Here is a 57,671-nt window from a genome sequence, read left to right as displayed (position 1 = left end):
TCAAGGCGATCGCCCTGGAGACCGACGTGCACCCGGGCTTCCAGACCGACTGGCAGCAGCCGCTGGTCGTCGCCCTGACCCAGGCCACCGGCCTGTCCATCGTCCACGAGACGGTGTACGAGTCGCGGCTCGGATTCACCGGCGCGCTCAACCAGATGGGTGCACACATCCAGCTGTACCGCGAGTGCCTGGGCGCCACCCCGTGCCGCTTCGGCGCGCGCAACTTCCTGCACTCGGCGGTCGTCTCCGGCCCGTCCAAGCTGATGGGCGCCGAGCTGGTCATCCCCGACCTGCGCGGCGGCTTCTCGTACCTGATCGCGGCGCTGGCGGCCGAGGGCACCTCGACCGTGCACGGCATCGACCTGATCAACCGCGGCTACGAGAACTTCATGGACAAGCTGCGCGACCTCGGCGCCCACGTCGAGCTGCCGTCCGAGCAGCTGGTCGACGCCTGATCCGCAGGGCCCACCGGGCCACGGGCCCACGGGCCCACGACGAGAGGCCGGGCTCCCCAGAAGGGGAGCCCGGCCTCTCGGGCGTTCAAGGGGTGGTTCAGGCGCCCTTGGCGGCTTCCTTCAGCTTGGAGCCGGCGCTCACCTTGGCGCTGTAGCCGGCCGCGATCTGGATCGGCTCACCGGTCTGCGGGTTGCGGGCGGTGCGGGCGGCGCGGTGGGTGCGCTCGAAGGTCAGGAAACCGGGGATGGTGACCTTCTCGTCGCCCTTGGCGACGACCTCGCCGACGATCTCGGCGAAGGCGGCCAGAACGGCGTCGGCGTCCTTGCGGGTCACCTCGGCGCGCTCGGACAGCGCGGCCACCAGCTCACTGCGGTTCATGTGTACTCCTGTGGTCTGTTCGCTTGCGGTGTGCGGGGGCCCATCGGTACTCCCACCGGGGGGCACCCGGATAGGCCGCAGGTCCGCACACTGTGCTCATGCAGGCATTGCGTGGTCGCAGGCCGGGTCCGTACCCGATGCCGCGCGCCGGTGCCGTCGAAGGCCCGTCCGCCTGCCTGGATACGAATCCTGCCCCGACCGGCCCCGAGAAAGCCAATCGGGCCCCGGCCACGACACCCGAACGAACCCCACCCGTTGGAGGTGTGACGCTCCGTCGGCTCCGGCGGACCGGGCCCGGGCGGCGGTCGGGACGACGCGCCGGAAGACCAGGGGGACGTTCCGTACTTGTCGGACACGCCTGCCCCGTGCAGGGCTACCGTACGCCCTAGGCACGACAAGCCCAAACACGCCCCTCGCCCTTGTGTCGCAAGGGTTCGGGGCGGACTCGGGCGGGTAAGGCCGCTATTCGGACATTTGACCGATCAGCGACACGTCGGCCACCTCGCCGGTCAGAGCTTGACGGTGGGGAAGGAGGAGGCGTCGAGCGTGCCGACGATACCCGGGGTCGGACGGGCCGGCTCCGTGCTCTCCTGGACGCCCGCCAGCGCCGCCTCGCGCACCGCCGAGGCGACCGTCTTGGCGACGTCCTTGTGGAAGACGCTCGGGATGATGTAGTTGGCGTTCAGCTCGTCGTCGGCGACGGTGGTGGCCAGCGCCCGGGCGGCGGCGATCATCATCTCGGTGTTGACGGTGCGGCTCTGGGCGTCCAGGAGGCCGCGGAAGACACCCGGGAAGACCAGCACGTTGTTGATCTGGTTGGGGAAGTCGCTGCGGCCGGTGGCGACCACGGCGGCGGTCTGCCGGGCGATGGCCGGGTCGACCTCCGGGTCCGGGTTGGCCAGCGCGAAGACGATCGAGTCCTCGGCCATGGTGGCCAGGTCGTCGCCGTCCAGGACGTTCGGGGCCGAGACGCCGATGAAGACGTCGGCGTCCGCCACGGCCTCCTTGAGGCTGCCCGTGCGGCCCGAGCGGTTGGTGTGCTCGGCGATCCAGCGCAGGCTGTCGTTGAGGTCCTCCCGGCCCTGGTGGACCACACCGCGCACGTCCGCCACGGTGGCGTGCTCGACGCCGGCCGCCAGCAGCAGCTTGAGGATCGCGGTACCGGCGGCGCCGGCGCCCGACATCACCACCCGGATGTCGCCGATCTCCTTGCCGACCACCTTCAGCGCGTTGGTGAGGGCGGCCAGCACCACGATCGCGGTGCCGTGCTGGTCGTCGTGGAAGACCGGGATGTCCAGGGCCTCGCGCAGCCGGGCCTCGATCTCGAAGCAGCGCGGCGCGGAGATGTCCTCCAGGTTGATGCCCGCGAAGCCGGGGGCGATCGCCTTGACGATGGCCACGATCTCGTCGGTGTCCTGGGTGTCCAGGCAGATCGGCCAGGCGTCGATCCCGGCGAAGCGCTTGAACAGGGCCGCCTTGCCCTCCATGACCGGCAGCGCGGCGGCCGGGCCGATGTTGCCCAGGCCCAGCACCGCCGAGCCGTCGGTGACCACGGCGACGCTGTTGCGCTTGATGGTGAGGCGGCGGGCGTCCTCGGGGTTCTCGGCGATCGCCATGCAGACCCGGGCGACGCCCGGGGTGTAGATCATGCTGAGGTCGTCACGGTTGCGGATCGGGAGCTTGGACGACATCTCGATCTTGCCGCCGAGGTGCATCAGGAAGGTGCGGTCCGAGACCTTGCCGATCGACACGCCGTCGATCGCCCGCAGCTTCTCGACGATCTCCTCGCCGTGCGCGACCGAGGAGGCCGCCACCGTCACGTCGATCCGCAGCGCCTCCAGGCCGGAGGCGGTGACGTCGAGACCGGTCACCGAACCGCCGGAGGACTCCACGGCCGTGGTGATCGCACTGACGGCGTTGCCCCGGGCCGGGACCTCCAGCCGCACCGTGATCGAGTTGGAGACACTGGGCACCGTCGCCATCGACGCTTCCTTCTTCCGTCCGTGCGGCAGGTTCAACATTTTGTTGAAGGCATCGCCTGCGCATGCTAGACCTCGATCGTCGCACCTTCCAAGGGGTAGCCAGAAATAACGTTCATTGAGTGTGCGGACCCGACAACTTCTTGCCTCTCCGGGCCGATGCGTTACATTGGACGGGACACCGGCTCGATCCAAGCCCCCGGGCCCAACCTTCGTCCCTTCGAGGGACCACTTGCCGCGAGGCGAGCATGGCGGGTCGGTGTCACTAACGTCTCAAGGCCCCTCACCATCCGGTGAGGGGCCTTCTTCGTCCGGCGGACCGGCCGTCAGCCGTGCAGCAGCGCGGGCACGCCGGCCGCGTCCGGCAGGTCGTCCGGACCGGACAGCACGGTCAGCCGCTGGGTCGCCCGGGTGAGCGCCACGTACAGCACCCGCAGGCCGGCCTCCGACTCGCCGGCGATGCCGGTCGGGTCGGCCACCACGGTCGCGTCGTACTCCAGGCCCTTCGCCTCCAGGCTGCCCAGCACCACCGCCCGCTCGCCCAGGCCCTCGGCCCAGCCGGCCGCCTCGGCCCGGCGGTCCATCGGCACCACGATCGCCACGGTGCCGTCCACCTCGCCCAGCAGCCGCTCCAACTCCGCCCGGGCCGCCGCGCCGAAGGCCTCCGGGGCGGGGTCCACGACGGCCGCGAAGCGCGGCTCGACGCCGACCCGGCGCACCGCGGTCGGCGACGGGGTGCCCGGCGCGGCCAGCGCCAGCACCTTGGCCGCGACCTCGGCGATCTCCGCCGGGTTGCGGTAGTTGACGGTCAGCGTGAAGCGGCGGCGCGGCTTGCCGGACAGCACCTCGTCCAGCGCGGCCTGCGCCTCCTGCGGGAACGGCCAGGAGGACTGCGCCGGGTCGCCGACGATCGTCCAGGTCGCCATCCGGGCCCGGCGGCCGATCATCCGCCACTGCATCGGGGTGAGGTCCTGCGCCTCGTCCACGATCACGTGCGCGTACTCGGTGCGCTCGACGGGGACGCGCTCGCGCTGGCGGGAGCTGCGGTCGGCGAAGGTGGTGACCTCCTCCAGCCCGCTCAGCAGGTCCACCGCGTCCACCTCGCGCACCTTCGGCCGGGCCGCCTCGCCGAGCAGCACCTGGAGCTCGTCCACCAGCGCGACGTCGTGCGCGGACAGCGCGCCCTCCCCGTTCGGGGACAGCCGGCGCCAGGACGCCGCCAGCAGCCTCGCCTCGTCCGGGGAGACGGCGCGGCGGGCGATCCGGTTGATGTGCCGGTGCTGCTTGAGCGTGCCGAGCACCCGGCGCGGGGTCACGGCGGGCCACCAGGCGTCCAGGAAGTCCAGGAACGGCGCCTCGTCCGAGACGTACTCGTCGAAGGACTCCTTCTCCTCCTGGCGCTGCTCGCGGGCGTAGTGGTCGGTCGGCTTCGGCAGGTGCCGGGTGACCTCCTGCCACAGGGCGTCCAGCAGCAGGCGGCGGGCGCGCGGGCGCAGCAGGTTCAGCGGGGTGCCGCCGGAGCCGATCACGTTGCCGCGCACGGCCTTGAGCCGGCCCGCGTCCAGCTTGAGCACCTCGCCGCGGGCGACCACCTTCAGCTCCTGCGGCGCGCCCAGCTCCAGCGCGGCCCGGGCGGCCCGGCGCAGCAGCTGGACCATCCGGCCCGAGCCCTTGACCCGGGCCGCCTCCGGGCTGTCGTAGGTGCCCGCCTCGATGCCGTCCACCAGCGAGCCGACCGCGCGGATGGCGACCTGCCCCTCCTCGCCGAGCGAGGGCAGCACGCCCTCGGTGTAGGAGACCAGCAGCGGGGTCGGCGAGACCACCAGGATGCCCCCGGCGTAGCGGCGGCGGTCCTGGTACAGCAGGTACGCGGCGCGATGCAGGGCCACGGCGGTCTTGCCGGTGCCCGGGCCGCCGGTGACGAGCGTGGCGCCGGCGGCGGCCGCCCGGATCACCTCGTCCTGCTCCTTCTGGATGGAGGAGACGATGTCGCGCATCGAGTGGCTGCGGGCGCGGCCGAGCGAGGCCATCAGCGCGCCGTCACCGACCACCGCCAGCTCCCGGCCGTTCAGGGTCGGGGTGAGGTCGGGACGCAGCAGGTCGTCCTCGACGCCGATCACCCGGCGCCCCTTGGACCGGATCACCCGGCGGCGGACCACCCGGCCCGGCTCGACCGGGGTGGCGCGGTAGAACGGCGCGGCGGCGGGCGCCCGCCAGTCGATCACCAGCGGACCGTACTCGGCGTCCAGCACGCCGAGACGGCCGATGTGCAGGGTCTCGGCGACGGCCGGGTCGGCCGGGTCGAGCGGCGTGTCGGAGGGGATGCCGTGTTCCTCCGGGGCGTCCGCCCGCTGGAGGTCGATCCGGCCGAACAGGAAGTCCTCGAACTCGTTGTTCAGGCGCTGGAGGTGGGCGCCGGCCCGGTAGACCTGGGCGTCGCGCTCGGCGAGCGCGCCGGGGGTGCCGACGTGGACCCGCTTGGCGGCGTCCTCCAGGATGTACTCGGCCTCGGCGAGTTTCTCCTCCAGCCGGCGGTAGACGGTGTCGAGGTGCTGCTGCTCACCGGCGATCTCGCGCTCGCGCACGGTCTCGCGGTCGGTGGCGGCGGTGGTGTCCGTGTTGCTCTGCATGGCCTCGGTGGTAGCGGCGGAATCCGGCTCCGGAAAACGAGCGGACGGATGATCCTACGCCCCAACCGGGGTAAACGTGAAGGCCGCCCACCGCAAAGCGGTGGGCGGCCTTCACTGTCAACATGGGGTGGTGGAGATGCCGGGAATCGAACCCGGGTCCAGTGGAGTTAATTCAGGGCTTCTCCGAGCGCAGTCCGCTGTGATTTTCTCGGCCCTGGCAGTCACACGGACAAGCCGCCAACAGGCCCAGCTGCTGTTTGATTTCCCATCCACCCTCGCAGCCCGGGTGGACGGTTGAGTTCCCTAGATTATGCCAGGGTCCGGGTCGGGAACTCCCCGGTCTGACACCCAAGCGCTATCGGTGCTTATTAGGCAGCGAGAGCGAACTGCTGGGAATCGCGCTTAGAGTTGGCGATTATTTTTTTGCGACACGTGGTTAACGAGATCATTGCCGCGTTCCTCGGCTCGCTTCCCCTGTTTCAACATCCCCTGTCGAAACCGATCATCCCCATGTTTTGTTGAGAAACAGCCGGACGGTGACCGTCCGTGTTGCTGCCGCCATAGTACGCGAGGCGGCGGGTGAGGGTCCAGCGGATTAACGCTGGCGCCGCCGGGCGGCCGCCACCGCACGGGCCGTCTCGCGGGTGTCCTGCTTCTCGCGCAGCGTCTGCCGCTTGTCGTACAGCTTCTTGCCGACCGCGAGCGCCAGTTCGAGCTTCACCCGGCCGTCCTTGAAGTACAGCGAGAGCGGGACGAGCGTGTGGCCCGCGTCGCGGACCGTGCTCTCGATCTTGCGGATCTCCAGCCGGTGCAGCAGCAGCTTGCGCTTGCGCCGGGCCGCGTGGTTGGTCCACGTCCCCTGGGTGTACTCGGGGATGAACACGTTGTCGATCCAGGCCTCGTGGTTCTGGATGTAGGCGTAGCCGTCGACCAGGTTGGCCCGCCCCTCGCGCAGTGACTTCACCTCCGTACCGGTGAGCACGAGGCCGCACTCGTAGGTGTCGAGGATCGTGTACTCGTGTCGCGCCTTCTTGTTCTGCGCGATCAGCTTCTGTCCGGTTTCCTTTGCCATAGCGCGGCCATTCTCGCACTTCGGCCGGTTCGGGGCAGCCCCTTTAGGCCCGGGTGCCGAGCCCGGCCAGCACCCGCAGGGCGAGCGCGTCGGCGTCCTCGCCGGCCGCCGCCGGGACGTCCGGGGTCAGGCCGGTGCCCTCCGGGGAGCGGCCGGCCGGGGTGTAGTAGCGGCCGACGGTCAGCTCCAGCACGGCGCCGTCGGCGAGCCGGCTGGGCTGCTGGACGGTGCCCTTGCCGAAGGTCCGGGAGCCCACCACCACGGCGCGGCTGCGGTCCTGGAGCGCGCCGGCGAGCAGTTCGGCGGCGCTCATCGTGCCGCCGTCGACCAGCACCACCAGCGGGGTGCGCTGGTCGCCCCCGGGCGGGGCGGTCAACTCCCGGGTCTCGCCGCGCTCCTGGTACGAGCCGACCGGGCCGCCGTCGAGGAAGATCCCGGCGGTGCCGGCGGCCTCCTCGACCAACCCGCCCGAGTTGCCGCGCAGATCGAGCACCACACCGGCGTGCGGGGCGCGCAGCGCGGCGCGCACCTGATCGGTCACGCCGCTGGTGAAGGCCCGCACGGCGATCCGCAGCACGCCCTTCTCCAACTGCTCGGCGGTGACCTGCCGGCTGTCCAACAGGGCCCGCCGCAGCCGCAGTTCGCGGACCTCGCCGGCACCGCGCCGCACGGTGAGGGTGACCTCGGAGCCCACCCCGCGCTCGCCGTCGCGCCCGCGCAGCCGGGCCACCACCTCGGTGACCGGCAGGTGGTCGGCCTGGTCCTGGTCGATCCGCAGCAGCCGGTCGCCGGCCTCGATCCCGGCCGTGGCGGCGGGCCCTGCGGGCGCGACCTGGGAGATCGCGGTGACGCCGTCCTGGCCGCGGCCGACCGAGAGCCCGACGCCCAGGTAGCGGCCGTCCAGTCCCTGGCTGAACGCGGCGTACTCCTGGGCGCTGTAGTAGGCGCCCCAGCGGTCGCCGTTGGCCCCGAGCAGGTGCTCGGCCTGCTGCTCGGACAAGGCGGTGCCGGCCGGGTCCGCCGGGAGGCCCGGGGCGGCGCCCGCGACCGGGGCGGCACCGGCGGCCGGGGCGGCACCGGCGGCCGGGCGCCGCGGCGGGTCGCCCCAGGCGCCGGTGGCGGCCCCGGCGATCAGCACGACGCCGAACACCAGGCTGAGGGTGGCCACCTGACGTGCCCTGCGCGGAGTTTCCAGCATGGCACCGGAGTGTAGACACCGCGTCGGGCCCGACGGGCCGCAACGGCGGGCGAAACGGCGGCGGCCCCGGACGGCGCAGTGCCGTCCGGGGCCGCCGGGGCCGGGGATGGTCAGACCTTGAGGTACTTGCGCAGGGTGAAGAACGCCGCCACGCCGGCCATGCCCATACCGACCACGATCAGCAGCGGTATCACCGCGAGCACCGAGCCGAGGCCGATGAAGTGGATGAACTGCACCCGGTCGGCCAGCCAGTTCTGGACGAAGAAGTGCCCGCCGACCAGCAGTCCGGAGGCCATGGCCGCGCCGAGCAGCGCGGAGAACGCGGCCTCGGCGATGAACGGCATCTGGACGTAGAAGTTCGAGGCACCGACCAGGCGCATGATGCCGGTTTCGCGCCGCCTGCTGTACGCCGACACCCGGACGGTGTTGACGATCAGCAGCAGGGCGACGAACAGCATCAGCACCATGATCACGAAGGCCGCCGTCTGGAGGCCGTTGAGCAGGCCGAACAGGTTCTCCAGGATCTTCCGCTGGTCCTCCACCGACTTGACGCCGGGTTTGCCGGCGAAGGCGCTCTGGATGACGTCGTACTTGGTCGGGTCGTTCAGCTTGACCCGCCAGGACTGCGGCATCGCGTCCGGGCCCAGGACGGAGATGAGCGGGTTGTCCGGGTTCATCTCCTTCCAGTGCTTGTACGCCTCGGCGGAGCTCTCGAAGGTCGACGACTGGACCACCGAGTCCATCTTGTCCAGCTGGGCCTTGATGTCCTGCACCTGCTGGTCGGTGGCCGCACCCTTGTCGCACTGCGGCGAGTTGCGCGCGTCCGACTTGGTGCAGAAGTAGATGCTCACCTCGACCTTGTCGTACCAGTACCCCTTCATGGAGTTCACCTGGTCACGGACCAGGAGCGAGGAACCGGCCAGGGCGAGGGAGAGCGCGACACTGACCACGACCGCGATGGTCATCGTCAGGTTGCGGCGGAGACCCACACCGATCTCCGACAGGACGAACTGGGCACGCATGCGGGTAACAACTCCAGGGTCGGTACTGCTGGTCTGGCGACGCGGGCGGACGGCCCTACGGGTTCAGCGCCGGCTGCGCCGGTCGGTCAGTGCTGGTATCCGTAGACGCCGCGGGCCTGGTCGCGGACGAGCAGCCCCTTGTCGAGCTCGATGACGCGCTTGCGCATCTGGTCGACGATGGCCTGGTCGTGGGTGGCCATCAGCACCGTGGTGCCGGTGCGGTTGATGCGGTCGAGCAGCTTCATGATGCCGACCGAGTTCTGCGGGTCGAGGTTGCCGGTGGGCTCATCCGCGATCAGCAGCATCGGACGGTTCACGAACGCGCGGGCGATCGCCACGCGCTGCTGCTCACCGCCGGAGAGCTCGCCCGGCATGCGGTCCTCCTTGCCGCCGAGGCCGACCAGCTCCAGCACCTCGGGCACCACCTTGTTGATGGCGCTCTTGGGCTTGCCGATCACTTCGAGGGCGAAGGCGACGTTCTGCGCCACCGTCTTGTTGGGCAGCAGGCGGAAGTCCTGGAAGACGGTGCCCAGCTGGCGGCGCATGTGCGGCACCTTCCAGTTGGACAGCTTGCCGAGGTCCTTGCCCAGCACGTGCACCTCGCCCGTGGAGGGGCGCTCCTCGCGCAGGCACAGGCGCAGGAAGGTGGACTTGCCCGAGCCGGACGAGCCGACCAGGAAGACGAACTCGCCCTTCTCGATCTCCAGCGAGACGTTGTCCAGGGCGGGACGGTTCTGCTTGGGATAGGTCTTGGAGACGTTGTCGAATCTGATCACGGCTGCATCACGGAGGCCATCCTAGGCGGCGCCAGTCCTCGGTCGATCCACCCCGGGCGCCCGGCCCTGGGGCGGGTGGCGGGAGCGGAAAGGGCCGCTCCCGGTCTGGGACCATACGCGAATCGGCGGTCGGCGTGCAGGGCCCGCCCAGGACAGCCGTCGGAATCTGGGGGAGAATGTCTGGTTATGCCCCGAAAATTGGGAGGCATCTCACAGCCCGGGAGCCGGAACGGTCAGAACCTGGCAGAGTGGAGGTGGCGTCCCCGTGTTCGGGCGCTCCCCCGCACAGGGCAAGAAGAGGAACCAAAGCCCCGTCCGGTGCGTTGGCTGTAGCAGCGAGGAGGAGATCGCATGACCTGCGACCATCTGGTGTGCGCCAACTGCAACGGCCGCGTGAGTGACGGGCGCTGCGCGGTCTGCCGCGCCAACCGGGCCCGGCTGCAGGAGCAGCAGGGTCCGTTCGCGGCGCTCTCCCCCGCGATGCTGCTGGCCCTGCTGGCCGGTCTGCTCGCGGTGGCGCTGATCGCCCGGCAGGCACTGGCCTGAACCCACCGAGGCACACGAAAGGGCCCCCGACCACTGCGGTCGGGGGCCCTGTTTCGTCCGTCGGCGCCTACTGCGCGGCGGTCTCGCGCTGCTTGCGCCAGCGGATGCCGGCCTCGATGAAGCCGTCGATGTCGCCGTCCAGCACGCCCTGCGGGTTGCCGACCTCGTACTCCGTCCGGACGTCCTTGACCATCTGGTACGGGTGCAGCACGTAGGAGCGCATCTGGTTGCCCCAGGAGCTGCCGCTGTCCTTGAGCGCGTCCATCGCCGCCCGCTCCTCCTGGCGGCGCCGCTCCAGCAGCTTCGCCTGGAGGACGTTCATCGCGGACGCCTTGTTCTGGATCTGCGAGCGCTCGTTCTGGCAGGAGACCACGACACCGGTCGGGAGGTGCGTGATGCGCACCGCCGAGTCGGTGGTGTTGACGCCCTGGCCGCCGGGGCCGGAGGCGCGGTAGACGTCGATCCGCAGGTCGCCCTCGTCGATGTCGACGTGGTCGGACTGCTCGACGACCGGGAGCACCTCGACACCGGCGAAGGAGGTCTGCCGGCGGCCCTGGTTGTCGAAGGGCGAGATGCGGACCAGGCGGTGGGTGCCCTGCTCGACCGACAGGGTGCCGTAGGCGTACGGCGCCTTGACCGTGAAGGTCGCGGACTTGATGCCGGCCTCTTCGGCGTACGAGGTGTCGTACACCTCGGTGGGGTACCCGTGCCGCTCGGCCCAGCGCAGGTACATGCGCATCAGCTGCTCGGCGAAGTCGGCGGCGTCGACGCCACCGGCCTCGGCACGGATGTTGATCAGCGCCTCGCGGGCGTCGTACTCGCCGGACAGGAGGGTGCGGACCTCCAGCTCCTCGACCGCCTTCTGGAGGGAGACGAGTTCGGACTCGGCCTCGACCCGGGTGTCCGCGTCGTCCTCGGCCTCGGCCAGCTCGAACAGCACGCCCAGGTCGTCGATACGGCTGCGCAGGCCCTCGACCTTGCGCAGTTCGCCCTGGAGGAAGGAGAGCCGGCTGGTCACCTTCTGCGCGTTCGCGATGTCGTCCCACAGGTCGGGGGCGCCTGCCGCCTCCTCCAGGACAGCGATGTCGGCCCGGATCTTGTCCAGGTCGAGGACGGCCTCGATCGACCCCATGGTCGATTCGAGGTTCTTGAGCTCTTCGGAAGGATCGACGGCTGCCACGCCCCCAGGGTAATGGTTCCGGGGGTGGTCATGACGACACCGGGGTCCTCCGGCTCTCGCGGTACCCGCCCGACGGCCCTCTACGGCGCCCGCGGGGCCGTGCCGGACACCGTCGGGCCGGCCGGGTGGCCGGCGTCCGGGGCGGTGGCCGCGAAGGCCGTCCAGGCCGCGGCGGCGCCCGCCAGCAGCAGGACGGTGGCCAGCAGGACGGCCAGCAGCCGGCGGCGGCGCAGCAGCGCCTGCCGGTCCCGGCGGTGCCCGGTGCCCGGGGCGGTGCGCTGGGCACGGGACTCCGCGGCGTACGCGGCCAGCTCGTCCGCGGAGGGGCGGCGCAGGCTGGTGTGGGTGTCCCGGGTGGAGTCGGGGGCGACGCCGGGCACCAGCGGGACGGCCGGGCCCCGGCGGCGCTTGTGGATGCCCGGGCCGGCGTCCACCTCGGCGTACACGGCCTCACCGGGGGTCAGCGCCTCCTCCGCCGGGGCGCGGCCCTGGGAGGGGACGGCCAGCACCGGCAGGCCGGCCAGCGAGGGCAGCTGCTCGCGCAGCCGGGCGGCCAGCTCGGCGGCCCGCAGCCGGGAGGCCGGGGCCTTGGCCAGGCACTCGGAGATGATCCGCCACAGCCCGTCCGGCAGGCCCGGGATCGGCGGCACCTGCTCGGTGACGTGCCGGCGCAGCACCGCGCCGGTGTGGCCGCCGCCGAACGGGGTGAACCCGGCCAGCAGCTCGTACAGCACGGTGGCGAGGGCGTAGATGTCGACGGCTGCGCGCGGCTCCAGGCCCTCGATGATCTCCGGGGCGAGGTAGTCGGGGGTGCCGATGATCCGGGTGGCCCGGGTGCGGCGCGGGGCGTCGACCAGGCGGGCCACGCCGAAGTCGGTGAGCTTGGCGCGCGGGGCGCCGCCGGGGCCCGGGGCGGCGGCGAGGTCGAGCAGGACGTTCTCCGGCTTGACGTCGCGGTGGACGATGCCGGCGGCGTGCGCGGCGGCCAGGCCGTCGGCGACGTCCGCGATGACCGAGGCGGCGGTCTGCGGCGGGAGCGCGCCGTCACGCTCCAGCCGGGAGCGCAGGTCGGTGCCCTGGACCAGCTCCATCACCAGGGCGAGGTCGCTGCCGTCCACGACCATGTCGCGCACGCCGACCACCCGGGGGTGGTCGAGGCTGGTCAGCGCGGCGCGCTCCTGGACGAAGCGGCCGACCAGCACCTGGTCGGCGGCCAGGTCCTCGCGCAGCAGCTTGACCGCCACCGGGCCGTCGGGCCCCTCACCGAGCCAGACCGTCCCGGCCGAACCCCGGCCGATCACCTGGTGGACGGTGTACCGGCTGCCGATCTTGCGTGCCAATGCTGCTCCGTGGGCGGCGCGGGAGCGCGCCCGGGGGTCCGGTGCGCTCGATGGGGCGGGACAACAGCGACCAACCTACGCGCCCCGGCGCCCCGCGCGGGCCGCCCGAGGGCCCTGGGCGGGCAGTCTCGGGCGAGAAATCTTATGAATTGTCGACAAAGCGTCAATCCCGCCGCGCGGGCCCGGCCCTGGACCGGGCGGCCCCGCGCGGCCTGGCCCGGCGTCAGTTCTTCGAGCTGCCGAACAGGGCGTCCGCCCAGTCGCGCACGGTGTTGAACCAGCCCTGGACGTTGTCCCAGTAGTGCGGCAGCGACGTGAAGTTCCACAGCGCCACCCCGGCCACCACCAGCACCACCAGTACCATCAGGCACCCCTTGAGGCAGCCGAGCCCGGGGATGTACATCCGGTTGCGGCTGCGCGGGCGCCGCTCGCGCGGCGGGGCGGGCTCGCGGCGGTCCTGCTCGCGCGGCTCCTCCCGACGCGGCGGGGGCTCGCGGTGCTGCGGGGGCTCGCGGTGCTGCGGGGATTCGCGGCGCTGCGGCGGCTCGGCCCGGCGCGGGACCGGGGTGGGCGGGGGCGGCGGCGGGTAGCCGCCCTGCGACTGCCCGTACGCGGCCGGAGCCGGCCGGTAGCCGCCGGGCGGCTGCGGGCGTCCACCGGGCCCGGACTGCGGCTGACCGCCGTGACCGGTCTGCCCGGCCTGGTAGCCCTGGCCGCCCTGGTACGGCGGCGGGGCCACCGGCGGCCGCTGGGCGTACCCGGGCGGCGGCGGGCCCTGGCGCCGCTGGTCGGGGTGGTAGCCGGCCGGCGGCTGCGGTTGCTGGTAGCCCGGGCGGCCGCCCGGCCCGGCCTGGAAGGGCCGCGGGGCGACCTGCGGGTCCTCGAAGTCCTCCGGGCCGAAGTAGCCGACCTGGGTCTGCTGGTTGCGGTCCCGGGCCGCCCGCAGCTGCGTCTGCCACGGGTGCGGCGTCTCCTCCCCCGGAGCGCCCGGAGCGCCCGGCGGGGGCGGCGGCACGGCGGTGGGCGGCATCACCTGGGTGCGGTCCGGGGCCCCGAACGGCGGGGCGGGCGGCGGCTGGGTGCCCATCACCCGGGTCGCCGCGGCCGGGTCGTACTGCGCGGCCGGGTCGTACTGCGGGGCCGGCGGGGCGGCCGGAGCCGCCGGCGACAGGCCGGGGACGCCCGCGGCTGCGCTCGGGACGGAGGTCGGGCGCGGGTCCGGCAGCAGCAGCGAGCCGACCGCGAGCGCCTCGTCCACCGCCGCCGGGGAGGCGTGCACCCCGACGCCGGCCGCCACCACCCGCAGCGCGCCGGCCAGCGAGGTCGCGGACGGCCGCTGCGCCGGGTCCTTGCGCAGGCAGCGCTCGATCACCGTCCACAGCGGCTCGGGCATGGTGCTGGGCCGCTGCGGCTCCTGCGCCAGGTGGGCGTGGAGGAGCGCGATCGCGCTGTCGCCCTGGAACGGCTGGCGGCCGGTGACCAGCTCGTACAGCATGATCCCGGCGCCGTAGACGTCCACCGCGGAAGTCTGCGGGCGGCCCTCGGCGGACTCCGGCGCGATGTAGGCGGGGGTGCCGACGAACTCGTGGGTGCGGGTGATGCCCGGGGAGTCGGCGAGGCGGGCGATGCCGAAGTCGGTCAGCATCGGGTGCATCTGCTCGGTGCCGTCCAGCACCGTGGAGGCGAGCAGCACGTTGGCCGGCTTGAGGTCGCGGTGGACGATCCCGTCCTCGTGGCTGGCCGCCAGCGCGTCCGCGACCTGGGCCATCAGCAGGGCGCCGGCGATCGGGCTGAACGGGCCGTTGGAACGCAGGTAGCGGGCCAGGTCGGGGCCGTCGATCAGGTCCATCACCAGGGCCAGCAGCTCGCCCTCGACCACGAGGTCGCGGACCCGGACGATGTTCGGATGGGTCAGTCGCAGCAGCAGCGAGCGCTCGCGCAGGAAGCGCATCACGACGTCCGGGTCGGCCGCCAGTTCCTCGCGCAGCACCTTGATCGCCACCAGCTGCCCGGGCTCGCTGCCGGGCACCTGGACGTCGGGGCGCACCCGGCCGCGCCAGACCGTCCCGGTGGCACCCCGTCCGAGAGTCTCCTCAAGCAGATACTTGCTGCCGACTGGCCGCACCTGTCGCACTCCTCGTCGTGCCGCCCGCGCGGGGCGCTCCTCCGCCGGTGCGGTGAGCCTGCCGGGCCCGTGTCTGCGGCCACTCTAACGGTGTCCGTTCAGGTTTTTGGGGCGACCGGCAGGCCATCCCGGAGGGGTTGGGGGACATCCCCTAGGGGAGTTCCCGGACCGGTTCGGCGGGCCCGCCGGCAGGGCCCCCGCCGCACCGGTTGACCTGACCCTCCGTCGCCTCCACCATGGCGATGATCGCAAGATCGTCAAATCCGGTACGGTGCGCGGACTGTCCGTGACGGATGGCAGGATGGACACTCGCCACTCGTGTGGCCCAAAGGGTCGCCGCGGCCGCCCCGCGCGCCCGCGACGACACCGGGCAGCGGTACCAGGCTCCACACCAGCAGAAGGGACCCGCGGGCGAGATGCAGATCCGGCTGACCGTCCTCCGACCGCGCAGCGGCCCGACCGCCGCCGGCTCCGCCATCCCCTACGTGGACGTGCTGGTCACCGCACCCGTCGGCACCGCGCTCGGCTCCCTCGCGGGCGCCCTCGCGGGCGCCGTCGGCGTGCGCGGGCCCCGGGCCGCCACCCACGTGCACCTGTACGCCGGGGCGCACCGGGTCGACGAGCACACGCTGCTCGGCCACCCCCCGCTCCTCGACGGGGCCGTCCTCAGCCTCAACGAGGCCGACCCGACCGCCGACGACCCCGACGACACCCCCGCCGCCGCCGAACTGCGCGTGGTCGGCGGCCCGGACGCCGGCGGAGTGCACCGGCTGCACGGCCGGGAGATCCGGATCGGCCGCTCCGGCGAAGCCGACGTCCCGCTCGACGACCCCGACGTCTCCCGGCTGCACCTGGCCCTGCACCTCGCCGACGACGGCAGGATCACCGTCCGCGACCTCGGCTCCACCAACGGCACCACCCTGGACGGTCGGCTCGTCCCGCCCGGAGCCCCCGAGGAAGCCGTCCCGCTGGAAGCCGGCGCCCTGCTGCGCATCGGCGAATCCACCCTGCACGTGGCCGCCCCCGACCCGGCCGACGGCACCGGCCGCGCCGCCCTGCCCGACGGCCACGGCCACCTCCAGCTCGCCGCCCCCGGCCCGGTCCGCCCCGCCCCGCCGGTGGCCGAACCGCCAGCGGCCCCCGAACCCGCCCCCGGCCGCGGCCGCGGCCTGCTCTCGCTGCGGCTCGGCCGCACCGCCGAACCGCCCGGCCAGGAGAGCGCCGAACGCCACCACACCGCCGTACGGCTGCGCCAGGCCGCCGCCCAGCGCGAACGATGGCCGGATCTCGCCACCCTGCTGCTCAACGCCGTCGGCCCCGGCCCCCGGCTCTGGGAGCGCGGCCCCGGCCACCCCGACGCGCTCACCCTGCGCCTGGGCACCGCCGACCGCCCCGGCGGCCCCGGCACCGCGCCCGGCACCATGCTGCCCGCCGTCCCCGTCACCCTCGACCTGCAGACCGCCGGCAGCCTCGGCCTCAGCGGCCCGCGCGAACGCCTGGACGCGCTCACCCGCGCCGTCGTCGCCCAGCTCGCCGCCCTGCACCCGCCGACCGGCCTGAGCCTGGTCGTCGTCGACGCCGACCAGGCCCGCACCCCCGAAGAACGCGCGGACACCTGGGCCTGGGCCCTCTGGCTGCCCCACCTGCGCCCCGCCGACGGCCAGGACTGCCGCCTGCTGCTCGGCCTCGACGACGAACAGGCCACCGCCCGGCTGACCGAACTCACCGCCCGGCTCAGCGGCCCGGCCGGCCTCGGCGGCCACCCCGCCACCGTCGTCGTGGTGGACGGCCGCCCGACCACCGAGACCGCCCGGCAGGCCGTCGACCTGCTGCTGCGCCAGGGACCGGCCGTCGGCATCTTCCCGGTCTGCCTCGCCGAGCAGCCCGAACTGCTCCCCCGCGGCCTCGGCGCCACCGCCCTGATCACCGGCGAGGTCGGCACCCAGCTCTCCCTCGACCGCCCCGTCGCCCGCGGCAGGGAGACCTTGCACGAGGTCTCCCTGGACGCCGTCTCCGACGCCTGGGCCGAACGGCTCGCCCGCGTGCTCGCCCCGCTGCGCGAGGCCGCCCCGGCCGCCCGCGGCCCGCTGCCCGACGCGCTGCGGCTGCTCGACCTGCTCCAGCTCGACACCGTCACCCCGGCCAAGCTGTCCGCCCGCTGGGCGGCGCACGCCGGCGGCATCGGCGCCGCCACCGCGCTGCTCGGCACCACCCGGGACGAGCTCTGCACGCTCGACCTGGCCGACCCCGAACTCGCCCTCCCCTCCCCCGACCCGGGCGGCCCGCACCTGCTCATCGGCGGCGCCCGCGGCTCCGGCAAGACCGAGCTGCTGCGCACCCTGGTCGCCTCGCTCGCCGTCTCCGAACGCCCCGAGCGCCTCACCGTCACCCTCATCGAGGGCCGGTCCACCGAGGACGGCCTGGACGGCTGCACCGAACTGCCGCACGTCACCGGTCTGGTGAACGCCGCCGACGACCCGCGGGCCGCGCTGCTCGCCGCGGAGGCCCTGGAGGACGAACTCGCCCTGCGCGAGCGGCTGTTCGACGGACTGGACTTCGCCTCCTGGCACGCCGCCCGCATCCTGGACGGGCAGAGCCTGGACGCCCAGAGCCTGGACGGGCAGGGCCAGGCCGGACAGAGCCTCGTCGGACACCCGGCCGTCCCGGTGCCCGCCGTCGTCGGCGCGGCCTCCGCCGCCACCCCGAAGATCATCCACCCGCGCAGCGGCGACGGCGCCCGGCCGGTCACCTCCCCCGCCGCCGTCCCCTGCCCCGCCCGCCTGGTCGTCGTCGTGGACGACTACGACGCCCTGCTCTCCCCCACCTCCCCGGCCGGCCGCCCGCTCGCCCGCGCCCTCGCCGCCGTCGCCCGCCACGGCGGCCCGCTCGGCGTCCACCTCGCGGTCACCACCGGCCACCCGGAGGAGAGCGCCGGCACCGAGGTCGACGAGGCCGCCCTGCTCCGCATCGCGCTGCGCACCGAGGACCCGGCCGACTCCGACCTGCTGATCCACCTCGGCGACGCGGCCGCCCTGCCCGAGGACACCCCCGGCCGCGGCTACCTGCGCCTGCCGGACGGCGGCGTCACCGCCTTCCAGACCGCCCGGATCAGCGGCCGCATCCCGCGCACCGCCACCCTGCGCCCCACCGTCGTCGCGATCGACCCGCTCCAACTCGGTGCCCCACCCGCCCGCCGCCCGGTCCGCGAACTCGGCAACGGCCCCACCGACCTCGCCCTCCTCGCCAGCGCCCTCCAACGCGCGGCCGCCCACTGACCGGGCAGAACGACCTCCACCGCCCCTGCCGCGATCACCATCGCGGCAGGGGCGGTGCACGTACGGACCTCCCCGAGACACCCGGGAACCGGCGGGCCCACATCCGAGGACGCGGGCCCGCCCGACCGGCCTCGTACGCCGAATGCGGGCGCTGCCACGACCCGGTGCCCCGCCCGGGGTTCTGCCGCGCCCGTGCGGGCCGCGGCGGCAGGACCGTCGCCGTCGACGCCGGAGCACCGTCGCCCCCCGGCGGCGTCACCCGGGCCCGTGCGGCCCTGCGCGGACGGCCCGGGCTTCCCGTGGTGGCGTTCGACGGCTGACCACCACGGGCGGCCCTTCATCCACCCGTCAGGCGGTCAGGCGCACTTGATCTCGCGGTTCACCACGGCCATCCCGGCGACCTTGTCGCCGTCCACGGTGAACTCGTACTGCCAGCCCTGCTGCCCCTCGACCGGCATCACGTACTTGCCGCCCTTGGCGAGCTGGAGGCCCTTGGCGCCGTACGCCTGCTGGAGCGCCTCCACGGTGGAGCCGGCCCCGAGGCCCTCGGCCGTCTTCGCCTCGGCCGGGGCGACCAGTTCGCGCAGGCCCGTCGCCGCGAAGGAGACCCGGCCGGTGGCCAGGTACGCCTTGTCCTTGGCCTCCTGGGCGAACCGCAGGTCGACCAGGGCCATCGTCGCGTCCGCGATCGCCTTGGCGGCGTCGGCCAAGCCCTTGGCCCCGGCGGCGGAGCCCGCGGCGGCGGCGGCCGCGTCCTTGGCGGAGGCGTTCGGCGGCAGGGTGCCCCCCGGGGCGGGCGCCTTGCCCGAGGCCGCGTCGGCCTTGGCGTTCAGGTCCTTGTAGCGGGCCTCGGTGGCCGCCTCGGCGGTCATCCGGGCCTGGTCCGGCGCCGGGCCGCCCTTGTAGACGAAGTCCGTGCAGCCGTCGAGCAGCGAGACCGGCACGCTCTCCAGAGCGCCGGTGGCCAGCCCGGCGTCCTTGGCCATCCCCGGCTTCAACCCCCGGTACCCGGCCGCCGCGAAGGCCTCCGGACCCTTCGACGTGGAGGCGGGCGCGGGCGTCGCCGCGGGCGCCCCGGTGGCGGCCGGAGCCTTCGCGGTGTCCTTCTCGTCCTTCTTGTCATCGGACGTACAGGCCGCCGCACCGGCGACCAGCAGTGCCACCGAGATGCCCACGCCCACTGCGCGGACCGAGGCTCGGTTCTTCCTCATGCCACAACCTTCACTTGATCATTCGATGGTCGCCGCATCGAGAGTGCGACCACGGCCTACAGGCGGTTTCTCAGGAGCAGTACGTGTTGTGCTTGACCAGGGCGAGGCCGGCGACCTTGCCCTCGGCCATGGTGAACTCGTAGAACCAGCCCGGGCCGCCGTTGCCGCCCTCGGCCGGGAGTTCGTACTTGCCGTCCTCGGTCGGCTTGAGGGCCTTGCCCTCGTAGGCTCGCTTGAGCTCGTCCTCCGCCGAACCGGCGCCGACTCCCTCGGCGGTGCGGGCGTCCGCCGGGGCGACCAGCTGGCGCAGGCCCTCGGTGCCGAAGTTGACCCGGCCGGTGGCCAGGAAGGCCTGGTCCCGGTTCTTACGGGCGGTCACGATGACGTCCGCCTCCTTGAACAGCGCGTCGGACTCCTGCCGTTCGGCGGCCTCCTGCTTCAGCCGCTCCTGGAGGCGCTCGCTGTGCTTCACCATCTCCTCCGGCGAGGCCCCGGGCGCCAGGGTCTCGAACGGCTTCCGGTTCGCCCGCATCTCGTCGATCCTGGCAATCGCCTTGTCGGACTTCGCGCGGGCCTCCGTCTCGGCCGCCATCCGGACCGGGTCCGGCGCCGGGCCGCCCTTGTACGCGTAGTCGGTGCAGCCGTTGAACAGCGAGACCGGCGACGGCTCCAGGGCTCCGGAGGCGAGCGCCTCGTCCTTGGTCATCGACAGCCGCAGTCCGCGGTAGCCGCCGGTGCCGAACGGCTGCGGCGGCGTACTGACCGCTGCGGTCGCGCCGGTCTTCCGCCCCGCGTCCTTGCCGCCCTCGCAGGCCGCCGCTCCGGCCACGACCAGAGCCATCGTCAGTACGGCCCCCGCCGTGCGCGCGCTGCGCGTCATCCCCACGGTGATCCCCTCCCCTGTGTCGATCACACACGGTAGCGAATATGCGGGCATGATCCACAATCGGTTTCCACACCAGCGGAAGGGACGTCGCCGTGAACGGCCGACGACTGGCCACCCCGCCGTCCGCCGTCTTCCGTAGGCGGCGGACGGCAGCTGCCGGTCAGTGGGCCGGGGGCTGCGCGGCGAGGCCGCGGGTGTAGTGGGCGGCGGCGAGGACCGAGGCCATCAACTCGGAGTCGAGCACGGAGGCGTCGGCCAGCCGGGTGGCCGCCGCGTGGGAGGCGAGCAGCGTCTTGGTGACCCTCAGTGCGGCCTCGGGGCGGCGGGTGACGGGCCTGACCCACTCGGCCACCGCCCCGTCCAGGTCCTGCTCGGGGACGACGCGTTGCAGGATGGCGAGCTCCCGCGCCTCCACCGCGCCGACCGGGCGGCTGGTGAGGATGATCTCGCGGACCCTGGCCGCGCCGACCTCGTGGAGCAGCCGGGGCAGCAGGCCGCCCCAGGCGACGGGCAGGCCCAGGGCCAGCTCGGGCAGCCGGAAGACGGCGTTGTCGGCGCCGACCCGCAGGTCGCAGGCGAGCGCCAGGGCGAAACCGGCACCGGTGGCCCGGCCCTGGACCCGCGCGACGGTCACGGCGGAGCTGTTGGTGAGGGCATCGCAGACCCTGCGGGCCTTCTCCCCGTAGTTCCGTATGCCGCCGCCGGTCGGGTCCTGGTCCAGGCCCGCGAAGAGTTCGTCCCGGTCGCCGCCGAGGCAGAAGTCCCGGCCGGCCCCGGACAGCACGATCACGCGCACGGCCGGGTCGGGCACGGCCAGCACGGCGAGGAGTTCGTCCAGCATGGCCGAGGTGACGGCGTTCCCGGTCGCCGGGCTGTCCAGCTCGATGTGGAGCACGGGGCCCTGGCGCTCGGTACGGACCGTACGGGCCACCGCGGGCGCGGGGACGGGCTCCGGGGCGGGCGACGGGGCGGGCGACGCGACGGGCTCGGGGTACGGGTACGGGTACGGGAGGTACGACGGCTGCGCCGCGTACGGCGGGTACTGCGGAACCTGGGGCACCTGGGGCACCTGGGGAACCTGGGGAACCTGCGGGGACACGTTCATGCGGCCACTCTCAGGGACGTCACCCGGTGGAAGACCATCCGGGGTGCGTACTCGGGCGGGCTCACCGCCCGCAGGGTCGGGAAGCGCCGCAACAGCTGGCCGAGCAGGGCACGTGCCTCCAGCCTGGCCAGGCCCGCCCCGAGGCAGTAGTGGGCGCCGCCGCCGAAGGTGAGGTGGGTGCCCCGGCGGAGCACGTCGAAGGCGTGCGGGTCCGGGTTGCGGCGCGGATCGCGGTTCGCCGCGCCGTACATCACGTGGACCATGGTGTCCTTGGGCAGGAACACCCCGGCCAGCTCGGTGTCCTCGCCCGCGACGCGGCTGTTGACGCGGATCGGCGGGTCGTAGCGCAGCGCCTCGTCGATCGCGTCGTCGATGTGCTCCGGCCGCTCCCGCAGCCACTCCCACCGGCCGGGCGACCGCAGCAGCGACCACACCAGCGAGGAGAGCAGCGTCGCCGTGGTCTCCAGCGAGGCGATGGTGACGAACATGGTGAGCTGGTAGACCATCCGGTCGGTGGCCTCGCGGTCGGACTCCAGCGCGTCCCAGGTACGGATCCAGCCGGCGATCACGTCGTCGCCGTCGTTGTCGCGGCGCTCCCGGACGAGGCGGGTGAAGTACTCGCGCAGGTCCATGGTGGCCTGCTCCGAAACCGCCAGCTGGCTCTTGGTGGGCAGGAGTTCCTGGGCGTGCACCTGGTTGTGGGTCATCGTCAGGATGTGCGGGTAGTCCGCCGGGTCGATGTCCAGCCAGCGCCCGACGGTGCCGATCGGCAGCTGCTCGCTGACCAGGGACGAGAGGTCCGCCTCGCCGTCCGCCCGTATTCGCTCGGCCAGGCGGTCGAGCAGCCCGGCGACGTCGGCCTCGATCTCCGGCTGCATGTCCCGCAGGGTGGCGTGGTTGAAGAGGTTTCCGAGGCTGCGCCGCTGCCGGGTGTGCTCGGGGGCGTTGAGCCGGGAGAGCGTCCGGCTCATCTCCTGGGTGGCGACGGCCTCCCAGCGCTCCGTCCCGGTCTGCCGTTCCTGCCAGGCGAAATCGGGGACGAGCCAGGTCCTGCCGCGCAGGACCTGGTCGCACGCGTCGTACCCGGTGACCAGGTAGCCGCCCCAGGGCGCCGGGACGAGGTCTCCCAGCGCCCGCAGCCCGTCGTAGACCGGGCTCGGGTCGGCGAGTCCCTCGGCCGACCGCAGCCTGCGCAGGAGCGGCACGGCGGCACGGCGGTCGACCACCCTTCCGTCCGGGCGCTCCGGGTCTGCGGGGCGGGCTTCCAACGTGGCGGTCACACGGGGCTCCTTACGCGCGGGCGGGCAGTACGGCGGCGATCTACCCAGCAACAGCGCGCTCAAGCGTCGATCCGTGTTGCCCCCGTCACGTACCCGCACCGCCGTCGGACTCCGTTCACGCCGCGGTGGCGGAACGGCTTCCGACGGCGCGTCGGATCGGAGCCCGGGGCGTGTCAGACCCGGAAGACGTCCAGGAAGGAGCTCCACCACCCCTTCTTCTGCCCGGCCCGGCCCGGCGCGGGGGCGGTGGCCTGCGGGTACGCCTGCGTCGTCTCGGGGCCGACCGGCGATCCGCCCGGCGCGGTGTCCGCACCCGCGGCCGGCCGCGTGGTGCGGGCGGGCGCCGGGCTGAACCGCACCGGCAGCGAGACCAGGCCGCGCTGGAACGGGCCCGGCCGCCACTCCACGCTCTCCGCGGGCACCGCGAGCGTGACGTCCGGGAGGGCGTTGAGCAGGCACTCGATCGCGCTCAGGGCGATCAGCTGGGCCGGGGACTTGGCCGGGCACGCGTGCGGGCCGGCGCCCCAGGCGAGGTGGGCCCCCTTGCTGAGGGTCAGCCGGGCGTCCGTCAGCGCGGGGTCGCTGTTGGCGGCGGCGAAGCTGATCACCACCGGGCTGCCCGCGTCCATCGGGACCCCGCCCACGTCGAGGTCCTGCATCGGGTAGTGCGTGGCGTAGTTGGCGATCGGCGGGTTGTTCCACAGCACGTCGTCGAGGGCGTCCTCGATGCGCAGTCCGGAGCGGCCCTCGCCGGACAGCAGCAGGAGCAGCGCGTTGCCGATCAGGTTGCGCTCGGGCTCGACGCCGGCGCCCATCAGCATGACCAGCTGGTCCTTGAGCTCCTCGTCCCGCAGGCCGGCCGGGTGCTGGATGAGCCACGAGGTGATGTCGTCGCCGGGCTGGCGGCGCTTCAGCGCGACCAGGTCCATCAGGCAGGCGGTCAGCTCCTCGTTGGCCTGGATCACGTCGAGGCCGTCGAAGAGCGCGGACATGCTGCGGGTCAGCCGGTCGCCGATGTCGGCCGGGCAGCCGAACAGCTGGTTGAACAGCAGCAGCGGCAGCAGCTTGGCGTAGTCGTTGAGCAGGTCGGCCCGGCCCAGCGGACTGAACTGGTCGATCAGGTAGCCGGCGATCCGCTCGACGTGCCGGTTGAGCCGGTTGTCGTTGAGCCGGCCCAGGCTCTCGGTGACGGCCTTGCGCAGCCGCAGGTGCTCGGCGCCGTCCGTGAAGAGGCAGTTGGGCCGGTAGAACATCATCGGCAGGACGGGGCTGTCCAGCGGCACCCGTCCTTCGTTGAGCGCCGCCCAGCGCCGCGAGTCCCGGGCGAACATCCCCGGGTTCTGCAGCACCCGCAGAGCGGCCTCGTGCGAGGTGACCAGGGTGGCCTCGACCCCCGGGGCCAACTCCACCGGCGCGGCGGGACCGTTGGCGCGCAGCTTGTCGTAGACCGCGCCGGGGTCGGACGAGAACATCTCCCCGTAGAGCGGTGTGCTCACGCCGACGTGCATCGGGCAGCCCTGCGGAGGCGACTGCGGGGCGGGTCGCTGCGGAGATTCCATGGGTCGTTCCTTGGAGGTGGCCCCGGGCGGGTGCGGACCCGGGAGGCGTGAGGGGAGGGAGGCGTGGGGGAGGTCAGGAGGCGCGGTCGAGCAGGTGCCGGACGAGCGTCAGCAGGGCGTTGGCCGAGGAACGCTGGTCCCGCGCGTCGCAGAACACCACCGGGGTGTGCGGCAGCAGGTCGAGCGCCTCGCGCAGCTGGTCCTCGGTGTACTCGTCCTGCCGGTCGAAGCTGTTGACCGCCACGGCGTACTCCAGGCCGTACTGCTCGATCAGGTCGATGACGGGGAAGGTGTCCGCGAGGCGGGTCGGGTCGGCCAGCAGCAGCGCCCCCAGCGCACCCCGTGCCATGTCCTCCCAGAGCTGCATGAACCGTTGCTGCCCCGGCGTGCCGAACAGGTACAGCACCAGGTCGTCGCCGAGTGTCAGCCGGCCGAAGTCCAGGGCGACGGTCGTGGTCTTCTTGTCCGGTACGCCGCGGAGGTCGTCGACGCGGATGGACGCCTGCGTCATGCTCTCCTCGGTGCTCAGCGGGGCGATCTCCGACAAGGCCCCGATGAGCGTGGTCTTGCCGACCGCGAAGTGCCCCACGACCAGGATCTTGACCGCGGTCGTCACCGCGCCCGGGACGTAGATGTCCTCAGGCGAACCGGCGTTGAAGTCCATGCAGTACCTTCTCTAGAAGTCTCGGATCCGGGGCCTGGGCCGGGGGCGGGGCCGACCGGCACAGCAACCGTCCCTCATGGATCAGGTCCGTCAGCAGCAGCCTCACGACCCCCACCGGCAGCTCCAGCCGGGCCGCGACCTCGGCCACCGAGAGGTAGCCGCCGGAGCACAGCTCCCAGATCGCCCGGGTCTCCGGGCTCGGCAGGGCAGGGAGGTCCTGCTCGGGCGCGACGGTGACCAAGGTGATCAGAGACAGGGCTTCCGCGCTCGGTAACTCGCGCCCACCGGTGATCACGTAGGAGCGGATGAAACCGCCGGTGACCCGCTGTTCCTCGCCGCCGGCCGTCATGAGCCGCTGAGCGTGCTCTGGCGCGGCGCCGCCGACATCGCCCGTCCGAGCGCGCCCACCTGCTGCTGCATCCGGAAGGACATCGCCTCCATGTCGACGTCGGGGGCGGTGGAGGCGGCCAGGTACGCGCCGCTGCCGGCCGCGATCAGGAAGATCCAGCCGTGGTCGTACTCCAGCAGGGTCTGGCGCCAGACCCCGGCGCCTGCGCCGTCTCCGCCGACGAACGGGGCGACCGCGCGGCTCAGCGACTGCATCGAGCTCATCGCGGCGGCGTTGGTCTCCGCCTCGTCACGGCCTATCTCGCTGGACCGTTCGAGCAGGAGGCCGTCGGCGGAGACGAGGATGGCGTGCCGGGCGCCGGGTACCTGGAGTACGTCGTTGAGCACCCAGGAAAGATCGCGGCTCACTGGATCTCGGTTCCTTCCGTGTTCGTGGTGTTACGCCCGGACAGCGTGCCGCGCTGGAACGCGCCGAGGCGGGACGGCGTGTTCTGGCCGGGGCTCCGTACCGGCGCCTCGGCCCGGCCGGGGTCCTGCGGGGAGGGGAGGACCGACACCGGGCGGTGGCGGCGACGGCGGGGCAGCTGTCCGTCCGCGGTCATCTCCGGTTCCGTCACCGCCGCCGGCGGCACCGGGGCCAGGGGCGCCGCCGGTTCGGGCAGCGACACGAGCCGCTGACCGGGGGCCTGCGCCCAGGCCGGCGCGGGCTGCTCCGCCGGGGGGGCCTGGTAGTCGCCGTGCGCGCCCTGGTGGTCACCGTGCGCGGCCTGGTGGTCGCCGTGCACGGCGGTGGCCGGGGCCGCGACCTCGCTGCTGAGCAGCTCGGCCGGCAGCAGCACCACGGCCCGCACGCCCCCGTACGGGGAGACCGAGTCGACGGAGACCCGGAAGCCGTAGCGGGCGGCCAGCATGCCGGAGACGGCGAAGCCGAACTTCGGTGGGTTGCCCAGGCTGGTGAGGCCGATCGGCGCGCCCGGGTTCAGGAGCACCGCCGCGCGGTCCTTCTCCTCCTGGCCCATGCCGAGGCCGGCGTCGTCGACGATCAGGCAGACGCCGGTGGGGACGGCCTGGACGCTGACCTCCACCGGGGTGTCCGGGGCGGAGTAGTTGGTCGCGTTGGCGAGCAGCTCGGACAGCACGACGGCGACCGGCTCGACGACCTTGCTGACGAGCGCGACGCTGACCTGGGAGTGGATCCGCACCCGGTCGAAGTGCCGGATCCGGCCCTGGGCGCTGCGGACCACGTCGTAGACCGAGGCGACGCTCTCGCGGCGGCCCAGCCAGCCGCCGCAGAGCACCGCGATGCCCTGGGCACGCCGGCCGAACTGGCTGTTCGTGTGGTCGATCGTCATCAGGTCGGCCAGGATCTGCGGGCTGTCGCCGTACTTCCGCTGCACCTTGTCGATGACGACCTGCTGCTCGTCGGCCAAGCCCTGCAGCGTCCGCATCGCCGCCTTGAGGACGGCCTTGGTGTCCTCCTCGGCGTCGCGGCGGACGTCCGTCAGCTCGGACGCGTGCTGGCTCCGCAGGTGGTCGTGCAGCACGGCGAACTCGTCGCGCTGCCGCTGCGCCAGGGCGCTGGCTTCCTCCAGGGAAACGTTTCGCCGCCGCAGGGCGAGGTTCGTCCTGCGGGCCTGGAGGGCCGCTCCGACGGCTACGAGCATCACCACGATGAAGACCCAGAAAAAGGGTTCCTGCACAAATGACGTCATGAAACTCTCTTCAGGTGGCACCGCGTGGAGCCGGTCCGGGCCCCAAGGCGCGAATGGGACTGGCGGCCTGACCCCCTCCGAAAGACACCTGATGTCACATCACATCGCGGTGCTTTCCGGCACGGGACCTGCGGCGACGCCTATCGCGGAGTCAGCCTACTGCAACTCCTGGTAGGTCAGAACAGCTACCAAAAAGGGCAGTTGGGGCGAATTTCCGCGACCGGCCGGGAACTCCGGTGAGGCTTGGCGGACTTCGTAGCGCGACGTTAATCGCAAGGACATATCCCGACCACACCCCGGCTCGTGCGCAGCGTGACGACTCCGTCACCATCCGGAATCCGCCGCCCGTCGGCCGGCCGCGAAAAGCGGCGGGCCCGCGTCCGTGGACGCGGGCCCGCCGCCTGGCTGTACCGCCGGCCGTCAGCGCATGGAGCCCGTGCGCAGGAGGGTGCGGATGACGCGCATCGCGACCGAGAGGCTGGACAGCTCGTAGTTGTCCGAACCCCTTATGTCGTCGAGGGTGCTCTTGGCACGGTTCAGCAGGGTGGCGTTGAGGTCCGCCCAGGCGCCGTAGCGCTCCTCCGGGGTGGCGCCCTCGGGGCCGCAGGCGAGGATGTCGGCGGTCAGCGCCGCGTGCGCCGCGAAGAGGTCCTCGCGGATCGCGGCCCGGGCCATCGACGACCAGCGGTCGGTGCGGGGCAGCTCGATGATGCGGTCGAGCAGGTGGGTGATCTGGAGGCGGTCGGCGAGGTCGTAGTAGAGCTCGGCGACCTCGGCGACGTCCTTGTCGGAGCGGTCCGCGACCTCGCTGATGTCCAGGGTCGGGAAGGTCGAGGAGAGGCCGGCGATCCGGGTCGCCAGTTCCTCCGGCACCCCGGCCGAGGCGAGCTCGTTGTAGACGGCCTCGAACCAGACCAGGTCGTCGCCGCGCAGCGGCTTGGGCAGCGAGCCCCAGACCTGGTCGACCCGGTCGTGGAAGAACTCGATGGTGCCGGCGATGTCGAGCGGCTGGCGGCGGTTGTTGAGCATCCACCGGGTGGCACGCTCGACCAGGCGCCGCGAGTGCAGCCGCATCTTGGTCTGGACGCGGGCCGTGACCTCGTTGTCCAGGCCCTCGATCTCGGCCCAGATGTCCTCCAGGTCGAACACGGCCCTGGCGGCGGTGTGGGTCCGGGCGATCTCCTCGTAGGTCGCGCCGGTCTCCTCCTTCAGCCGGAAGGCGAAGGTGCAGCCGCCGCGGTTGATCGTGTCGTTGACGATCAGGGTGGTGATGATCTCGCGGCGCAGCGCGTGGTTGTCGATCGCGTCGGCGAACCGGGCCCGCAGCGCGCTCGGGAAGTAGTCGTGCAGCGCGGTGCGGAAGTACGGGTCGTCGGGCAGCGCGGTGGCGAGCAGCTCCTCGGCCAGCGTGATCTTGGTGTACGCGAGCAGGACGGACATCTCGGGCTGCGAGAGGCCGCGGCCGTTCTGCTGGCGCTCGCGGATCTGGCGCTCGGTGGGCAGGAACTCCAGGCCCCGGTCGAGCTGGCCGGCCGACTCCAGCCGGTTGATCATCCGGGAGTGGACGTTGACCATGCTGTGCGCCTGGGCGACGGCGTTGGCCAGCACCACGTTCTGCGCGTAGTTGTTGCGCAGCACCAGGTGGCCGACCTCGTCGGTCATCTCGGCCAGCAGGACGTTGCGCTGCTTGACCGTCATGTCGCCGTCGGAGACGACCTGGTTGAGCAGGATCTTGATGTTGACCTCGTGGTCCGAGGTGTCCACACCGGCCGAGTTGTCGATGGCGTCGGTGTTGATCCAGCCGCCGGTGCTCTCGGGGCCGCCGACCGCGGCGTACTCGATGCGGCCGAGCTGGGTGCAGCCGAGGTTGCCGCCCTCGCCGATGACGCGGGCCCGGACCTGGTCGCCGTTGACGCGGATGGCGTCGTTGGCCTTGTCGCCGACCTCGGCGTTGGTCTCGGTGGAGGCCTTGACGTAGGTGCCGATGCCGCCGTTCCAGAACAGGTCGACCGGCGCCTGGAGGATCGCCTTCATCAGCTCGGCCGGGGTGAGCCGGGTGTCCTGGACGCCGAGGGCGGCCCGGACCTGCGTGCTGAGCTGGATCGACTTGGCGGTGCGCGGGAAGACGCCGCCGCCGGCCGAGATCAGCGACTTGTCGTAGTCGTCCCAGGAGCTGCGGGGCAGTTCGAAGAGCCGGCGCCGCTCGGCGTAGGAGGCGGCGGCGTCCGGGTTCGGGTCGAGGAAGATGTGGCGGTGGTCGAAGGCGGCGACCAGGCGGATGTGCTCGCTGAGCAGCATGCCGTTGCCGAAGACGTCGCCGGACATGTCGCCGATGCCGATGACCTTGAAGTCCTCGGTCTGGGTGTCGACGCCGAGCTCGCGGAAGTTGCGCTTGACCGACTCCCAGGCGCCGCGGGCCGTGATGCCCATGCCCTTGTGGTCGTAGCCGGCCGAACCGCCGGAGGCGAACGCGTCGCCCAGCCAGAAGCCGTAGGACTCGGCGACGCCGTTGGCGATGTCGGAGAAGGTCGCGGTGCCCTTGTCGGCGGCGACGACGAGGTAGGTGTCGTCCTCGTCGTGGCGGACGACGTCGGCCGGGTGGACGACCTCGCCGGCGACCAGGTTGTCGGTGATGTCGAGCAGCGCGGAGATGAACGTCTTGTACGAGGAGATGCCCTCGGCCAGCCAGGCGTCCCGGTCGACCGACGGGTCCGGCAGCTGCTTGGCGACGAAGCCGCCCTTGGCGCCGACCGGCACGATGACGGTGTTCTTGACCATCTGCGCCTTGACCAGGCCGAGGATCTCGGTGCGGAAGTCCTCGCGCCGGTCGGACCAGCGCAGACCTCCGCGGGCGACCTTGCCGAAGCGCAGGTGCACGCCCTCGACCTGCGGCGAGTACACCCAGATCTCGAACGCGGGGCGCGGGGCCGGCAGGTCCGGGATGGCCTTCGGGTCGAACTTCATCGACACGTAGGAGTGCCAGTCACCGGAGCCGTCGTGCTGGAAGAAGTTGGTCCGCAGGGTGGCCGTGATGAGGTGCAGGAAGGAGCGCAGGATGCGGTCCTCGTCCAGCGAGACGACCTCGTCGAGCGCGCCGGACAGCTCCTCCAGGATGCCCTCGGTCAGCTCGGCGGCGCCCTGCTGGTGGCTGGGGCTCAGCCGGGCCTCGAACAGGTTGACCAGCAGCCGGGTGGTGTGGGTGTTGTTGCGGAGCGCGTCCTCCATGTAGTCCTGGGAGAACGTGGAGCCCGCCTGGCGCAGGTACTTGGCGTACGCGCGCAGCACCGTCGCCTGGCGCCAGGTCAGCCCGGCGGTGAGGACCAGCTCGTTGAAGCCGTCGTTCTCGGCCTTGCCGGTCCAGGTGGCGGCGAAGGTCTCCTGGAAGCGCTCGCGGGCCTCGTCGGTGAGCTCGGTGGCCTCGCGCAGCCTCAGGCCGAAGTCGTACACCCACGCGGTGGTGTCGTCGGAGCGGCGCAGCGCGTACGGGTGCTCGTCCAGCACCTCGACGCCCAGGCGCTGGAGCACCGGCAGGACCTCGGTGAGCGAGATCGGGCCGCCGACCCGGTAGACCTTGAAGCGGCGCTCGTCGTCGCCCGCGCCGACCGGCTGGTACAGGTTGAGGCGGAAGTCGCCCTCGCCGTGCAGCGACTCGATCTGCTTGATGTCGGCGACGGCGGTGCGCGGCGGGAAGTCGGCGCGGTAGCCGTCGGGGAAGGCGTTGGCGTACTTGTGGCCGAGCTCGGCGGCCTTCTCCTCGCCCAGTTCGGTGTGCAGTTGGTCGTGGAAGCCGTCCATCCAGAACCGGGCGGCCTCGGCGAGGCGGTTCTCGATCCGCTCGATGTCGGAGTCGGTGAGCCGCGGCAGTTCGGTGCCGGGGGCGACGCGGACCACGAAGTGCAGACGGGTCAGCACCGACTCGGTGGCGTACACCGTGTAGTCGATGGTGGCGCCGTTCAGCTCTTCCTTGAGGATGTCGGTGAGCAGCAGCCGGATCCGGGTGGTGTAGCGGTCGCGCGGCAGGTAGATGAACGCGGAGAAGTAGCGCCCGTACTCGTCCTGGCGCAGGAAGAGCCGCAGCTTACGGCGCTCCTGGAGGTACAGCACGCTGGTGGCGATGGAGATCAGCTCGGAGGCCGCGGTCTGGAACATCTCGTCCCGCGGGAAGGTCTCCATGATCTGCAGCAGGTCGCGGCCGTCGTGGCTCTCGCTGGAGAAGCCGGAGCCTTCGAGCACCTCCTGCACCTTGCGGCGCACGACCGGGATGCGGGTGACCGACTCGGTGTAGGCGGCGGAGGAGAACAGGCCGAGGAAGCGGCGCTCGCCGATCGGCTCGCCGGCGGCGTTGAACTTCTTGACGCCGACGTAGTCCAGGTAGGACGGACGGTGCACGGTGGAACGGCTGTTGGCCTTGGTGAGGACGAGCAGCTTCTTCTCGTGGGCCTTGGCGCGGACCGGCGCGGAGAGGCGGCCGAAGGCCTCGCTGGCCGGGTGGTGGTGGTCGTCGTGGCCGCGCGGGTCGGAGCGCAGGATGCCGAGGCCGGTCCCGGCGACGGCCTTCAGGACCTCCTCGCCCTCGTGCTCGACCAGGTCGTACTCGCGGTAGCCGAGGAAGGTGAAGTGGTCGTCGGCGAGCCAGCGCATCAGCTCCCAGGCCTCGCCGACCTCCTGCTCGGGCAGGCCGGTCGGGGGCTCCTCGGCGAGCTCGTCGGCCAGGCGCAGCGCGCTCTCGCGCATCTTGCTCCAGTCCTCGACGACCTCGCGGACGTCGCCGAGCACCCGGCGCAGGTCGGCCTCGATCGCGCGCAGGTCGTCGCGGTCGGTCTCGCGGTCGATCTCGATGTGCATCCACGACTCGACGGTCGCGTCGGCGGGCCACTCGGTGCCGGCGGCCTGGCTGCGGGAGCAGGCGTCGACGTCCAGGATCTCCAGCAGCTTGCCGGTGATGTCACGGCGGACGACCAGCTGGGGGTGGATCACGACGTGGATGGCGCGGTCCTGGCGGGACAGCTCGTTGGTGACGGAGTCGACCAGGAAGGGCATGTCGTCGGTGACGACCTCGACCACGGTGTGGCCGCAGGACCAGCCGTTCTCCTCGACCGAGGGGGTGTACACCCGCACCTCGGCGGTGCCCTGCGGGCGCTTGAGGCCCAGCCGGTAGTGGGAGGCCGCCGCGCCGTAGACGTCGACCGGGTCGCGGTCGACCAGGTCCTCGGGCGCGGTGTGGAGGTAGTAGTGGTGCAGGTACGCGGTCAGAGCGCCGTTGCTCAGGCCTTCCCCCGGCGCCGCTCCCCCCACCTGGCTGTTCTCAGCGGCTGTGGCTGCCTTCTTGAGCAGGTCGGCCTTGGCTGCGTCCAGCTTGGTCTGCATGACTTCTTGGCTCCTGTCGCGCGCCGTTGCGTGACTCGGTGGTGTGTGGGTGTACACCGACGGGTCACTCGCAATCCTGCCGCACCTTCCAACTGAAAAGGCTTCATGGCGCGCATGAAATACCTTCGCAGTGGGTAGGACGATTCGTCCTGCGGAGCCACCCGACGACGCCAGCCAGCCTAACCGGATCAATCGAAGGTGGACAGGGACAGGGAGGCGCAAACCCGCAGGATGATCGGTCCGTCCTGGACACCATGTCCAAACCGGAGCCCCCCGTTCACTCTCAGCCCATGTGCGGGTACCGCAGGTCCGTGGGGGGAACGAAGGTCTCCTTGATCGCGCGGGCCGAGGTCCAGCGCAGGAGGTTCTGGGCGGCGCCCGCCTTGTCGTTGGTCCCGGAGGCCCGGCCGCCGCCGAAGGGCTGCTGGCCGACGACCGCGCCGGTCGGCTTGTCGTTGATGTAGAAGTTCCCGGCGGTGAACCGCAGCGCCTCGACCGCCTGGGCGATGGCGTAACGATCCTGCGCGATCACCGAGCCGGTCAGGCCGTACGGGGCGCCGGAGTCGACCCGGCGCAGCACGTCCTCCCAGCGGGCGTCCTCGTAGACGTGGACGGCCAGGATCGGACCGAAGTACTCCGTCCGGAAGATCTCGTTGCGGTAGTCGGAGGAGACCAGGACGGTCGGCCGGACGAACCAGCCGATCGCGTCGTCGTACTGGCCGCCCGCCGCCAGCTCGATCGTCGGATCGGCCTTGGCCCGCTCGATGGCGTCCCGGTTCTTCTCGAACGCGCGCCGGTCGATGAGCGCGCCCATGAAGTTGGAGAGGTCGGTGACGTCGCCCACCGTGAGCGCGTCCACCTCGGCCACCAGCTCGTCCTTGATCTTCTGCCAGAGGCTGCGCGGCAGGTAGGCCCGGGAGAGCGCCGAGCACTTCTGGCCCTGGTACTCGAACGCGCCGCGGACCAGCGCCGCCTTCAGGATCGCCGGATCGGCCGAGCGGTGGGCCAGCAGGAAGTCCTTGCCGCCGGTCTCGCCGACGATCCGCGGGTACGTCCGGTAGCCGCCGATGTTGGCGCCGATGGTCTGCCAGAGCGACTGGAAGGTGGCGGTGGAGCCGGTGAAGTGCAGCCCGGCGAGCGCCGGGTCGGCGAGGGCGACCGCGGACAGCTGGACGCCGTCGCCGGTGACCAGGTTGACCACCCCGGGCGGCAGACCGGCCGCCTCCAGCAGCCGCATCAGGTAGTGCGCGGCCAGGGTCTGGGTCGGCGCGGGCTTCCAGACCACGGTGTTGCCCATCAGCGCGGGCGCGGTCGGCAGGTTGCCGGCGATCGCGGTGAAGTTGAACGGGGTGATCGCGTAGACGAAACCCTCCAGCGGGCGGTGGTCCACCCGGTTCCAGACGCCCGGTGCGGAGATCGGCTGCTCGGCCAGGATCCGCCGGGCGAACTGGACGTTGAACCGCCAGAAGTCGATCAGCTCGCAGGCGGAGTCGATCTCGGCCTGCTGCGCGGTCTTGGACTGGCCGAGCATGGTGGCCGCGTTGAGGGTCTCCCGCCAGGGCCCGGCCAGCAGGTCGGCGGCCCGCAGGAAGACCGCCGCCCGGTCGTCGAAGGACAGCGCCCGCCACTGCCGGCCCGCCGCGAGCGCCGAGTCCACCGCCGCGCGGGCGTCCTCCCGGGTGGCGTTGCCGAGCACCCCCAGCTTGGCGGCGTGGTGGTGCGGCTGGACGACGTCGATCCGCTCACCGCCGCCGAACCGCTGCTCGCCGCCGATGGTCATCGGCAACGGGATCTGCTCGGCCGCCAGCTCGTCCAGCCGCCGGACCAGCCGGTCCCGCTCCGGGCTGCCGGGCGCGTACCCCAGCACCGGCTCGTTGACCGGGAGGGGCACCTCGGTGACTGCGTCGATCGGCATGGCGGCTCCGTCCTGCTGACTGCTCCGGTGGGAGGGCCCGATCCACCGGACAGGCCCTGGTCCAGCCTGACCAGCGGCCGCGCGATCCGCCCGCTCAGACACGCGGACGGCGGACGTGGCGCCCGCCACGCCCGCCGCGGACGGTCAGCCCCGCCCCAGCCGCCCGGCCAGCTCGACCGCCTCCGCCAGGCTGTCCACCACCGGCACCCCGAGCGGCTCCAGCTTCTCCCGGGTGTGCGAGCCGCCGGTGTAGAGCACCGCGTGCGCACCCGCGCCCAGCGCCGCCCGGGCGTCGTCCGCGGCGTCGCCGATCAGCACCGTACGGGCCGGGTCCACCCGCTCGCCGAGCGCGGCCAGGTGCCGGGCCAGCTGCTCCGCCTTCTGGCCGCCGGACGGGCCGCTGCGGCCGTCCACCCGCAGGAACCGGCCGGTCAGGCCGAAGGCGTCGACCAGCGGCAGCAGCTTCTCGTGCTCGTACATCGACAGCAGCGACTGGCTGTGCCCGGCCTCCCGCCAGCCGTCCATCAGCTCGTGCACGCCGTCCGCCAGCCCGCAGGCCGGGCTCAGCTCCCGGTAGCGGTCGTGGAAGGCCTCGTCCAGCCGGAGCCACTCCTCCTGGGACGGCATCCGGCCGAGCAGCCGCTCGTAGAACCGGGGGATCGGGATCTCGTACTGCTCGCGGTACTCCCGCATGGTCATCGGCCCGACGCCGATGGTCGCGAACGCGGCGTTGCTCGCGCCGAGCACCGCCTCCATGTCGTGGAAGAGCGTGCCGTTCCAGTCCCAAACGATGTGTGTAGCCACGCGCGAAACGGTAGCCCCGACCACCGACACGCCGGTAGGACGGGGCTCACGCACCCTGCTGCTCCGCTCCGGCGCGACCGGCCGTTCAGGCCAGCAACGCGGAGATCTCCTGGGTGGCGAACCAGAGCAGGTCGTGGTCCTCGGCCCCGTCCACGGTGAACTGGGCGTCCTGGTCGCCCGCGTCGGCCGCGGCCACCGCCGCCACCGCCGCCGCGACGTCCTCGACCACCTCGCCGTCGGCGACGTCCGCGTGCACCGCCGCCGCCTTCGCCAGCGGCAGCGGGCCGGCCAGCACCACCCGGCCGAGCGAGGCCTGGTCCTGGTACTCGTCGCCGGGGAACGGCCGGACGGCCGAGTCGGCCACGTCCAGGGCCACCACGACCCGGCGGCGCGGGGCGTCCGGGTCGGCGGCCAGCAGCCGCAGTGAGGACTGCGCGGCCCGGTTCAGCGCCGCGTACTCCAGTTCCTCCAGGTCGTCACTGACGTACCACTCGCGCAGCGCGGGCGTCACGGCGTAGGCCGCGGACTGGTCCAGGACACCACCCGGGTGCGCCGCCGCCAGGCCGTTCAGGGTGGTGGGCACGTACACGCGCATCGGTGGCACTCTCCGGTTCGTCCAGCGGCACAGCTTCCAGCGCCCCAAGAATAAGCGCCGCCGGGCCGGGCGTGATCACCTCGGCCCGACTCAGCGGGCGGCCCGCAGGGCCTCACCGCACGTGCGCAGGGCGCTCTCCAGCACCGCGTCGCGGCGGGCCGGGTCCATCATGTTCGGGCCCATCACGGCCAGGTCGGCCGGCGTCGGCGCGAGCAGCCGAACCCGTACGCCCTCGGCCCGCAGCAGCACGGCCTCGCGCAGCAGCTGCCGGGTGACGGCGCGGCGGTAGCGGCTGACCAGCTGGGCCAGCACGCCGCGCGGGCGGTCCCGGGCGCGCCACTCGCGCAGCGCGGCGAGGGAGCCCGCGAGCCCGCTGGTGCCGGCGACCCCGACGGCACCGGCGTCGGCGTCGGCTCGGTCGGCACGGTCGGCACGAGGGCGCAGCCGCAGGGCCATCGGGGCGAGCACGTACACCTCGTCCAGGCCGCGGCCGAGCAGCAGGTCGGCGTTGGTGGCGGACCAGCAGCCGCCGTCCACGTACGCCGAGCCGTTCAGCCGCACCGGCGCGAACCAGCCGGGGATCGAGCAGGAGGCCATCACCGCGTCGGCGACCGCGACCGCCGGGGCGTCCGGGTCCCCGAAGACCACCCGGCGGCCGCTGCGGTAGTCCACGGCCGCCACCCGCAGCGCAGCGGCCCCGGCGCCGGCCTCGCCGTCGGCGCCCGGCGGCGGCCAGCCGCCCGGGCCGAGCAGACCGCACACCAGCTCGCCGACCGGGGCCAGCGAACCGCGGCCGGGCGGCGCCATCGCCGACACCATGGTCAGCAGCGGGTACTCGCGCGGGTGCCGGACGGCGTCCCGCAGCAGGCCGGGCGAGCCGATGCCCGCCCCGGGGCGGGGCGGCAGCGCGCCGCCGGCGGCCGTGTCGTAGTCGAAGTCCACCCCGGCCAGCGGGCCGTCGGTGATCGGCAGGCCGCGCTGGTGGTCACGCAGTTGCTCGGTGCGGACCCCGCCGGCCAGCATCGCGCCGAGGATCGAGCCCGCCGAGGTGCCGAGCAGCACGTCCGCGCGGCCCGGCCGCCAGCCGGTGGCCTCCTCGACGGCGCAGAGCGCGCCGACCGTCCAGGCCGCGCCGAGCATCCCGCCGCCGCCCAGCACCAGGCCGCGCCGGGGTGCGTCCCCGGTCGGCGGGGCGGTGCCCGCGACTGCCGGAGCCGGAACCGCCGCTACCCGTGTCGTCATCGCGGCCGCCCGTCGTCGTGGGTGCGGTCGTGGCCGCCCGGCCCCGTCCCGCTCCGCGCGGTTCCCGATCAGGCTCCGATGGTGCGCGCCGACGGCCGGGCACCGCAACGGGGGCGGCGATTCGGACCACCCGGTCCGGCGCATCGAACCGTCCTCTTTCGGACCGTACGGCCCGCCCACGCACGTCAATCGGGCACCGTGCGACCGCGCGCCGGGCCCGGCACCGCACTGATCGATTCACTCGGATAGGTGAACTTGCCGGTCACTCCGGGGGCAGCGGCAAAAGCCCTTGCCGCCCGACGCGGCCCACCGCTAGCAAGGACCCGTCCGCACCCGCACCACCGTGTCGAGGAGCCCGCCGTGACCGCACCGCTCACCGCCCGCCCGCACCGCCGGCCGCGCACGACCGCCGCCCACGACCCGGCCGGGCGCCGCCCGCGCCACCCCCGCGCCGCCTGCACCGGCCCGGGCGGCCACGACCCCCGGGCGCTGGCCTCCCGCTTCGCCCACCAGCTGGTCGAGGTGCTCACCGGCGCCCGGCCCTCCGGCCAGCTGATGCGGCACACCAGCCTGGACGGCTACGGGCAGCTCGCCTCCCTGGTCCGGGCCGGCGCGCTGCGCCGCGGCGGCGCCGCCGACCGGCCCCGGCTGGGCCCGGTGCACGACCGGTCGCCCTCGCCCGACGCGGTCGAGGCCTGCGTCCGGGTCGACCTCGGCCGGCGGCACCACATGGTGGCCTTCCGGCTGGAGCAGCGCGGCCAGGCCGGGCAGTGGCAGTGCACCGCCGTGGAGGCCCGATGACCACGGCCGTCACGGCGACCACGGTCGTCACAGCGGCCAGGGCGGCCACAGCGGCCCCCACGACCGCGTGCCGGCCCGGGACGGCACAGGGCGCCGCCCCCGTCCGGGAGCGGCGCCCTGTGCGGCGTCCTGCGGCCTGCTCAGCCCTTGCGGCGGCGGCCCTTGGCCGACTTCGCGGCCTTGCGGCGCTCGGCGCGGGTCAGCCCGTCACCCTCGTCCTCCGGCGCGAGGTCCTCGAAGTCGCCCTCGATGACACCGCCGCCGACCTCGTCCGAGGGGGCCGTGTAGTGCAGCCGCTGCGGCTTCGGGGCCTCCAGGCCCTTGGCCTTGATCTCCGGGCGGGCGGCGTCCTTCTCCAGCTTGTCGAGCAGCACCTCGGCGTCCGCGACCGGGACCTCCTCGACCTGCTGCTCGACCTGGACCTCCAGGTTGAACAGGTAGCCGACGGACTCCTCCTTGATGCCCTCCATCATCGCGGTGAACATGTCGAAGCCCTCGCGCTGGTACTCGATCAGCGGGTCGCGCTGCGCCATGGCCCGCAGGCCGATGCCCTCCTGGAGGTAGTCCATCTCGTAGAGGTGCTCGCGCCAGCGGCGGTCCAGCACCGACAGCACGACCCGGCGCTCCAGCTCACGCATGATCTCGGCGCCGAGCTGGTCCTCGCGGGCGCCGTACTGCGCCTGGATGTCCTCCTGGACGACCTTGACCAGGAACTCGGAGGTCATCCCGGCGGAGCCGCCGGCCTCCTCCTCCAGCTCCTCCAGGTCAAGGGTGAGCGGGTAGAGCTGCTTGAGCGCGGTCCAGAGCTTCTCCAGGTCCCAGTCGTCCTCGAAGCCCTCGCCGGTGGCCGCCTTGACGTAGGCCTCGACGGTGTCGTCCATGAAGTGGCCGACCTGCTCCTGCAGGTCCTCGCCCTCCAGCACGCGGCGGCGCTCGCCGTAGATGACCTCGCGCTGGCGGTTCAGCACCTCGTCGTACTTGAGGACGTTCTTGCGGATCTCGAAGTTCTGCTGCTCGACCTGGGTCTGCGCGGAGGCGATCGCCCGGGTGACCATCTTGGACTCGATCGGCACGTCCTCGGGCACGTTGGCCATCGACAGCACGCGCTCGACCATGCCGGCCTTGAACAGGCGCATCAGGTCGTCGCCCAGCGACAGGTAGAAGCGGGACTCGCCCGGGTCGCCCTGACGGCCGGAGCGGCCGCGCAGCTGGTTGTCGATCCGGCGGGACTCGTGCCGCTCGGTGCCGAGCACGTAGAGGCCGCCGGCCTCCTTGACCTCGTCCTGCTCCGCCTTGACCGAGGCCTTGGCCTTCTCCAGGGCGGCGGGGAACGCGGCCTCGTACTCCTCCGGGGTCTCGGTCGGGGTGAGCCCGCGCTGCGCCAGCTCGGCCGCCGCGAGGTGGTCGGAGTTGCCGCCGAGCATGATGTCGGTACCGCGGCCGGCCATGTTGGTGGCGACGGTCACGGCGCCCTTGCGGCCCGCCTGCGCGACGATCTGCGCCTCGCGCTCGTGGTGCTTGGCGTTCAGCACCTCGTGCGGGATGCCGCGCTTGCGCAGCTCCTGCGAGAGGTACTCGGACTTCTCCACCGACACGGTGCCGACCAGCACCGGCTGGCCCTTCTCGTGCTTCTCGGCGATGTCCTCGACCACGGCGGCGAACTTGGCCGGCTCCGACTTGTAGATCAGGTCGGGCTGGTCGATGCGCAGCGGGTTCTTGTTGGTCGGGATCGGCACCACGCCGAGCTTGTAGATCTGGTGGAACTCGGCGGCCTCGGTGGTGCCGGTACCGGTCATGCCGGCGAGCTTGTCGTACAGGCGGAAGAAGTTCTGCAGGGTGATGGTGGCCAGCGTCTGGTTCTCGTTCTGGACCTCCACCCCCTCCTTCGCCTCGATCGCCTGGTGCATGCCCTCGTTGTAGCGGCGGCCGGCCAGGATGCGGCCGGTGTGCTCGTCGACGATCATGACCTCGCCGTTCATGACGACGTAGTCCTTGTCCGCCCGGTACAGCTCCTTCGCCTTGATGGCGTTGTTCAGGAAGCCGACCAGCGGGGTGTTCACCGACTCGTAGAGGTTGTCGATGCCGAGGTAGTCCTCGACCCGGGTGACGCCCTCCTCCAGGATGCCGACGGTGCGCTTCTTCTCGTCGACCTCGTAGTCGCGGTCGATCTTCAGGCGCAGCACCAGCTTGGCGAAGTCGGCGTACCACTTGGTCGCCTGGTCGGCCGGGCCGGAGATGATCAGCGGGGTGCGGGCCTCGTCGATGAGGATCGAGTCGACCTCGTCGACGACCGCGAAGTTGTGGCCGCGCTGGACGAGTTCGTCCTTCGACCAGGCCATGTTGTCGCGCAGGTAGTCGAAGCCGAACTCGTTGTTCGTGCCGTACGTGATGTCCATCGAGTACTGGTGCTTGCGCTCGGCGGGCGTCATGTTGCCGAGGATCACGCCGACTTCGAGGCCGAGGAAGCGGTGCACCCGGCCCATCCACTCCGAGTCGCGCTCGGCGAGGTAGTCGTTGACGGTGATCAGGTGGACGCCCTTGCCGGTGAGCGCGTTCAGGTACGCGGGCAGGGTGCCGACGAGGGTCTTGCCCTCACCGGTGCGCATCTCCGCGACGTACCCGTGGTGCAGGGCCGCGCCACCCATGAGCTGAACGTCGTAGTGCCGCTGACCGAGCACCCGCTTGGCGGCCTCGCGCACCGTGGCGAACGCCTCGGGGAGGATGTCGTCCAGGGTCTCGCCGTCCGCGAGCCGCTGCTTGTACTCGTCGGTCAGCGCGCGCAGCTCGGCGTCGGTGAGGTTGACGAAGTCCTCTTCGATGGAGTTGACCTGGGCAGCAATCCGCTGCAGCTTGCGAAGGATCTTGCCTTCGCCGGCGCGCAGGATCTTGTCGAAGACGGACACTTGGGCGGGCTCCTTGCCTGTATTGGCACTGGACGACTGCACGGCGGGTTCACCCCACCGCACGGGCCATCGTATGCGAGGAGTCCAATGCCCCGGGAGGTGCGTCAGCACGGTATTCCCGTGTCACCCGCGCGAGCACTTGATCCGATAGCACCGCCCACCGGGACAAACCGGTCAGCGGACCGAGGGGTCGGCTCGATATTCGGATGCCCGAATTCCTCTCTCCACGGAATAATCCGCCCATGGAAGAGCCCCGCACCGTCACCCTCACCACGGACCGCCTCGTCCTGCGGGCCCCGCAGGAGTCGGACATCGACGCCGTCTTCGCCGCCTGCCAGGACGCCGAGATCCAGCGCTGGACGGTCGTCCCGAGCCCTTACCGGCGCGAGGACGCCGAGTACTTCGTCCGCGACCTCGCCGCGCAGGGCTGGCGCACCGGCGAGAACCGGATCTGGTGCGTGTTCGAGCGCGGCTCCGACGTCCTGGTCGGCACCCAGGGCCTCGTGCTGCGCCACGGCGACCCGGGCTCCGCCGAGGTCGGCTGGTGGGCGACGAAGGAGTTCCGCGGCCGCGGGTACACGGTCGAGGCCGCCCGCGCGGTCGCCCGCCACGGCCTGGTCGAGCTCGGTCTGCGCCGCCTGGAGTGGCAGGCCTACGTGGGTAACGAGGGCTCCCGCGCGGTGGCCGAGAAGGTCGGCTACCGCTTCGAGGGCACCATGCGCTCGTACGCCGAGCAGCGCGGCACCTTCCACGACGCCTGGGTCGCCTCGCTGCTCGCCTCGGACCTCCCGGACCTCCCGGACCTCCGCCCCTGACGCCCGCGCCGGCGCCCCCCGACCGGCTGTCGGTGCCCCGGACTACCCTCGCCGACATGACCGCCCTGCCTGCCGCCGGCTCCCCCGCCGGCCCGCCGCCCGTCACCGTCCTGAGCGCCGACGAAGCCCGCCGGATCGCCCTTCGCGCCCAGGGCCTGCTCGGCGCGCCGGACCGCCGGGCCGGGGTGCGCGGGGTGCTGCGGCACCTGGGCGCCGTCCAGCTGGACACCATCTCGGTGCTGGCCCGCTCGCACGAACTGGTGCCGTACGCCCGGCTCGGCGCGGTCGGCCGTCCGGCCGTCGAGCCGGCGTACTGGGGCGCGGGCACGAGCTTCGAGTACTGGTCGCACGCGGCCTGCATCCTGCCGGTCGAGGAGTGGCCGCTGTTCGCGTTCCGGCGCCGCCGCTACCGCGAGCGCGGCCACCTCTGGGGCCACCAGGTGACGCCCGAGACGTACCGGCACGTGCTCGACAAGCTGCGCGCCGAGGGCCCGTTGACCTCCACGGAGCTGGGCGGCGCCAAGAAGACCGCCGAATGGTGGGACTGGTCGGACACCAAGGTCGCGGTGGAGCGGGCGCTGGCCTTCGGCGACGTGGTCTGCACCGAGCGCCGGAGCTGGAAGCGCGTCTACGCGCTGGCCGAACAGGCCATCCCCGAGGCGCTGTTCGGGCAGGACCGCACCGACCGGGAGTGCGTGCGCACCCTGGTCGCCCAGGCCGGGGCCGCGCTCGGCGTGGCCACCCGGGCCGACCTGCTGGACTACCACCGGCTGCGCGCCGAGGAGCTGGACCCGGTCCTCGCGGACTGCGGGCTCGTCCCGGTCGAGGTGGCCGGCTGGGGCCCGGGCGGCGGCTCGGCGGCGGCCTGGGCCGACCCGGCCGCACTGGCCACCACCCCGCGCGGGCGCCACCGCACCACGCTGCTCTCGCCGTTCGACTCGCTGATCTGGGACCGCGCACGCACCGAGCGGATCTTCGGCATGACGCACCGGCTGGAGGCCTACACGCCCAAGCACAAGCGGGTGCACGGCTACTTCGCGATGCCGCTGCTGGCCGGCGGCCGGCTGGTGGGCCGGGTCGACCCGGCCCGGGAGGGGCGCACCCTGGTGGCCCGTCAGGTCTCGCTGGCCGGCGACCGGGGGTACGGCGCCCGGCACGTCGAGGCGCTGGCGGCGGCCCTGCGCGAGGCGGCCGCCTGGGTGGGCTGCGACGGCGTCCGGGTCGAGGCCCTGCCGGACGAACGGCTGCGCCCGGCCCTCGAGAAACTCCTCGCGAGCTAGGGCCGGGGCGCAGCCACGGTCACCCTATTTCGAGGATCTTCTCGCGCATCGCGTACACCACCGCCTCCATCCTGGAGTGCAGTTGGAGCTTCTCCAGGATGTTGCGCACGTGGTTCTTCACGGTGTTCTCGCTGATGAACAGCTCCTTGGCGATCTCCCGGTTGTTCATCCCGGTCGCCACCAGCTTGAGCACCTCCAACTCCCGGTCGGTGAGCCGGGGTGCGGGCACCAGGTCCCGGTCGTCGGAGCGGCGCTGGATCATCGACTTGAACTCGGTGAGCAGCTTGGACGCCATCGACGGGCTGATCTGGGACTGCCCGTCGGCGACCGCGCGGATCGCGGTGGCGACCTCGTCGGTGGAGATCTCCTTCAGCAGGTAGCCGGTGGCGCCCGCCTTGATCGCCTCGTAGAGGTCGGCCTCCTCGTCGCTTATCGTCAACATGATGATCTTGGTGCTGGGTGCCACGTCCTTGATCGCCGTGCAGGCCTCGATCCCGCTGCGGCGCGGCATCCGGACGTCCATCAGGATGATGTCCGGCAGCAGGTCGGCAGCCTTCAGCACGGCCTCGGCGCCGTCGCCGGCCTCGCCGACGACCTTGATGTCCGGCTCCTCCGCGAGCACGATCTCCAGCCCCCGGCGGAACAACGCGTGGTCGTCCACCACCAGTACGCGGATCGGCTCACCCCGGTGCGGCGCGTACGCGGGTTCCTCCTCCGGTCCCGGTGACAGTCCGGTGACCGGCCCCGTAGCGGGCCCCAGCCCGAAGTGATCCCCCATCCGCTCCTCCCCCTTCGCGGGTCGTCGTGCGCCAATCATTCCACGCCGCGCGGCCGTTGCTGTCACCCTCCGACGCCGCCGTTCCGCATCGGGTGACCTCCCGGGCCCGCCCTCGACTCCCGCTCCACCCGCCCTGCCCCGAAACGCCGGTGACCCCGGCGGACTCGGCCGCCGGGGTCACCCCTCCAGGATTGTCTTCGGACGGTCAGTCCTCGTCGTCGCTTTCGCCGATCGCCCCGCCCGCGCCGCCGCCCGCGCCGGCCGACCCGTCGGTCTGCAGGTGGATGACGCCGTAGTGGTAGCCGTGACGGCGGTAGACGACGCTCGGCAGGCCGCTGTCCTTCTCCACGAAGAGGTAGAAGTCGTGGCCGACCAGTTCCATCTCGTACAGCGCCTGGTCCAGCGCCATGGGGGCGGCCGGGTGGGTCTTCTCCCGGACCACCAGCGGGCCTTCGCCCTCCACTTCCAGGGATCCCATCATGGTCTTGCGGACGGCCCCGTTGGTCTCGCCCTCCCGCACCGCCGTGTCCGGCAGCGCGGCCAGCGCCGCGGTCGCCTCGGCGACGCTGATGGGGGTGCGGCCGTTGCCGCCCTTGTGCACTCGGCGCCGGTCCGCGGACTTGCGCAGCTGGGCGTCGAGCTTCGCCGAGGCCAGGTCGAGCGCCGCGTACGGGTCGGCGGCGGCGGCTTCGGCCCGGATCACCGGCCCACGGGTACGGAGAGTGATCTCCACCCGCTCGGACCGGTCGGCCTGCCGCGGGTTGTGCTCCTTGGACACCTCGACGTCGAGGCTGATCACCTTGCCGTCGAACTTCTGGACCTTCTCCAGCTTCTCGGCCACGTGCTCGCGGAACCTCTTGGGCACCTCGGTCTTGCGGCCCTTGACGACGATGTCCACGCAGAACTCCGATCCCTCGTGCTGACGCCGATCCGGGTGCTACCGGACCGGGCTGAGACCCAGCTGGACCAGCCCATCCACTGCCGGCCCCCCGCCCCCGCCGCCAGCGGCGGGAAACGACTGGCCCTCACCTCACTTCCTCCCCACCAGGGACGGTTGAAACCCCTTGGAGCTTTATCGAACACCTCACACGGGGTTTTCGCCTCCCCAGGCGCGGAGTCGGGTATGACCCGATACTGCGGGCGGGCGGTCAAGCTGTTGGACCCTGTCTACCCTCCTGCGAGTGAAGCACGGGTAAATACCTGGACAACACCCCCCGTACGGCGCATCCTTTGCTCACTCTCCGTGCCTGCCGTCGCCAGGAGCAGCCGTGCCACCACCCCCCGCCCCCACCCGTCCGCCGTCCGCCCAAGGGCCGTTCGGCCACGCACTGGCCGGACTGCTGGACGTCCTGGTCCCGGCCCGCTGCGCCGGCTGCGGCGCCGAGCGCACCCAGCTCTGCCCGGCCTGCCGGCACGCGCTGGCCGCCACCCGGCCCGGCCCCACGCTGCTGCCCTGGGCGCACGCCGCCGCCCCGTACGCCGACCCCGTCCGGCAGTTGCTGCTCGCCCACAAGGAGCGCGGCGCGCTGCGGCTGGCGGGCCCGCTCGGCGAGGCGCTCGGCCGGGCCGTCCGCTCCGCCCTGGGGCCGCGTGCCGCTGCCGCGCCGCTGCTGCTGGTCCCGATGCCCTCGGCCCGCTCCGCCGTCCGCGCCCGCGGCCACGACCCGACGCTGCGGCTGGCCGGGGCCGCCGCCCGCTCGCTGCGCCGGTGCGGCCTGGACGCCCGGGCCGAGCCGCTGCTGCGGCACGCCCGCCCGGTCGCCGACCAGGCCGGGCTGAGCGCGGCCGAGCGCCGCCGCAACCTGCACGGCGCGCTCACCGTGCTGCCGCGCGCCCGGCGCGACCTGCTGGGCCGTCAGCCGGTCCTGGTGGACGACCTGGTGACCACCGGCGCCAGCCTCGCCGAGGCGGCCCGGGCACTGGCGGACGCCGGACTGCCCGCCCGGGCGGGCGCCGCGGTCGCCGCCACCGCGCACCGGCCCGGCTGAGGCACCGAGCGGCCCGACGCGGCGTCAGGGATCGGAACGTCAGGGCGTGACCGGCGGGTTCCTAGCCCGCGTAGAAGAAGGACCCGGCCTTGTCGGCCAACTGGACCTCGCGCCACTGACTGCCGATCAGCCGGTAGATCGCGCCTCCGGCCGCCGCGAGCACCGACGGCGCCTGGGCCAGGACGTTGCCCCGGGACTCGGAGGCCGAGACGGTGAGCATGTTCTCGGCCTGCAGCGTGGTGTCGGCGCTCTGCGTGCCGTCGGTGCCGATGTAGTACAGCTGCTTGATCCGGTCGGCCTCCTTGCCGAGCACCAGCAGCTGGTCGGCCTCCGCCCAGGAGACCGAGGCGACGTCGGTGAGCGAGGGGGCCGCCCGGCGCAGGCCGGTGATCCGCGCGGTCGGCGCCTCCGGGGTGCCGCCGTGCACCACCAGGCCGAAGTACAGCGAGCGGCTGGGCACGCCCGCGGTCTTGACCACCAGGGCGGCCCGGGCGCCGTCCGAGGAGATCTTCAGGGCCTGCACGGTCTGCCCGTCCAGCCCCTCGACCGCGACGGGGTACGTCCGGTTGCCGCGGACCATCACCACCCGCGGACCCTGCGGGTTGCGGTCCACCACCCAGAGGTCGCCTCGGCCGTCCCAGCTGGGCGAGGCGAGGCCGTCCTCCTTGTCGGCGGTCTTCACCGGCGAGGTGAGCACCGGGTCGGGCAGCGCCACCGCGCTGTCCGCCAGCGGCACCGAGTAGAGCTGGTGGCCGTCCCCGCTGATCGCGGCGGCCCGGGAGCCGTCCCGGTTGACGGCCATGGTGCCGAGCGGCGCCTTGCCGGCCGGCTGCGGCTTGCCGAGGACGCCGCGCACCGGCTCGCCGTTGCGCTGCTCGTCGGTGACCATCAGGAGGCCGTTGTCGGCGCGCTGGTAGTACTGCTGCGCGGGCAGCGGCCCGGCCAGGGCGCCGGGGCCGGTGGCCGGCAGGTCGTTGCGGCTGGCGAAGCAGTTGCCCCGCTGGCCCTTGAGTTCAAGCCGTTCGACCTGTCCCTTGCCCTGGTCGGCGAGGGTGTAGAAGAGCTGGGTCGCCATCCGCCGGCAGGACACCGGTTCGCTGACGTCCGCCCCGCCGAGCTGCACGTGGGCGATCCGGCCGTCGTCGACGCTCACCCGGTCGACGCTGACGCCGCTCGGGAAGGACGTCCGGGCGACCGGCGCGAGCCAGGTCGAGGGCCCGGCGACCAGGGCCTTGGCGGCGGCGGTCAGCGGGTCTGTCCGGCGCCGCAGGTAGATCGGGTCGGGGATCAGGACCTGCTGGCCGGCGCTCCCGGTGACGGTCGAGGACGGGTCCGGCGTGGTGTAGAAGTACCGGTCGACCTGGCGGTAGCTGTTGTTGAAGTTGGTCTCGTTCATGATCACGCCGGCCGGCAGCTTGTCGATCCGCCACTCGCCGTCCTTCTCCCGGACGAGGGTGAAGTCGGCCGAGACGTCCCGCTGCCCCTCGGCCAGGTACGAGTGCTTCTCGTCGATCCTGGCGATCAGCGACCCGGTCACCGTCGCGGAGACGCTGGTGTCGGTGTCGGCGATCTCCTGGCCGGCCGGGAGGTTCGGGGTGGCGGCGGAGAGCACCTGGATGCCGGCGTCCGGGTTCCAGTGCGCGGAGGCGTTCTCGGTGAGGTACTGGCGCGCGGTCTCGTACCCCTCGTCGGCGGTCACCGCGTCCAGGAACCCGGTCAGCAGGGCGCGCGGCTTGGCGCCCTTGGCCGGTGCCACCGGGTAGACCTTGGCCTGCAGGTTCTTGTCGGCCGCCCCCTGCGACAGCTCCACCCGGGAGATGCCTCCGGAGTCCGGCATGGCCGCGCAGCCGCTCGCCACCAGGGCGCCGAGCACCACGCCGGCCACCGCCGTGAACCGCGGCTCAGTCCTGCTGCTCGTCCTTCGCACGCTGCGACCCCTCCAGGTCCGTCCCGCCCGTCCCATCCGTCACGTCCGGCTCCGCCGTCCGCTGTGCCACCGACGGCCGTCCGGGCGTCGGGTCCACCATCACCTGGGCGCCGGTGGCACCGTACCCGCTCCCCGCCGTCCGGACGTCCGAGGGGTCCGCGCGCGGCCCTTCGGGCAGCCGGCGCTTGCCCAGGTCGGGGCCGATGTTCAGCACCCCGCCGAGCCCGCTGCCGAAGCCGTTGACGGGCCCCTCCGGCGTCTCCGCCTGCTCCTCGGCCGCGGTCATCGCGGTCGCGCCGGGCGGGCTGATCGCCCGCCGGTACGGCACGCCGTAGGTGCCCAGGCCCCGGTTGTTGCGGGAGTCCTCCGGCTCCAGCCGGAACGGCGCCCGGCTGATCTCGCCGCCCCGGGTGCGCGGCAGGGTGAGCCGGAAGTGCGAGCCGCCGCCGGGCTCGCCCCAGGCCTGCAGCCAGCCGCCGTGCAGGTGCGCGTCCTCGACCGCGATGGACAGGCCGAGGCCGGTGCCGCCGGTGGTCCGCACCCGGGACGGGTCGGCCCGCCAGAACCGGTGGAACACCCGGGACGCCTCGCCCGGCTTGAGGCCGATGCCGTAGTCGCGCACGCCGACCGCGACCGCGCCGTCGGCCGAGCCCAGCCGGACCACCACGTCGCGTCCCTCGCCGTGCTCCAGGGCGTTGACCACCAGGTTGCGCAGGATGCGCTCGATCCGGCGGGAGTCCACCTCGGCGACGACCGGCTCGCCGTCGCCGCGGATCACCACCGCACTGCCCTTGGCCTGGGCCAGCGGGTCTGCGGCCTCCACCACCCGGGCGACGATGTCGCGCAGGTCGACCGGCTCGCCGTCCAGGATCGCGGCGCCGGCGTCGAAGCGGCTGATCTCCAGCAGGTCGGCGAGCAGCGACTCGAAGCGGTCCAGCTGGCCCTGCAACAGCTCCGCCGAGCGGGCCGCCATCGGGTCCAGGTCCTCGCGGCTGTCGTAGATGAGGTCCGCGGCCATCCGGACCGTGGTCAGCGGGGTGCGCAGCTCGTGCGAGACGTCCGAGACGAAGCGCCGCTGCACCCGGGACAGCTCCTCCAGCTGGCGGATCTGGGCCTGGAGGGCATTGGCCATCCGGTTGAACGACTCGCCGAGGCGGGCGATGTCATCCGTGCCGGTGACCTTCATCCGCTCTTCCAGGTGCCCGTCGGCGAGCCGCTCGGAGATGCCGGCGGCCATCCGGACCGGGGTGACCACCTGGCGCACCACGACCCAGGCGATGCCGCCCATCAGGATCACCACGAACACGCCGGCGGTCGCCAGGGTGCCGGTGATCAGGTCGAGGGTGTCGGTCTCCTGGCCGAAGGAGAACACGTAGAACATCTGGTAGCTGTTGCCGGCCGGGCCGGTGAACTGCATGCCGAGGGCCAGCCCGGGCTCGGTCCGCTCGTCCGCCCGGTGGATCCGGGCCGGCTGGTCGAACATCTGGCCGGGCTCGGAGTGGACCCTGTCCCGCAGGGTGTCGGGGACGCTGCTGGGCAGGATGTCGCCCGAGAAGCGCGGCGCGAAGCCGTTCTCCGGGACGATGGCGTCGGTGCCGGCGGCCATCGCGATCACCGAGTAGACGGTCTGCCCGCTCGCGGCCAGGTCGTTGACCTGCCGCAGCAGCCAGGTGCCGGTCTCCTCGATGGTGGGGTCGGGCGTGGCGCCGACCCGCAGCCGCTGGTCCTTCGCCTCGTCGATCTTCTTCAGTTCCGCCTGGAACCCGATCCTGGCCTGCTCACGGGCGGCCGCCATCTTGGTGCCGAGCAGGCCGGTGCGCACCTGCGCCATCACGACCACGCCGAGCACCAGGACGACCGCGATGGACGCGAGCAGCGAGACCGCCACCACGCGCAGCTGGATCGACCGGCGGTACAGCGCCGTCACCCGGCGCGCGGGCCGACGCAGCTGACGGGTCAGCAGCGCGAACGCGGCCGCCCGGCGCCGGCGGCGGGTGGTCGAACTCAGCACGGACCCGCGAACCGCGTCGGCCCCGTCGGTCGCGGAACCCGACGGGGCTTCGTCAGCCAGGTGCGTCACGTCAGCTGGGTCCGGCCTTGTAGCCGACGCCACGGACGGTCACCACGATCTCGGGGCGCTCCGGGTCCTTCTCGATCTTGGACCGCAGGCGCTGCACGTGGACGTTGACCAGGCGGGTGTCCGCCGCGTGCCGGTAGCCCCAGACCTGCTCCAGCAGCACCTCACGGGTGAACACCTGCCAGGGCTTGCGGGCCAGCGCGACCAGCAGGTCGAACTCCAGCGGGGTCAGCGGGATGCCCCGGCCGTCCCGCTTCACCGAGTGGCCGGCCACGTCGATCACCAGGTCGCCGATGGTCAGCTGCTCGGGCGTCGGCTCCTCGGCGCGGCGCAGCCGGGCACGCACCCGGGCCACCAGCTCCTTGGGCTTGAACGGCTTGGTGACGTAGTCGTCGGCACCCGACTCCAGGCCCACCACGACGTCGACCGTGTCGGTCTTCGCGGTCAGCATGACGATCGGAATGCCGGACTCCGCCCGGATCTGCCGGCAGACGTCGATACCGTCCCGACCGGGCAGCATCAGGTCGAGCAGGACCAGGTCGGGCTTGGTCTCCCGGAACGCAGCTAGCGCCCTGTCCCCATCCGCGACGAAAAACGGCTCAAAACCCTCACCACGCAGCACGATACCGAGCATCTCGGCCAGTGCGGAGTCGTCATCAACGACGAGGACGCGTCCCTTCATGCGTCCATCCTCTCATTACCGGATTGTGACCTGCCGCACAGCAGTGCCAATGCTCCACAACGGCCAACTCCCCCCACCGGTTAATTCCGGCCATACCGGGCGAATGTGCCCGGCCGGAACGTCTTCGAACGGCCCGCGGCCCACCGCCCGACCACCGGAAGGCCCCCGTTTCCGATCAGCGGCCGGATACCCATGGGGCCTCCCCAGCCCCCATGGCACGATGGGCGCTGCGCGCGGGCGAAAGATCCGCCCGGAACCGCGCCCGTGACGCCCCTCCGAGGAGCAGTGATGACCGACACTCCGGGCTGGGCCTCGCCCGGCTCGCCCGAGCCGCCCCGCGACGACGCCCGGCCCCCGGCCGACGCGCCCGCCGCCGTGCCCGGGCCGTCGGCACCACCGCAGGGCGCCCCCGCCCCGGCCCCCGGCTGGAGCGGTCAACAGACCCGGCCCGACTGGAGCCGGCCCGCACCGGGCGGCCACCACCCCTACGGCTGGGGCGCTCCGCAGAGCCCCAAGCCCGGCGTCATCCCGCTGCGCCCGCTCGGACTCGGCGAACTCCTCGACGGCTCCGTCGCCACCATCCGCAAGCACTGGCGGACGACCCTCGCCCTCTCCCTCGGCATCGCCGTCGTCGAGCAGGCCGGCAACGTCGCCGCCCAGCTGCTGGTCAAGGGCAAGACCGGCCCCGCCACCCAGGTGACGACCATGCTGGCCTCGATGCCGCTGACGGTGCTGCTCGGCGTGGTCGCCACCGCGCTGCTCACCATGGTCGTCAGCCGCGCCGTCCTCGGGCAGTCCGCGAACGCCGGGGACGCCTGGCGCGACGCCCGCCGCCGGCTGCCGCAGCTGCTCGGGCTGACCCTGCTCACCGGCCTGATGTCCGGCGGTGTGGTGCTGCTCGGCTTCAGCCCCTGGTACTTCTACGCCTCCGGCTCGGCGGGCGCCCCCGAGACGGAGGCCCTGCTGTTCCTCGTCGGCATCCTGACCATCCCGGTCGGGTTCTGGCTGTGGATCCGGTTCAGCCTGGCCGCCCCCGCCCTGATGCTGGAGAAGCAGGGCGTGCGGACCGCGCTGTCCCGCTCCCGGCGGCTGACCCTCGGCTCCTGGTGGCGCATCTTCGGCATCTCGCTGCTCGGCGAGGTGCTGACCTTCATCGTCGCCATGGTCATCGCGATCCCGTTCCGCTTCGCCGGACTCGTCCTCGGCTTCAGCGACCTCGACCGCCAGGTCGACCTCAGCTCGGCCCACGAGCCCACCGCGATGCTGATCACCACCGCGATCGCCGGCATCATCGCCGCCACCCTCACCATCCCCTTCCGGGCCGCCCTCGGCGTCCTCATCTACGTCGACCAGCGGATCCGCCGCGAGGCCCTGGACATCGAACTCGCCCGCGCCGCCGGCCTCGCCGAGTCCGGCGCCACCGGCCGGGGCGACCAGGCCGGCCGACCCCCCGCGAGGCGCTGACCCGGATGCCTACCTGGGGGGACAGGCTCCTCGTCGCGGGCGGCGCCCCGGTCACCGTCCCGCGTGACCCGGCCCGCGACGCCGCCCGCGACGAGCTGCTCAACGCCGAGTACCACAAGCACGACCCGAGCGTCCTGGAACGGGTCATGACCTGGCTCAACGACCACATCACCGACGCGCTCGACAGCATCTCCGGCAACGGCACCAGCGGCACCACCGGCCTGGTGCTCTTCCTGATCGTCGCCCTGCTGATCGGTGCCGCCCTCTGGTGGCGCCTCGGCGCGCCACGGCGCGCGGCCCGCACCGTCCTCGACGTCTACGGCGTCGAAGGACCGCGCGGCGCCGGCCAGTACCGGGCCGACGCCGAACGGCACGCCGCCGCCGGGCACTGGAACGAAGCCGTCCGCGCGCAGATGCGAGCCCTGGTCCGGGCCCTGGAGGAACGCACCCTGCTCGACGTCCGCCCCGGCCGCACCGCCGACGAGGCCGCCACCGAGGCCGGCCGGGCCCTGCCCGACCACGCCGCCGCCCTGGCCACCGCCGCCCGCACCTTCGACGACATCGCCTACGGCGAGCGCACCGCCGACCAGGCCGCGTACCAGCTGCTGCGCGAGCTCGACCGGACCCTGGAACGCGCCCGCCCGGCCCTGGGAGGAGCGGCATGACCAGCACCGCCCCCGCGCCGCCCGCGCCGCAGCCGCCCGCCACTCCTGCCCCCGGCGGGCCGGCCACGACCAGCCTCGCCCCCACCCGCCGGGGCCTCTGGCGCCGGGCCCGCTGGTACCTGCTCGTCCTCGCCGTCCTGCTGATCGGCGCCACCGCCGTGGCCGCCCTCGGCCAGGACCGCCGCTACCCGCCGCTCGACCCGCGCTCCTACGACCAGGACGGCAGCCACGCCGTCCTCGCGCTGCTCGAACGCCAGGGCCTCAAGACCGACCTCACCACCGACCTCACCGGCCACCCGGGCGGCGCCGACACCCTCGTCCTGCCCGAGCCCGACCTGCTCGGCCCCGCCGAACTGCGCGCCGTCGCCGCAGCCCGGCACAGCCGGCTCGTCCTCGTCGCCCCCGGCCCGGCCGCGCTCAGCGCCCTGGCCCCCGGCATCCGCCCCTCCGACGAGGACGGCGGGCCCTCCTACGCCTCCGTCCGCAGCACCGCCGCACAGTGCCCGCTCACCGAGGCCGTGCGGGCCGGTAGCGCCGAGATCGGCGGAATGCTCTACACCAGCGGCAGCCGCGGCGCCGGCTGCTACCCGCGCGGCCACGGCTACCCGCTGGTCAGCGCCCCGACCGCCGGCGGCGACGTCATCGTGCTCGGCACCGGCGACTTCCTGCACAACGAGCAGCTCGCCAAGGACGGCAACGCCGCCCTCGCCCTCGGCCTGCTCGGCTCCCAGCCCCGCCTCACCTGGCACCTGCCCGACTACAGCGCCCCGCTCGCCCAGGGCACCCGGGACAAGACCTTCGGCGACTACATCCCGGACGGCTGGCGCTGGGCCGGCTACCAGCTCGCCGTCGCCGCCGTCCTGACCGCCCTCTGGCGCGGCCGCCGACTCGGCCCCGTGATCAGCGAGAACCTGCCCGTGGTGGTCCGCGCCGCCGAGACCACCGAGGGCCGCGCCCGGCTCTACCGCCGCGCCAAGGCCCGCGGCCGCGCCGCCGAGGCCCTGCGCCGGGCCGCCGCGCACCGCCTCGCCCCGGCCCTGGGCGTCCCGCTCCACGCCGGCGCGCCCGACCCCGACACCCTCTGCGCGGCCGTGGCCGACCGCCTCCCCGAGCAGCCCGCCGGCGACGTCCGGGCCCTCCTCTTCGGCCCGCCCCCGACCGACGACACCGCACTGCTGCGGCTCGCCGACGACCTCGACGCCCTCGAAAGGCAGGTACGGAACCCGTGACCGAACAGGCCACCGCCACCCCGTCCAGCACCCCCGGCGCGGCGGCTGCCACCCCGGGCACCCCCGACACCGCCGCCGACCCGCGCGCCGCACTCACCGCCCTGCGCGCCGAGATCGGCAAGGCCGTGGTCGGCCAGGACGCCGCCGTCACCGGCCTCGTCGTCGCCCTGCTCTGCGGCGGTCACGTCCTGCTGGAGGGCGTCCCCGGCGTCGCCAAGACCCTGCTGGTCCGCACCCTGTCCACCGCGCTCAACCTGGACACCAAGCGCATCCAGTTCACCCCCGACCTGATGCCCGGCGACGTCACCGGCTCCCTCGTCTACGACGCCCGGACCGCCGAGTTCTCCTTCCAGCCCGGCCCGGTCTTCACCAACCTGCTGCTCGCCGACGAGATCAACCGCACCCCGCCGAAGACCCAGGCCGCCCTGCTGGAGGCCATGGAGGAGCACCAGGTCACGGTCGACGGCGTGCCGCGCGCGCTGCCCGTCCCGTTCCTGGTCGCCGCGACCCAGAACCCGGTCGAGTACGAGGGCACCTACCCGCTGCCCGAGGCCCAGCTGGACCGCTTCCTGCTCAAGCTGGTCCTGCCGCTGCCCGACCGGGACCAGGAGTTCCAGGTCCTGTCCCGGCACGCCGCCGGCTTCGACCCCCGCGACCTCGCCGCCGCCGGCGTCCGCCCGGTCGCCGGGCCCGCGCACCTCGCCGCCGCCCGCGAGCAGATCGCCAAGCTGACCGTCTCCCCCGAGATCCTCGCGTACATCGTCGACCTCTGCCGGGCCACCCGGCAGTCCCCGTCGCTGTCCATCGGCGTCTCGCCGCGCGGTGCCACCGCCCTGCTGGCCGCCTCGCGTGCCTGGGCCTGGCTCGCCGGCCGCGACTACGTCACCCCCGACGACGTCAAGGCCCTGGCCCTGCCCACCCTGCGGCACCGCGTCGCGCTGCGCGCCGAGGCCGAGATGGAGGGCGTCACCGCCGACTCCGTCATCCAGGCCGTGCTCGCCCAGACGCCTGCCCCCCGCTGAACCGCCCGTTCCCGAAGGAGCGCACCGCATGGCCCTCACCGGGCGAACCGCCCTGCTCGCCGCGCTCGGCACGCTCGTCGTGGGCCTGTTGCTGCCGTCCTGGGCCGGGATCGGCCTCGTCACCGGTGCCGTGCTGCTCGCCGCCGTGATCGACCTGGCGCTCGCCGCCCCCGTCCGCAGTCTGGAACTCGGCCGGGGCGGCGACACCACCGTCCGGCTCGGCGAACCCGCCTCCGTCGAACTGACCGTCACCAACCCCTCCGGACGGCCCCTCCGGGCCCGGATCCGCGACGCCTGGGCCCCCTCCGCCTGGCGGCCGGGCACCGCCGAGGCCGCCTCCCGGCACACCCTGCACGTCCCCGCCGGCGAGCGGCGCCGGGCCGTCACCGTGCTCACCCCGACCCGCCGCGGCGACCACCACGCCCGGCGGGTGACGGTCCGTTCGCTCGGGCCGCTCGGCCTGGCCGGCCGTCAAGGCTCGCACCACCTGCCCTGGACGGTCCGCGCCCTGCCCCCGTTCAACAGCCGCAAGCACCTGCCCTCCCGGCTCGCGCGGCTACGCGAACTCGACGGCCGCACCTCGGTCCTGACCCGCGGCCAGGGCACCGAGTTCGACTCCCTGCGCGAGTACCTGCCCGGCGACGACGTCCGCTCCATCGACTGGCGGGCCAGCGCCCGCCGCAACACCGTCGCCGTCCGCACCTGGCGCCCCGAACGCGACCGGCACATCCTCGTCGTCCTCGACACCGGCCGCACCTCCGCCGGCCGGGTCGGCGACGCGCCCCGCCTCGACGCCGCCCTCGACGCCGCCCTGCTGCTCACCGCCCTCGCCACCCGCGCCGGCGACCGGGTCGACCTGCTCGCCCACGACGCCCGCAAGCGCGCCGCGGTCGCCGGCAGCTCGCCCAGCGAGATCCTGCCGGCCTTCACCAACGCGATGGCCTCCCTCCAACCGGCCCTGCACGAGACCGACATGCGCTCGCTGGTATCCACCGCCCTCAAGATGGCACCGCACCGCTCGCTGATCGTCCTGCTCACCGGCCTCGACACGGCCCCGGTCGAAGACGGCCTGCGCCCGCTGCTGCCGCTGCTCACCAAGCGCCACGAGGTGGTCCTGGCCTGCGTCGCCGACCCCCACCTGGACGCCCTCGCCGCCGGCCGCGGCACCCTGGAAGCCGTCTACGGCGCCGCCGCCGCCGAACAGACCCGCGCCGACCGCCGCGCCACCGCCGACCTCCTCACCCGCCACGGCGTCACCGTCCTCGACGCCTCCCCCGCCCAGCTCGCCCCCGCCCTCGCCGACACCTACCTCGCGCTCAAGGCCGCCGGCCGCCTCTGAGCCTCGCCCGTACGGGCGGTCCCGCCTCTTGGTCCCGTTCCTTGGTCCCGTCGTACGGTCGCGTTCCTTGGTCGCGTTCCTTGGTCGCGTTCCTTGGTCACGTTCCTTGGTCACGTCGTACGGTCCCGTCCCTTCAACGGGCAGTCCGTGGTGACGCCGCGCCACCTGCCTGGTCCGTCAGCGAGGCCGACGGGCGTTCAGCCGGGCGGCCTGGCGCACGAGGTGGTCGCGCTCGGCGAGGTTGGGGGCCTGGTGGGCCGCCTCGGCATACAGCCGGGCCGCCGTCTCCAAGTCACCGTCGCGCTCGTGGAGGTACGCCGCCACCGCCGTGTGGCGGGGCAGCGAACCGTCCAGCTCCCCGAGCGCCGCCAGCCCGGCGCGCGGCCCGTCGGCCTCACCGACGGCCACCGCGCGGTTGAGCCGGACGACCGGGCTCTCGGTCAGGCGGGCGAGCTCGTCGTACCACTCGACGATCTGCACCCAGTCGGTCTCCTCCGCGGTGGGCGCGTCGGCATGGAGGGCCGCGATGGCGGCCTGGGCCTGGAACTCGCCCAGCCGGTCGCGGCCCAGGGCCGCTTGCAGGATCCCGACGCCCTCGACGATCAACCCGGTGTCCCACCGGCCACGGTCCTGCTCGGCGAGCGGCACCAGGCTCCCGTCGGACGCGGTCCGGGTCCCGCGCCGGGCATGGTGGAGCAGCATCAGGGCGAGCAGCCCCGCCACCTCGGGGTGGTCGATCACCTCCGCGAGCTGCCGGGTCAGCCGGATGGCCTCGGCGGCGAGGTCGACGTCCCCGGAGTAGCCCTCGTTGAAGACCAGGTAGAGGACGCGCAGCACGGTGGCGACATCGCCGGGCCGGTCGAACCGCACCCCCGAGACGGTCCGCTTGGCCCGGCTGATGCGCTGCGCCATCGTCGCCTCGGGCACCAGGTAGGCCTGGGCGATCTGGCGGGTGGTCAGCCCGCCCACGGCGCGCAACGTGAGCGCGACCGCCGACGACGGCGTCAACGACGGGTGCGCGCACAGGAAGTAGAGCTGGAGCGTGTCGTCCACCGCGGACGCGGGCCCCGGCTCCGGTTCCCCGTCGACCCGGTCCTCGCGTCGGCGGCGGGCCGCGTCCGCCCGGGCCGCGTCGAGGAACCGGCGCCAGGCCACGGTGACCAGCCAGCCCTTGGGGTCCCGCGGCGGATCGGCCGGCCAGACGCGGACCGCCTCGACCAGCGCGTCCTGCACGGCATCCTCGGCCGCCGCGAAGTCGGCTCCGCGGCGGACGAGGATACCGAGCACGCTCGGCGCGAGGCTCCGGAGCAGGACTCCGTCCACCGGCGAGGTCACTCGGTGACGGTGGGCGGCGCGGCCAGGAACGGACGCAGCTCCAGCCACTCGTGGATCGGCCGCCCGCCCGCCCCGGGAGCGGCCGACAGTTCCCCGGCCAGCTCGACGGCGCGCTCGTAGCTGTCGACGTCGATCACCATCCAGCCGGCGATCAAGTCCTTGGTCTCGGCGAACGGGCCGTCGGTCACCGGCGGGCGCCCCTCGCCGTCGTACCGGACGAACGTCCCCTCGGGAGCGAGCGCCTGGCCGTCGACGAACTCGCCGGTCTTCTCCAACCGGTCCGCGAAGTCCTGCATGTACCGCACGTGCGCCGAGATCTCCTCGGGCGTCCATCGGTCCATGGGCACGTTGTTGACCGGAGCCGGGGCGCCTCGGTAGTGCTTGAGCAGCAGGTACTTGGCCATGATGTTCTCCTCGGTGCTGGTGCGACCCATTGTGGCCGCGCTCACCCCGGGGACGGAGCCAGCCACGGGTTCTCGACATAGCCGGCCGAACTTTTTTGAACTTTCGTGGGGACTCTCGTGGGAGCCCTGGTGAGGTGCTCCTGTGAGCCGGAAACGCAGAGAACCCCCATCCGGTTTCCCGGATGGGGGTTCTCTGTGAATGATTGTTCGGCGGCGTCCTACTCTCCCACAGGGTCCCCCCTGCAGTACCATCGGCGCTGTAAGGCTTAGCTTCCGGGTTCGGAATGTAACCGGGCG

44 protein-coding genes, 1 rRNA gene and 1 other RNA gene (1 of these 46 running past the window's edge) are annotated in these 57,671 nt (G+C 73.1%); 12 read left to right on the top strand and 34 right to left on the bottom strand.

Features of this window, described 5'->3' with window-relative positions; translation table 11 throughout:
- A protein-coding gene (murA, locus tag ACIO9K_RS19875) for a UDP-N-acetylglucosamine 1-carboxyvinyltransferase (protein WP_363620112.1) crosses the window boundary here: on the top strand, positions 1 to 455 show its final stretch. It extends 886 nt beyond the left edge of the window; the window shows 455 of its 1,341 coding nt (coding positions 887-1,341); its start codon lies off the left edge, out of view; its stop codon occupies positions 453 to 455.
- A 97-nt stretch (positions 456 to 552) separates the two neighbouring features.
- Here murA and ACIO9K_RS19870 read toward each other — a convergent pair whose 3' ends face one another.
- The 8 genes from ACIO9K_RS19870 to ftsE all read right to left on the bottom strand — a co-directional run bounded on the left by ACIO9K_RS19870 (position 553) and on the right by ftsE (position 9,511).
- Positions 553 to 834 carry an HU family DNA-binding protein gene (locus tag ACIO9K_RS19870; protein WP_030059737.1) on the bottom strand — a complete coding sequence of 94 codons (282 nt, stop codon included), beginning with the start codon at positions 832 to 834 and terminating at the stop codon, positions 553 to 555.
- A gap of 509 nt (positions 835 to 1,343) precedes the next feature.
- Positions 1,344 to 2,816, bottom strand: a complete 1,473-nt coding sequence (locus ACIO9K_RS19865; RefSeq protein WP_363620114.1) for an NAD-dependent malic enzyme — start codon at positions 2,814 to 2,816, stop codon at positions 1,344 to 1,346.
- 323 nt (positions 2,817 to 3,139) lie between these two features.
- Positions 3,140 to 5,443, bottom strand: coding sequence for a UvrD-helicase domain-containing protein (locus ACIO9K_RS19860; protein WP_363620116.1), 2,304 nt, complete (start codon positions 5,441 to 5,443; stop codon positions 3,140 to 3,142).
- 128 nt (positions 5,444 to 5,571) lie between these two features.
- Positions 5,572 to 5,953: a transfer-messenger RNA gene (ssrA, locus tag ACIO9K_RS19855) on the bottom strand.
- Between the two features lie 85 nt (positions 5,954 to 6,038).
- On the bottom strand, positions 6,039 to 6,515 hold the full coding sequence (gene smpB, locus ACIO9K_RS19850) for an SsrA-binding protein SmpB (protein WP_350881115.1): 477 nt from the start codon (positions 6,513 to 6,515) through the stop codon (positions 6,039 to 6,041).
- 43 nt (positions 6,516 to 6,558) lie between these two features.
- Positions 6,559 to 7,713: a S41 family peptidase gene (locus ACIO9K_RS19845; protein ID WP_400331444.1), complete on the bottom strand. Its 1,155-nt coding sequence runs from the start codon at positions 7,711 to 7,713 to the stop codon at positions 6,559 to 6,561.
- Positions 7,714 to 7,823: 110 nt separating this feature from the next.
- Positions 7,824 to 8,735: a permease-like cell division protein FtsX gene (gene ftsX, locus ACIO9K_RS19840; RefSeq protein WP_350881111.1), complete on the bottom strand. Its 912-nt coding sequence runs from the start codon at positions 8,733 to 8,735 to the stop codon at positions 7,824 to 7,826.
- An 86-nt stretch (positions 8,736 to 8,821) separates the two neighbouring features.
- Positions 8,822 to 9,511, bottom strand: coding sequence for a cell division ATP-binding protein FtsE (gene ftsE, locus ACIO9K_RS19835; RefSeq protein ID WP_063349173.1), 690 nt, complete (start codon positions 9,509 to 9,511; stop codon positions 8,822 to 8,824).
- A gap of 351 nt (positions 9,512 to 9,862) precedes the next feature.
- Here ftsE and ACIO9K_RS19830 point away from each other — a divergent pair, with 351 nt between their 5' ends.
- Entirely contained in the window at positions 9,863 to 10,057 is a 195-nt protein-coding gene (locus ACIO9K_RS19830; protein WP_363370334.1) for a hypothetical protein, read from the top strand.
- A 67-nt stretch (positions 10,058 to 10,124) separates the two neighbouring features.
- Here ACIO9K_RS19830 and prfB read toward each other — a convergent pair whose 3' ends face one another.
- From prfB to ACIO9K_RS19815, 3 genes are all read right to left on the bottom strand, one after another.
- Positions 10,125 to 11,237 (bottom strand): peptide chain release factor 2, encoded by a 1,113-nt coding sequence (gene prfB / locus ACIO9K_RS19825; protein ID WP_363620120.1) that lies wholly within the window; start codon positions 11,235 to 11,237, stop codon positions 10,125 to 10,127.
- An 80-nt stretch (positions 11,238 to 11,317) separates the two neighbouring features.
- Complete coding sequence (locus ACIO9K_RS19820) at positions 11,318 to 12,577, bottom strand: serine/threonine-protein kinase (RefSeq protein ID WP_363620122.1); 1,260 nt, start codon at positions 12,575 to 12,577, stop codon at positions 11,318 to 11,320.
- 223 nt (positions 12,578 to 12,800) lie between these two features.
- Entirely contained in the window at positions 12,801 to 14,702 is a 1,902-nt protein-coding gene (locus tag ACIO9K_RS19815) for a protein kinase (RefSeq protein ID WP_400331439.1), read from the bottom strand.
- A 320-nt stretch (positions 14,703 to 15,022) separates the two neighbouring features.
- Here ACIO9K_RS19815 and ACIO9K_RS19810 point away from each other — a divergent pair, with 320 nt between their 5' ends.
- Complete coding sequence (locus ACIO9K_RS19810; RefSeq protein WP_400331436.1) at positions 15,023 to 17,977, top strand: FtsK/SpoIIIE domain-containing protein; 2,955 nt, start codon at positions 15,023 to 15,025, stop codon at positions 17,975 to 17,977.
- Positions 17,978 to 18,333: 356 nt separating this feature from the next.
- On the opposite strand, the gene ACIO9K_RS19805 is transcribed toward ACIO9K_RS19810, so the two are convergent.
- The 14 genes from ACIO9K_RS19805 to ACIO9K_RS19740 all read right to left on the bottom strand — a co-directional run bounded on the left by ACIO9K_RS19805 (position 18,334) and on the right by ACIO9K_RS19740 (position 36,665).
- On the bottom strand, positions 18,334 to 19,188 hold the full coding sequence (locus tag ACIO9K_RS19805; RefSeq protein WP_363620126.1) for a hypothetical protein: 855 nt from the start codon (positions 19,186 to 19,188) through the stop codon (positions 18,334 to 18,336).
- Positions 19,189 to 19,258: 70 nt separating this feature from the next.
- Positions 19,259 to 20,068, bottom strand: coding sequence for a hypothetical protein (locus tag ACIO9K_RS19800; protein WP_400331433.1), 810 nt, complete (start codon positions 20,066 to 20,068; stop codon positions 19,259 to 19,261).
- 166 nt (positions 20,069 to 20,234) lie between these two features.
- Entirely contained in the window at positions 20,235 to 21,005 is a 771-nt protein-coding gene (locus ACIO9K_RS19795; protein ID WP_400331741.1) for an enoyl-CoA hydratase/isomerase family protein, read from the bottom strand.
- 170 nt (positions 21,006 to 21,175) lie between these two features.
- Entirely contained in the window at positions 21,176 to 22,366 is a 1,191-nt protein-coding gene (locus ACIO9K_RS19790) for a cytochrome P450 (protein WP_400331738.1), read from the bottom strand.
- Positions 22,367 to 22,632: 266 nt separating this feature from the next.
- Positions 22,633 to 24,018 carry a cytochrome P450 gene (locus ACIO9K_RS19785; protein ID WP_400331430.1) on the bottom strand — a complete coding sequence of 462 codons (1,386 nt, stop codon included), beginning with the start codon at positions 24,016 to 24,018 and terminating at the stop codon, positions 22,633 to 22,635.
- Positions 24,019 to 24,091: 73 nt separating this feature from the next.
- A complete protein-coding gene (locus tag ACIO9K_RS19780) occupies positions 24,092 to 24,682 on the bottom strand; it encodes an ATP/GTP-binding protein (protein ID WP_350881092.1) in 591 nt (196 codons plus the stop codon).
- The gene (locus tag ACIO9K_RS19775; RefSeq protein ID WP_350881090.1) at positions 24,657 to 25,031 is read right to left on the bottom strand and encodes a DUF742 domain-containing protein; all 375 of its coding nucleotides are present in this window, start codon (positions 25,029 to 25,031) and stop codon (positions 24,657 to 24,659) included. The genes ACIO9K_RS19780 and ACIO9K_RS19775 overlap by 26 nt, the downstream gene beginning before the upstream one ends.
- Positions 25,028 to 25,438: a roadblock/LC7 domain-containing protein gene (locus ACIO9K_RS19770; RefSeq protein WP_350881088.1), complete on the bottom strand. Its 411-nt coding sequence runs from the start codon at positions 25,436 to 25,438 to the stop codon at positions 25,028 to 25,030. Before ACIO9K_RS19770 ends, ACIO9K_RS19775 begins: the two co-directional genes overlap by 4 nt.
- A complete protein-coding gene (locus tag ACIO9K_RS19765) occupies positions 25,435 to 26,742 on the bottom strand; it encodes an ATP-binding protein (protein WP_363620134.1) in 1,308 nt (435 codons plus the stop codon). The genes ACIO9K_RS19770 and ACIO9K_RS19765 overlap by 4 nt, the downstream gene beginning before the upstream one ends.
- 420 nt (positions 26,743 to 27,162) lie before the next feature.
- Positions 27,163 to 32,109: an NAD-glutamate dehydrogenase gene (locus tag ACIO9K_RS19760; RefSeq protein ID WP_400331425.1), complete on the bottom strand. Its 4,947-nt coding sequence runs from the start codon at positions 32,107 to 32,109 to the stop codon at positions 27,163 to 27,165.
- A 283-nt stretch (positions 32,110 to 32,392) separates the two neighbouring features.
- The gene (pruA, locus tag ACIO9K_RS19755; protein ID WP_400331735.1) at positions 32,393 to 34,018 is read right to left on the bottom strand and encodes an L-glutamate gamma-semialdehyde dehydrogenase; all 1,626 of its coding nucleotides are present in this window, start codon (positions 34,016 to 34,018) and stop codon (positions 32,393 to 32,395) included.
- A gap of 150 nt (positions 34,019 to 34,168) precedes the next feature.
- Positions 34,169 to 34,828, bottom strand: coding sequence for an HAD family hydrolase (locus tag ACIO9K_RS19750; protein ID WP_400331422.1), 660 nt, complete (start codon positions 34,826 to 34,828; stop codon positions 34,169 to 34,171).
- Between the two features lie 85 nt (positions 34,829 to 34,913).
- Positions 34,914 to 35,423 (bottom strand): DUF6912 family protein, encoded by a 510-nt coding sequence (locus ACIO9K_RS19745; protein ID WP_400331419.1) that lies wholly within the window; start codon positions 35,421 to 35,423, stop codon positions 34,914 to 34,916.
- A gap of 90 nt (positions 35,424 to 35,513) precedes the next feature.
- Entirely contained in the window at positions 35,514 to 36,665 is a 1,152-nt protein-coding gene (locus tag ACIO9K_RS19740) for a patatin-like phospholipase family protein (RefSeq protein ID WP_400331416.1), read from the bottom strand.
- 360 nt (positions 36,666 to 37,025) lie between these two features.
- On the opposite strand from ACIO9K_RS19740, the gene ACIO9K_RS19735 reads away from it, so the two are divergent.
- Positions 37,026 to 37,466, top strand: coding sequence for an Rv3235 family protein (locus ACIO9K_RS19735; protein ID WP_063349159.1), 441 nt, complete (start codon positions 37,026 to 37,028; stop codon positions 37,464 to 37,466).
- Between the two features lie 140 nt (positions 37,467 to 37,606).
- On the opposite strand, the gene secA is transcribed toward ACIO9K_RS19735, so the two are convergent.
- Positions 37,607 to 40,369, bottom strand: coding sequence for a preprotein translocase subunit SecA (gene secA, locus ACIO9K_RS19730; protein WP_363587342.1), 2,763 nt, complete (start codon positions 40,367 to 40,369; stop codon positions 37,607 to 37,609).
- Positions 40,370 to 40,611: 242 nt separating this feature from the next.
- Here secA and ACIO9K_RS19725 point away from each other — a divergent pair, with 242 nt between their 5' ends.
- Positions 40,612 to 41,184, top strand: coding sequence for a GNAT family N-acetyltransferase (locus ACIO9K_RS19725; RefSeq protein WP_400331412.1), 573 nt, complete (start codon positions 40,612 to 40,614; stop codon positions 41,182 to 41,184).
- A 56-nt stretch (positions 41,185 to 41,240) separates the two neighbouring features.
- Positions 41,241 to 42,464 (top strand): winged helix-turn-helix domain-containing protein, encoded by a 1,224-nt coding sequence (locus ACIO9K_RS19720; protein ID WP_400331409.1) that lies wholly within the window; start codon positions 41,241 to 41,243, stop codon positions 42,462 to 42,464.
- Positions 42,465 to 42,483: 19 nt separating this feature from the next.
- On the opposite strand, the gene ACIO9K_RS19715 is transcribed toward ACIO9K_RS19720, so the two are convergent.
- Entirely contained in the window at positions 42,484 to 43,242 is a 759-nt protein-coding gene (locus ACIO9K_RS19715; RefSeq protein ID WP_079135841.1) for a response regulator transcription factor, read from the bottom strand.
- Positions 43,243 to 43,447: 205 nt separating this feature from the next.
- Positions 43,448 to 44,140: a ribosome hibernation-promoting factor, HPF/YfiA family gene (gene hpf / locus ACIO9K_RS19710; RefSeq protein ID WP_363587336.1), complete on the bottom strand. Its 693-nt coding sequence runs from the start codon at positions 44,138 to 44,140 to the stop codon at positions 43,448 to 43,450.
- A 370-nt stretch (positions 44,141 to 44,510) separates the two neighbouring features.
- On the opposite strand from hpf, the gene ACIO9K_RS19705 reads away from it, so the two are divergent.
- Positions 44,511 to 45,230 carry a ComF family protein gene (locus tag ACIO9K_RS19705; protein ID WP_400331404.1) on the top strand — a complete coding sequence of 240 codons (720 nt, stop codon included), beginning with the start codon at positions 44,511 to 44,513 and terminating at the stop codon, positions 45,228 to 45,230.
- A gap of 61 nt (positions 45,231 to 45,291) precedes the next feature.
- On the opposite strand, the gene ACIO9K_RS19700 is transcribed toward ACIO9K_RS19705, so the two are convergent.
- The 3 genes from ACIO9K_RS19700 to mtrA form a co-directional block, all read right to left on the bottom strand.
- Positions 45,292 to 47,157: an LpqB family beta-propeller domain-containing protein gene (locus tag ACIO9K_RS19700; protein WP_363620149.1), complete on the bottom strand. Its 1,866-nt coding sequence runs from the start codon at positions 47,155 to 47,157 to the stop codon at positions 45,292 to 45,294.
- Positions 47,132 to 49,168 (bottom strand): MtrAB system histidine kinase MtrB, encoded by a 2,037-nt coding sequence (mtrB, locus tag ACIO9K_RS19695; RefSeq protein WP_400331400.1) that lies wholly within the window; start codon positions 49,166 to 49,168, stop codon positions 47,132 to 47,134. Before mtrB ends, ACIO9K_RS19700 begins: the two co-directional genes overlap by 26 nt.
- Positions 49,169 to 49,238: 70 nt before the next feature.
- A complete protein-coding gene (gene mtrA, locus ACIO9K_RS19690; protein WP_030247322.1) occupies positions 49,239 to 49,916 on the bottom strand; it encodes an MtrAB system response regulator MtrA in 678 nt (225 codons plus the stop codon).
- A gap of 288 nt (positions 49,917 to 50,204) precedes the next feature.
- Here mtrA and ACIO9K_RS19685 point away from each other — a divergent pair, with 288 nt between their 5' ends.
- From ACIO9K_RS19685 to ACIO9K_RS19665, 5 genes are all read left to right on the top strand, one after another.
- Entirely contained in the window at positions 50,205 to 51,380 is a 1,176-nt protein-coding gene (locus tag ACIO9K_RS19685) for a hypothetical protein (RefSeq protein ID WP_363620151.1), read from the top strand.
- 5 nt (positions 51,381 to 51,385) lie between these two features.
- Positions 51,386 to 52,045 (top strand): DUF4129 domain-containing protein, encoded by a 660-nt coding sequence (locus tag ACIO9K_RS19680; RefSeq protein ID WP_400331396.1) that lies wholly within the window; start codon positions 51,386 to 51,388, stop codon positions 52,043 to 52,045.
- Entirely contained in the window at positions 52,042 to 53,274 is a 1,233-nt protein-coding gene (locus tag ACIO9K_RS19675) for a DUF4350 domain-containing protein (protein WP_400331393.1), read from the top strand. Before ACIO9K_RS19680 ends, ACIO9K_RS19675 begins: the two co-directional genes overlap by 4 nt.
- 101 nt (positions 53,275 to 53,375) lie before the next feature.
- On the top strand, positions 53,376 to 54,296 hold the full coding sequence (locus ACIO9K_RS19670) for a MoxR family ATPase (protein WP_363587370.1): 921 nt from the start codon (positions 53,376 to 53,378) through the stop codon (positions 54,294 to 54,296).
- Between the two features lie 28 nt (positions 54,297 to 54,324).
- The gene (locus ACIO9K_RS19665) at positions 54,325 to 55,635 is read left to right on the top strand and encodes a DUF58 domain-containing protein (protein ID WP_363620157.1); all 1,311 of its coding nucleotides are present in this window, start codon (positions 54,325 to 54,327) and stop codon (positions 55,633 to 55,635) included.
- A 177-nt stretch (positions 55,636 to 55,812) separates the two neighbouring features.
- Here the strand turns inward: ACIO9K_RS19665 and ACIO9K_RS19660 are convergent, their stop codons facing one another.
- The 3 genes from ACIO9K_RS19660 to rrf all read right to left on the bottom strand — a co-directional run.
- On the bottom strand, positions 55,813 to 56,958 hold the full coding sequence (locus ACIO9K_RS19660) for an RNA polymerase sigma factor (RefSeq protein WP_400331732.1): 1,146 nt from the start codon (positions 56,956 to 56,958) through the stop codon (positions 55,813 to 55,815).
- Positions 56,959 to 56,966: 8 nt separating this feature from the next.
- A complete protein-coding gene (locus ACIO9K_RS19655) occupies positions 56,967 to 57,374 on the bottom strand; it encodes a YciI family protein (RefSeq protein ID WP_063351357.1) in 408 nt (135 codons plus the stop codon).
- Between the two features lie 205 nt (positions 57,375 to 57,579).
- A 5S ribosomal RNA gene (gene rrf / locus ACIO9K_RS19650) occupies positions 57,580 to 57,671 on the bottom strand; the annotation flags it as partial.

The organism is Kitasatospora sp. NPDC087271 (genome assembly GCF_044744605.1).
Taxonomy (GTDB): Bacteria; Actinomycetota; Actinomycetes; order Streptomycetales; family Streptomycetaceae; genus Kitasatospora.
This window is presented reverse-complemented; position numbering and strand designations above follow the sequence as displayed.

Bases quoted from the DNA above. Each gene is read 5' to 3' on its own strand.
- smpB (WP_350881115.1), bottom strand. From the start codon at position 6,515: ATGGCAAAGGAAACCGGACAGAAGCTGATCGCGCAGAACAAGAAGGCG.
- ACIO9K_RS19775 (WP_350881090.1), bottom strand. From the start codon at position 25,031: ATGACGGCCGGCGGCGAGGAACAGCGGGTCACCGGCGGTTTCATCCGC.
- ACIO9K_RS19745 (WP_400331419.1), bottom strand. From the start codon at position 35,423: ATGCGCGTGTACGTGCCCACCACCCTGAACGGCCTGGCGGCGGCGCAC.
- ACIO9K_RS19685 (WP_363620151.1), top strand. From the start codon at position 50,205: ATGACCGACACTCCGGGCTGGGCCTCGCCCGGCTCGCCCGAGCCGCCC.
- ACIO9K_RS19870 (WP_030059737.1), bottom strand. From the start codon at position 834: ATGAACCGCAGTGAGCTGGTGGCCGCGCTGTCCGAGCGCGCCGAGGTG.
- ACIO9K_RS19780 (WP_350881092.1), bottom strand. From the start codon at position 24,682: ATGGACTTCAACGCCGGTTCGCCTGAGGACATCTACGTCCCGGGCGCG.
- mtrA (WP_030247322.1), bottom strand. From the start codon at position 49,916: ATGAAGGGACGCGTCCTCGTCGTTGATGACGACTCCGCACTGGCCGAG.
- ACIO9K_RS19800 (WP_400331433.1), bottom strand. From the start codon at position 20,068: ATGACGCGCAGCGCGCGCACGGCGGGGGCCGTACTGACGATGGCTCTG.
- ACIO9K_RS19680 (WP_400331396.1), top strand. From the start codon at position 51,386: ATGCCTACCTGGGGGGACAGGCTCCTCGTCGCGGGCGGCGCCCCGGTC.
- ACIO9K_RS19725 (WP_400331412.1), top strand. From the start codon at position 40,612: ATGGAAGAGCCCCGCACCGTCACCCTCACCACGGACCGCCTCGTCCTG.
- ACIO9K_RS19860 (WP_363620116.1), bottom strand. From the start codon at position 5,443: ATGCAGAGCAACACGGACACCACCGCCGCCACCGACCGCGAGACCGTG.
- ACIO9K_RS19760 (WP_400331425.1), bottom strand. From the start codon at position 32,109: ATGCAGACCAAGCTGGACGCAGCCAAGGCCGACCTGCTCAAGAAGGCA.
- ACIO9K_RS19805 (WP_363620126.1), bottom strand. From the start codon at position 19,188: ATGAGGAAGAACCGAGCCTCGGTCCGCGCAGTGGGCGTGGGCATCTCG.
- ACIO9K_RS19845 (WP_400331444.1), bottom strand. From the start codon at position 7,713: ATGCTGGAAACTCCGCGCAGGGCACGTCAGGTGGCCACCCTCAGCCTG.
- ACIO9K_RS19830 (WP_363370334.1), top strand. From the start codon at position 9,863: ATGACCTGCGACCATCTGGTGTGCGCCAACTGCAACGGCCGCGTGAGT.
- ACIO9K_RS19655 (WP_063351357.1), bottom strand. From the start codon at position 57,374: ATGGCCAAGTACCTGCTGCTCAAGCACTACCGAGGCGCCCCGGCTCCG.
- ACIO9K_RS19665 (WP_363620157.1), top strand. From the start codon at position 54,325: ATGGCCCTCACCGGGCGAACCGCCCTGCTCGCCGCGCTCGGCACGCTC.
- ACIO9K_RS19720 (WP_400331409.1), top strand. From the start codon at position 41,241: ATGACCGCCCTGCCTGCCGCCGGCTCCCCCGCCGGCCCGCCGCCCGTC.
- ACIO9K_RS19765 (WP_363620134.1), bottom strand. From the start codon at position 26,742: ATGACGTCATTTGTGCAGGAACCCTTTTTCTGGGTCTTCATCGTGGTG.
- ftsX (WP_350881111.1), bottom strand. From the start codon at position 8,735: ATGCGTGCCCAGTTCGTCCTGTCGGAGATCGGTGTGGGTCTCCGCCGC.
- ACIO9K_RS19740 (WP_400331416.1), bottom strand. From the start codon at position 36,665: ATGACGACACGGGTAGCGGCGGTTCCGGCTCCGGCAGTCGCGGGCACC.
- ACIO9K_RS19715 (WP_079135841.1), bottom strand. From the start codon at position 43,242: ATGGGGGATCACTTCGGGCTGGGGCCCGCTACGGGGCCGGTCACCGGA.
- ACIO9K_RS19785 (WP_400331430.1), bottom strand. From the start codon at position 24,018: ATGGAATCTCCGCAGCGACCCGCCCCGCAGTCGCCTCCGCAGGGCTGC.
- ACIO9K_RS19865 (WP_363620114.1), bottom strand. From the start codon at position 2,816: ATGGCGACGGTGCCCAGTGTCTCCAACTCGATCACGGTGCGGCTGGAG.
- ACIO9K_RS19675 (WP_400331393.1), top strand. From the start codon at position 52,042: ATGACCAGCACCGCCCCCGCGCCGCCCGCGCCGCAGCCGCCCGCCACT.